Origin of the sequence: Streptomyces sirii (genome assembly GCF_045690365.1) — a bacterium.
Classification (GTDB): domain Bacteria; phylum Actinomycetota; class Actinomycetes; order Streptomycetales; family Streptomycetaceae; genus Streptomyces; species Streptomyces sirii.
In genome coordinates this window covers 1,650,128-1,707,798 of the sequence record NZ_CP147982.1, presented here as the reverse complement: position 1 = coordinate 1,707,798, position 57,671 = coordinate 1,650,128, and the positions used below count along the sequence as shown (strand labels likewise).

Annotated in this window: 16 protein-coding genes (2 of these 16 running past the window's edge); 14 read left to right on the top strand and 2 right to left on the bottom strand. The window is 73.9% G+C overall.

What is annotated here, in order from left to right; genetic code table 11:
* The 4 genes from WAB15_RS07760 to WAB15_RS07745 all read left to right on the top strand — a co-directional run.
* Window positions 1-455, top strand: the end of a protein-coding gene (locus tag WAB15_RS07760; RefSeq protein WP_407285779.1) for an acyl-CoA dehydrogenase family protein. Its footprint begins 718 nt before the window's first position; only the last 455 of its 1,173 coding nucleotides appear in the window; its start codon lies beyond the left edge, outside the window; it ends in the stop codon at window positions 453-455.
* A gap of 230 nt (window positions 456-685) precedes the next feature.
* The gene (locus WAB15_RS07755; protein ID WP_399144513.1) at window positions 686-1,543 is read left to right on the top strand and encodes a 3-hydroxybutyryl-CoA dehydrogenase; all 858 of its coding nucleotides are present in this window, start codon (window positions 686-688) and stop codon (window positions 1,541-1,543) included.
* Between the two features lie 30 nt (window positions 1,544-1,573).
* Window positions 1,574-2,245: a TetR/AcrR family transcriptional regulator gene (locus WAB15_RS07750; RefSeq protein ID WP_399144007.1), complete on the top strand. Its 672-nt coding sequence runs from the start codon at window positions 1,574-1,576 to the stop codon at window positions 2,243-2,245.
* Between the two features lie 147 nt (window positions 2,246-2,392).
* Complete coding sequence (locus WAB15_RS07745; protein WP_399144006.1) at window positions 2,393-2,866, top strand: carboxymuconolactone decarboxylase family protein; 474 nt, start codon at window positions 2,393-2,395, stop codon at window positions 2,864-2,866.
* A gap of 106 nt (window positions 2,867-2,972) precedes the next feature.
* On the opposite strand, the gene WAB15_RS07740 is transcribed toward WAB15_RS07745, so the two are convergent.
* Together WAB15_RS07740 and WAB15_RS07735 are read right to left on the bottom strand one after the other, a co-directional pair.
* Window positions 2,973-4,478 carry a hypothetical protein gene (locus WAB15_RS07740; RefSeq protein WP_407285778.1) on the bottom strand — a complete coding sequence of 502 codons (1,506 nt, stop codon included), beginning with the start codon at window positions 4,476-4,478 and terminating at the stop codon, window positions 2,973-2,975.
* 60 nt (window positions 4,479-4,538) lie between these two features.
* Entirely contained in the window at window positions 4,539-8,144 is a 3,606-nt protein-coding gene (locus tag WAB15_RS07735; RefSeq protein ID WP_407285777.1) for a BTAD domain-containing putative transcriptional regulator, read from the bottom strand.
* Between the two features lie 417 nt (window positions 8,145-8,561).
* Between WAB15_RS07735 and fabD (WAB15_RS07730) the strand changes: the two genes are divergently transcribed.
* From fabD (WAB15_RS07730) to WAB15_RS07685, 10 genes are all read left to right on the top strand, one after another.
* The gene (gene fabD, locus WAB15_RS07730; protein WP_407285776.1) at window positions 8,562-10,145 is read left to right on the top strand and encodes an ACP S-malonyltransferase; all 1,584 of its coding nucleotides are present in this window, start codon (window positions 8,562-8,564) and stop codon (window positions 10,143-10,145) included.
* Between the two features lie 83 nt (window positions 10,146-10,228).
* Window positions 10,229-10,480: an acyl carrier protein gene (locus WAB15_RS07725; RefSeq protein ID WP_407285775.1), complete on the top strand. Its 252-nt coding sequence runs from the start codon at window positions 10,229-10,231 to the stop codon at window positions 10,478-10,480.
* Window positions 10,481-10,484: 4 nt separating this feature from the next.
* Entirely contained in the window at window positions 10,485-12,455 is a 1,971-nt protein-coding gene (gene asnB / locus WAB15_RS07720) for an asparagine synthase (glutamine-hydrolyzing) (RefSeq protein WP_407285774.1), read from the top strand.
* 15 nt (window positions 12,456-12,470) lie between these two features.
* On the top strand, window positions 12,471-22,067 hold the full coding sequence (locus tag WAB15_RS07715) for an SDR family NAD(P)-dependent oxidoreductase (protein WP_407285773.1): 9,597 nt from the start codon (window positions 12,471-12,473) through the stop codon (window positions 22,065-22,067).
* 68 nt (window positions 22,068-22,135) lie between these two features.
* Window positions 22,136-46,363, top strand: a complete 24,228-nt coding sequence (locus tag WAB15_RS07710; RefSeq protein ID WP_407285772.1) for an SDR family NAD(P)-dependent oxidoreductase — start codon at window positions 22,136-22,138, stop codon at window positions 46,361-46,363.
* Entirely contained in the window at window positions 46,360-52,338 is a 5,979-nt protein-coding gene (locus tag WAB15_RS07705) for an SDR family NAD(P)-dependent oxidoreductase (RefSeq protein WP_407285771.1), read from the top strand. The genes WAB15_RS07710 and WAB15_RS07705 overlap by 4 nt, the downstream gene beginning before the upstream one ends.
* A 1-nt stretch (window position 52,339) precedes the next feature.
* The gene (gene fabD, locus WAB15_RS07700; RefSeq protein WP_407285770.1) at window positions 52,340-54,673 is read left to right on the top strand and encodes an ACP S-malonyltransferase; all 2,334 of its coding nucleotides are present in this window, start codon (window positions 52,340-52,342) and stop codon (window positions 54,671-54,673) included.
* 31 nt (window positions 54,674-54,704) lie between these two features.
* A complete protein-coding gene (locus WAB15_RS07695; RefSeq protein WP_407285769.1) occupies window positions 54,705-55,721 on the top strand; it encodes an NADP-dependent oxidoreductase in 1,017 nt (338 codons plus the stop codon).
* 314 nt (window positions 55,722-56,035) lie between these two features.
* Window positions 56,036-56,893, top strand: a complete 858-nt coding sequence (locus tag WAB15_RS07690; protein WP_407285768.1) for an SAM-dependent methyltransferase — start codon at window positions 56,036-56,038, stop codon at window positions 56,891-56,893.
* Window positions 56,894-57,007: 114 nt separating this feature from the next.
* A protein-coding gene (locus tag WAB15_RS07685) for a cytochrome P450 (protein WP_407285767.1) crosses the window boundary here: on the top strand, window positions 57,008-57,671 show its 5' portion. Its footprint extends 548 nt past the window's final position; 664 of the gene's 1,212 nt are visible here — the first part of the coding sequence; it begins with the start codon at window positions 57,008-57,010; its stop codon lies beyond the right edge, outside the window.

Genomic DNA, 57,671 nt, shown 5'->3' with positions numbered 1-57,671 from the left:
TGATCGCGGCCCGGACGACCGGCGCCGCGGAGCGGGCGCTGCAACTGGCGCGGGACTGGGCGGTGGAGCGGCGGCAGTTCGGGTCGCCGATCGCGGACTTCCAGTTGGTGCAGGGGATGCTGGCGGACTGCGCGGTGGACATCGCGGTCAACCGCGCCTACGCCCACCAGGTCGCCTGGGAGGTGGACGACGGCACCGTCGACCGCAAGACGCTGCACGCCAAGGCGGCCATCGCCAAGCTCGCGGCGAGCGAGGCGGCGGGCCGGGTCATCGACCGCTGCGTGCAGATCTTCGGCGGGCGCGGCTACGACCGCTCCTACCCCGTCGAGCGGCTCTACCGGGAGCTGCGGGTGGACCGGATCTGGGAGGGCACCTCGGAGATCCAGCGCCTGATCATCGCCGGGGAACTGGTCAAGCGGGGCACGGGCGTGCTGCAGATGCCCACCGCCTCCTGACACCCGGCCGGTGTGCCCCGGCCGGTGCGCCGGGGCACACCGGGGGCGGCCACGACCGGTGGCCGCCCGCCCTGACGGGCGACGGGCTCGCCCCGAATTCGCTGACGCACAGCCAATCGACCAGTAGGGGAGGACCGTTGTCCGACATCGAGACGGGCGCCGGGACCGGCACCGAGACCGAGGCCGGGGCCGACACCGAGACCCACGCCGACACCGTCACCGAAACCGCCATCGACATCGCACGCATCGGGGTCGTGGGCTGCGGCCTGATGGGCTCCGGAATCGCCGAGGTCTGCGCCCGGGCGGGCCGGGACGTGCTCGTCGTCGAGTCGAGCTCGGGCGCGGCCGACGCCGGGCTGGACCGGATCGCCGGTTCCCTCGCCCGCGCCGCGGCCGCCGGCAAGCTCTCCGGCCGCGACCGGGACGCCGCACTCGCCAGGATCACCGTCACGGCGGACCCGGCCGCACTGGCCGACCGCGATCTGGTCGTCGAGGCGGTCGCCGAGGACGAGGCCGCGAAGCTGGCGGTCTTCGCACAGCTGGACGCGATCGTCCGGCGGCCGGACGCGATCCTGGCCACCAACACCTCGTCGCTGCCGGTCGCCCGGCTCGCCACCGCGACCACGCGCCCCCAGCAGGTCGTCGGCCTGCACTTCTTCAATCCGGTACCGGTGCTGCCGCTGGTCGAGCTGGTGCCCTCCCTGCTGACGGGAGCGGACACCACCCGCCGGACCCGGGCCTTCGCCGCCGGAGTGCTGGGCAAGGAGGTGGTGGACGCCGCGGACCGCGCCGGCTTCATCGTCAACGCCCTGCTCGTGCCCTATCTGCTCGACGCGGTACGCATGGTCGAGTCCGGCGCGGCCTCGGCGGCCGATATCGACCGCGGGATGCGCCTGGGGTGTGCCCATCCACTCGGGCCGCTCGCCCTGGTGGACCTGATCGGCCTGGACACCGCGCGGTCCATCGCCGAGTCGCTGTACGAGGAGTTCCGGGAGGCGCGCTACGCACCCCCGCCGCTGTTGGCCCGGATGGTCGACGCCGGGCTGCTCGGCCGCAAGTCGGGCCGGGGCTTCCACCGCTACCGGTAGGTCACGGCACGCACGGGGGGATGCGCGAAGATGGAACGGGACGGGCCCCGCCGCGCCGGTCCCGCACACGACGACCCGGGGAGCATGCACGTGGCCAAGGCCGAACGGACCGCCGAGACGAGGGAGCGGATCCTCGCCGCCGCGTGCGAAGTGATCGCCGAGGTCGGCTTCGAGAAGATCCGCATGCGTATGGTCGCGGAGCACGCCGGGGTGTCCACCGCCCTGCTGCACTACCACTTCGAGAACCGGGAGCGGCTGTTCGCCGAGGCGATGACCCACTCCTTCGGGCAGACCGGTACCGAACTCGAACGGGACGCCGACACCGTCCCCGCCTCCGTGATCCTGGCCCGCATTCTGCACAACATGCTGCCCACGGACCCCGAGCTGCGGCAGGACTGGCGGCTGTGGCAGGAGCTGTGGGTGCGGGCCCTGCGCGACGAGACCGCGCAGAAGCTCGCCGTCGACCTCTACGACCAGCTGCACACCTGGTTGGCCCGGGCGATCCGCCGGGGGATCGACGCGGGCGAGTTCGCCGACTGCGATGTCGACGAGGTCTGCACGCTGCTGCTGTCGCTCAGCGACGGCTTCGGCATCCGGCTGATGCTGGACGATCCCAAGATCGACCTCGCCGCCGCCCAGGCTGCCGTCTGGCGGGCCGTCGCGGGGACGCTCGGCGTGCCCGACACCTTTCCCGAGATCTGATCCCGCGCTCATGGCGATGGGTGAGTTCATGGTTCCGGAGTGTGACGACGGGGCGGAGGAGACGCCCGTCACACTCGTCCGTGTCACATCGTGGCGAGCGATTCCGTCATAGGGGTGTAGCCAACGACAACGGCCAAGGAGCACACCATGGACGCCCGCCTGAACCTCTTCGCCAGCCCGGCCTCAGGCAAGCTGATCAAGCACTTCACCTCGGCAGGCAAGGTGATCTCGGACTCGGCACTGCCGGCCGCGACACAGGAACTGGTGAAGATCCGCGCGAGCCAGATCAACGGCTGCGGGTTCTGCCTCGACATGCACACCAAGGAAGCGGCCGCCGCCGGCGAGACCTCGACGCGCCTCAACCTGGTCGCGGCGTGGCGGGAGGCCACGGTCTTCACCGAGGCCGAACGCGCGGCACTGGAGCTGGCGGAGCAGGGCACCCGCCTCGCCGACGCGACCGGCGGGGTCACGGACGAGGTCTGGGCGAACGCCGCCAAGCACTACGACGAGGAGCAGCTCATCGCCCTGGTGTCGCTGATCGCCCTCATCAACGCCTACAACCGGCTGAACGTCATCGTCCAGCAGCCCGCCGGCGACTACCAGCCCGGCCAGTTCGGCTGATTCGGAGAGCGCGACCACGAGTAGTGCGTGGCCCGGAGGGCTGCCGCCGGCGGACGTCCCGCCCTGGCGGCGGCCCCGGCTCCGGGCCGCCGTCCGCCGCCGTGCGCTACTCGTCCTCGTCGAAGGCGTCGTCCAGTTCCTCCAGCGCCTCCTGGGCTCGTTCGACGAGGTGGTGCGGGCACAGCCAGACGTCGGGAGTGAGGCCGTCGCCGGGTGCGGGGGACTCGCCGGGTGCCTGGAGGTGGTCGAGGAGGGACGGCAGCCGGTCGCCGGTGTCGGGGTGGGTGGCGCCGTGCGGGCACTCGGCGCCGAGAGGCGAAACGGCCGCGGTGCGCAGGGCGTCGCGCAGTTCCGTCCCCGCGTTGTAGGGGATCTCGTAGGGGTCTTCCGCGTACCACAGCATCACCAGCAGCAGTACGGCCCGTTCCCGCGGATCGGATATGCGCTCGCTCATGTACCGGCGGGCCGCCCACACCGCGAGGTCGTCCACGTCGATGGAGGGGTCTTCGTCGTCCAGCAAGCGGGCCAGCCGGTCGAGGGCGAGACGTCCGTCCGCGCCCAGGAACTCCTCGTCGAGGTGGTCCGTCTCCCGCGGGGCGAACAACTCCGCATACCCCTCGCGCAGTTCGTCCAGGGCGTCGTCGGCGAGGGAGTGCAGGAAGGCGGGACACAGCCAGCCCCGGAGGTCGCCCCGCCGCCCGCCGCCCTCTGCCAGCTCGGCGCGTCCCCCGGGGCTGCGCAGGTAGAAACCGAACTGCGCCGCACCGGCGGGGTCGGAGTGCGGCTCGGGGTGCTCGGCGGGGGTGTGGGCGCAGGTGCTGCCCGCAAGCTGGGCGAGCACTTTCTCCAGGCCCTCGATCATGTCGTCGAGGGCTTCGGGAGTGGTGATGCGGCCCGAGACCGCATACCACTGACTGGCGTGCATCGCCGCGACATAGCCGGCCTGGACGCCCTTGGACGGGTGGTCGGGCAGCGAGAGCGCCAGGCGGGACAGCTCCCACCCGGGGTCCCCATAGGGATGGTCGCAGAGCGTCGAGGAGAGCCACCTGAGCGCGTCGGAATCCTTGCGCGGGATGACGGACGGGATGTCCGTCGTTCCCCTCGTGCCCGCCGTTCCCGTCGCATTGAAGGGGGTCAGGACATCGGCGGTGATCCGCGCGCAGGTCGCGACGTTCGTCGGGCACCACGAGGCGTCGTCGTGCTCGGCATCGGCCGTCTCTCCCCTTCCGAAGGCCGGGAAGTCGCGGAGTTCCGGCACCAGGACACCGACCTCGTCGTCGTCGATGCGCTCCAGTGCGGCCCGGAAGGGGTGCGCCTCATGCGCGCAGCCGCCCCCGCCCAGCGCACTGTCGGCGGCGAGCAGCGCCTCCACGACGCGGCCCGCCACGCCCTCCCCCGGCCTCCACGCCACGTAGGACGCCATCGTCACCAGCCCGAAGGTCCACAGCGGCGCCCACTCCCCACCGGGGTCGGCGGCCAGCCGGCGCGCGCAGTCCACGACGAGCGGGTCCGCGTCGGCCCGCTCGGACCGGGGGCCTACGCCGCCCCAGGCCGCGATCAGTTCATCGAGCGGGAGCGAGTGGAGGGATCCGGGTCCGGAGTTTTCGATCATGCTCGTGACGACGACGGAGCGGCCGCCCCAGTTCCCGCGCGGGCAGCGAAAGCCGTTCGCTCACCCCGCTGCCACCGACTCCGCGGCCCCGCGGCCAAGGAGGTCGTGGAGGAGGCGGGTGGCGGGGAGTTCGGGGTGGAGGTAGACGCGTTCGCCGCGTCGGGTGATGACGGCGAGGAGGGCGTGGAAGGTGGTCCTCGCGTCCTCCGTGCGGCCGGCCCGGTGCTGGGCCTGGCCGAGGAGGCCCAGGTGGAGGGGGCGGCGCAGATGGGTTCTGGAGTTGCGGAGTTCGGCGAGACAGGAGTGCATCAGGGCGAGGCCGTCCTCCTGTCCGGAGCAGGTCAGGCCCCAGCCCTCCAGCATGCCGAGCATCGCCTTCCAGTAGATCAGCCCGTGTTCGTCCGCCACCCGGACTCCCTCGGCGCCGGAGGAGCGGGCCGTCTCGGCGTCGCCTTCCCAGGCCGCCACGACCGCGTCCACGTAGAGGGCGAAGGAGCGGTCGGAGGGCCGGCTGTCGTCCTCGGTGAGGCGCAGCAGTTCGCGGCGGCGGGCCGTGGCGGTCTCCCGGTCGCCCAGGAGCCAGTGGGTGAAGGTGTTGTAGGAGCGGCAGGAGACGCGCGGGTCGTGCTGGAAGGTGCGGGCCAGGGAGTGGCCTTCGAGGGCGTAGCCGTCCGCCATGGCGACGCCGTGCTCCAGTTCGGCGAGCGACTGCCGCAACTGGCCGCGGACGTGCAGGACGATGCCCTCGCCGTAGGCCGCGCCGAGCACCGCCACGGGCTGGCCGTCGCGGTCGGCGAGCTCCCGGAGCAGACCGGAGTACCGGCGTGAGGTGTCGTAGCGGCCGGTGACGAGGTCCGACGCGCACAGCGCCCAGAGCACCGACGGGTCTTCGGGGGAGCGGGTGACCGAGTTGAGGGCCCGTCCGCGGGCGAGCGCCGTCTCGGCCTCGGCGTGGCCGTAGCCCCGGGTGGTGGCCAGCACCTGGCCGAGCTGGATGTGCAGCCGCTGGTCCAGGGACGCGGCCGAGGGGTCGCCGGGCGGCAGCAGGCCGACCAGGTGCACCGCGCGGCGCAGCCAGGTCTCCACCTGCTCGTAGGCGAGTTGCTGCTCGGCCTGCTCGGCGGCGCGCAGCAGCAGAGGAAGCGTTTCGGCGGTCGGCATGGCGCTCTTGGCGTGCCAGGCGTGGTGGGCGACCCGCTCGATCTCCTCGTCCGCCACCCGCCCGAGCCTGCGGGTGGAGATCCCCTCGGCGACCCGCGCGTGCAGCCGCTGCCGGTCCTCGCGGGTCAGCTCGTCGATGAGCGTCTCCTGGACCAGGGCGTGGGTGAAGTGGAGCCGTTCCGGGTGGTGGGGGTCCTCGCCGAGCAGCCCGGCGCGGATCGCCGACTCCAGTGCCTCGGTGACCGGTTCGCTGTCGATGGCGGTCAGGTCCAGCAGATCGGTGTCGATCTCGGTGCCGATGACGGCGCACAGCCGCAGTACGCACAGCACCGTCTCGGGCAGTGCGGCGAACCGCTGGTGCAGTGCCTCGCGGACGCCGGTCGGGACGCGGGTCAGCAGCACGTCCACCGCGTCGGGCCGGCGCAGGCTACGCGCGTCACCCAGGAGGGAGAGGAGCTGCATGACGAAGTACGGGTTGCCCTCGCTGCGCCGGTGGAGCACCTCGACGACCTCCGCGTCGACACCGGGGCCGGCCTGCGCGACGACGAGGGCGGCGACGGCGTGCCGGGACAGGCCGCCGAGCCGCAGGGTCTCGGTCCGCGGGCCGCGCAGGACCTCGGAGAGCATCCGGCGCAGCGTCGCGTCGGACTCGACCTCGTACTCGCGGGCGGTCAGGACGATGCCGAGCGGGTGGCCCTGGCTGCGCGTGCTCAGCAGTCGGAGCAGGTCCAGGGAGGCGGTGTCGGCCCAGTGGAGGTCTTCCAGGAGCAGGACGAGCGGGCGCTGGGTGGCGAGCGCGAGCAGGACCTCGCAGACCGCGTCGTGGGTGAGGAACCGGGCCTGGCCCCAGTCGGATTCGGGGGCCGGTCCGCCGGGCCGCGCCGCGCGCTCGGGCATCAGCGGGGCGAGCAGGGCGCCGAACGGCTTCGCCGCCTCGCGGAAGGCGTCCGGGCGGGTCGTGGACAGCCGCCTGAGGATCTGGGTCCACAGCCAGTAGGGCGGTACGCCCTCGCCGAGGAAGCAGTGGCTCCAGATCACCTCCAGGCCCGCACGGTCCGGATCGGTGCCGGCCTGGGCGGCGCCGGCGGCCTCCAGCCTGGGGACCAGTTCGAGGAGCAGCCGGGTCTTGCCGACGCCGGCGGGGCCGAGGACGCCCGCGACATGGCCGTGGCCGGCGACCGCGCACTTCGCCGCGGCCGTCAGGCGCTCTAATTCCTCGTTGCGGCCGGTGAACGGCGACTGGGTGCGCGGCCCGTCGGGCACCGCCCCTGAGATCTCCGGGCTCGTGCGGTTCTCCGGGGCCGGCGCGTCCGCCGCGCTCGTGGGTGAGGCCGGGGTGGCCGGCGGGGAGTCCGCGGCGGTCGGCGCCGTTCGGTGGGCGTGGTCCGGCCCGGCGGTGGTGCGCGTCGCCGCTGCCCCGTCGGTGGTGGCGGCCCCGTCTCCTTGCCGCGCTGCGGACCCGGCGACGTCCTGGAGGCCTTCCTTGCGGTCGGCCGCCGTTGCCGTGAAGGGCCTGACCGGGGTCGCCGCCCTACCGTCGCCCCTACCGGACACCTCGTTCTCGGCGGGTAGTTGCGGCTCCTGCGCCGCGCGGACGGGCGGGTGCGGCTCGGTCCTGCCTGCCGCCTCGCCGCCGTCCGGCCTCGCGGCCGCGTTCACCGCGGCTCCCGGTCCGGTCCCGGCGGAATCGGGGCGACCGGGGCGTGGTGCCGCGGTGGGCCCGCACGCTCCCGGCTCCTGGCGCAGGATCGCGGTCCTGACCCGGCGGAGTTCGGCGGCCGTTCCCACGCCGAACTCCTCGTCCAGGTGGACGCGGGTGCGTTCGTACACCTTCAGCGCCTCGGCCTGCCGCCCGAGTTGGGACAGGGCCGTCATCAGATGGCCGACCAGTCGTTCGCGCGCCGGGTGGCGGCGGGCCTCGCGGTCGAGGTCCGCGGCGACCTCCTGGGCCGCTCCGAGGGCGAGTCGGGCCTCCGCGCAGGACTCCACGGCGGTCAGCCGGACGTGTTCGAGCCGCGAACTCTCGTCGCTGAGCGGGGGGTGGCCGTCGAACTCGGCGTAGGGCGAGCCCCGCCACAGCGCCAGGGCCGCGCTGAGCCGGTCCCGCGCGCCGAGCGGGTCGCGTTCCTCCAGCAGCCGCCGTCCTTCGGCGACCAGGCGCTCGAAGCGGCAGGCGTCGATCTGTTCGGGGTCGAGTTCCAGGACGTAGCCGGGGGCGCGATGACGCAGCACGGTGGGGCGGTCGGGCCGGGACGCCGGCTGCAGTGCGCGGCGCAGATGGGATACGTGGCTCTGGAGGGTGGCGACGGCCTGCCGCGGGGGCTCCTCGCCCCACAGCTCCTCGATGAGCAGTTCGGTGGGTACCACGCGCCCCAGGCGTATCAGGAGCAGGGCGAGCAGGGCTCTGCGGCGTGGTGGGCCGAGGGGGAGGTCATGGCCGTCCTGACGCGCCGACATGGGGCCGAGGACGCTCAGCAGGAGGGGGGTCTCGTGCGGTCCGGCCACGGGGGCCGGGGTGGTCGGGGCCGGTTTCGGCGGTATGGATGACGGCATATCGGTCCCAATCGTTCTCGCACGCGCGATCGTGCTGACGGGCGGGTGGCGCTGTCGGCCGGTGCCCTTCCAAACCGGAGCTTGGCACACAGAACGGGGCGTTCCAAGATCATCTTGGCCATCGGTAAGCGAACGGCAAGGTCTCTGCAGGGGTTCCGGCAAGGATGGCGGAAAACCGCTACAGCGGACGGCAGGAATACGCCAGCGTCCTGACCAGGCCCCTGCAAGGGGGGTGTCGCAGGATTCCCGTCATCGGACACCACCGCTGATCGGGGAGGCCATGAACCCGCCGGACGACTGCCCTGCCACCGCCCGCGAACACCGTTCTGCGGGCCGCGCGTGAGGGCTTCTGCAAAGGGAACGCCCGCCGTGCTCTTCCCCGGCCAGGGCTCCCAGACCCGCGGCATGGGAGCCGGTCTCTTCGAGCGGTTCCCCGAACCGACCGCGCTCGCCTGCGACGTGCTCGGCTACGACCTCGCGCGGCTGTGCCTGGAGGACCCGGACGGGCGGCTCGACGACACCCGCTACACCCAGCCCGCGCTCTACGTCGTCAACGCCCTGGCCTACCAGGACTCGCTGGAGCGCGGCGAGCCCGAGGGCGGGTACCTCCTGGGCCACAGCCTGGGGGAGTACAACGCCCTGCACGCCGCCGGGGCCTTCGACTTCGAGACCGGACTGAAGCTCGTCGTCAAGCGGGGCGAGCTGATGGCCCGGGCCTCGGACGGGGGCATGCTCGCCGTGGTGGGGCCGGGCGCGGACGAGGTGCGGGCCTTCCTCGCCGAGGAGGGGCTGTCGCGGCTCGACGTCGCCAACATCAACACCCCCGTGCAGACCGTGCTGTCCGGGGCCCTGGACGAGATCGAGCGTGCGCACAAGACGCTCGACGCCCGGGGGACCCGAGTGGCCCGGCTGAAGGTCTCGGCCGCCTTCCACTCGCGGTTCATGGCCGCCGCCCGCGACGAGTTCGCCGCCTTCCTCAAGGGCTTCCGGTTCGCGCCGCTGCGGGCCACGGTGATCGCCAACCTCACCGCACGGCCGTACACCGACCAGGACGCCGCCACGACGCTGAGCGACCAGATCAGCGGATCGGTGCGGTGGCTGGACAGCGTCCGCTACCTGCTGGAGCGCACGAGCGCCGACCGCTGCCGCGAGGTGGGCGGGAAAGGAGTCCTCACCCGCATGATCGGGCAGATCGACGCGGCCCCCGCCCACCGGACGCCCAAGCCGCGAGCGCAGCCGCAGCCGCAGTCGCAATCGCCGTCGCGGCCACGCCTGTTCTGCGTCGCCTACGCCGGAGGCGACGAGCGCGCCTACGCGGGCCTCGCCGCCTCCTGCCCGGACGTCGACGTCGTGACGCTGGAGCGCCCCGGACGCGGCCGACGCGCCTCCGAGCCGCTGCTGCTGGACCCCGCCGCGATCGTCGACGACCTGCTCGGGCAGTTGCGGGACCGCCTCGACGCCCCCTACGCGCTCTACGGCCACAGCCTCGGCGCCCGGCTGGCGTTCCTGCTCTGCCGCCGGCTGCGCGCCGAGCGGCTGCCCGCACCGGTCCACCTGTTCGTCTCCGGAGAGTGCGGACCGGCCGTCCCGAGCCGGGAACGGCACACCTGGGAGCTGCCGACCGACGCCTTCTGGGAGCACCTGCGCGAGCTCGGCGGCATCCCGGAGGAGCTGTGGGAGCACCCCGACCTGATGGCGTACTACGAGCCGATGATGCGGGCCGACTTCACCGCGCTGGGCGCCTACCGGCACGAGGAGGCCCCGCCGCTGGACCTGCCCGTCACCGCCATGACCGGCGAGGACGAGCGCTTCACCCGGGCCGACCTGGAGGGCTGGCAACGGGAGAGCACCCGGCCCCTGACCACACACCGGTTCCCCGGCGGCCACTTCTTCATCCGGTCCCAGTGGCCCGCGCTGGGCCGGATCGTCGCTGCCGGGTTCGCGGCCGCCTGACGCCGCCGCACCAGCGCAGAGTTCACGCGCGCCGGACACCGGCACGCGCCCCGAATCGACCATCGCGAGGGTGACGCACAGCCATGAAGCAGGAACTCAAGAAGCACATGGAAGAGCAGTTCATGTTCGAGTTCGACTCGGACATCACCGAGGACACCGACCTGTTCAAGGCGGGCATCCTCGACTCGTTCGGCTATATCTCGCTGATGGGGCACATCGAGGAGAAGTACCAAGTGCCGCTCGGCGAGGAGATCCTCGGCAACGTCATGGTCTCGCTGTCCGGCATCGTCGAGTTCGTCGACGCCGCCCGCTCGCGGGCCGCCGGGAGCAGGTGACCCGATGTGCGGCATAGCCGGCTTCTTCCAGAGCCCCCTGCCCCCGCAGGAGTACGAGACCCTGATCCACGGCATGCTCGCCCAGATCGAGCACCGCGGCCCCGACGAGGCGGGCTGCTTACTCGACGACCGGCTGGCCATGGGCACGGTGCGGCTGAGCATCATCGACCTGGCCACCGGCTCGCAGCCGGTCGGCAGCGCCGACGGCCGCTACTGGCTGTGCTACAACGGCGAGCTGTACAACTACCGGGAGCTGCGTGAGCAGCTGACCGCCCGCGGCTTCGCCTTCCGCACCGAGTCCGACACCGAGGTCGTGCTGGCCGCCTGGGTCGCCTGGGGCCTGGACTGCCTGCCCCGCTTCAACGGCGCCTTCGCGTTCGCCCTCTACGACAGCGTCACCGGCGAACTGCACCTGGTGCGCGACCGGTTCGGCAAGCGGCCCCTGTTCGTGGCGCGGCACCGCGGCGCCTGGCTGTTCGCCTCCGAGATGAAGGCGTTCCTGGCCTACCCCGACTTCCGCTTCGCCTTCGACGAGGCGCAGCTGGCGTCGGTCTTCGCCACCTGGACCCCGCTGCCCGGCCAGAGCGGCTACCACGGGATCGAGCAGATCCCCATGGGCGAGTACCTGTCCCTCCGCGGCGACGAGGTCCGGCGCGGCCGCTGGGCCACCCTCGACCTGACCGCGGGTCCGGCCCCGCAGAGCGAGCAGGAGGCCGTCGAACTCGTCCGCGCGGACCTCGAAGCCGCGGTCGACGTGCGGCTGCGCAGCGACGTCGAGGTCGGCGTCTACGCCTCCGGCGGCCTGGACTCCTCGATCATCGCGCACCTCGCCGCGCGGCGGACCGACCGCCCGCTGCGGACGTTCTCGATCGAGTTCGAGGACGCCGAGTTCGACGAATCGGCCGAACAGGCCGCGCTGGCCGCGCACCTGGGCACGCACCACTCCACCGTGCGGGTGTCCGACCAGGACGTCGTCAACGCCTTCCCCGAAGCCGTCCGGCACGCCGAGGTGCCCGTCTTCCGCACCGCCTTCGTCCCCATGTACCTGCTGGCGCGCCATGTCCGCAGCGAAGGGATCAAGGTGGTGCTCAGCGGCGAGGGCGCCGACGAGGCGTTCCTGGGCTACGGCATCTTCAAGGACACGCAGCTGCTGTCGACCTGGCACGAACTGGACGACGACACCCGCCTGCGCCGCATGAGTCAGCTCTACCCGTACCTGCGGCACTTCAGCGGCGAGGACGGCCACCGCCGGATGCTGGGCCTCTACCGGCAGTTCACCGAGGAGACCCTGCCCGGCCTCTTCTCCCACCAGATGCGATTCCAGAACGGCCGCTTCGCCGCACGCCTGCTGAAGAACGCCGGCGACCCCTTCGCCGCTCTCGCCGAACTCGTGGCCGACGAGCCCGGATACGCGCAGCTCACCCCCGTGCAGAAGGCCCAGTGGCTGGAGTTCCGCACGCTGCTCGGCGGCTATCTGCTCTCGACCCAGGGCGAGCGGATGGCGCTGGCCCACGGTGTGGAGAACCGCTGCCCCTTCCTCGACCCCGCGGTCGTCCGCCGCGCCGCCTCGGTCAACCTGCGGTTCGGCGACCCCTACGACGAGAAGTACCTGCTCAAGCGCGCCTACGCCGATGTGCTGCCGGAACGGATCGTCAAAAAGGGGAAGTTCCCCTACCGCGCCCCGGACAGCGCCGCGTTCGTCCGCTCCCGCCCGGACTACCGAGAGCTGCTGACCGACCCCGGCACCCTCGACGAGATCGGCGTCCTGGACGCGCGTTTCGTGCGGCGGTTCACCGACCGGGTCTTCGACAGCCCGCCCGAGCAGATCGGTACCAAGGAGAACCAGGCCTTCGTCTGCCTGGCGTCGACGGTCTGGCTGCACCACTGGTACGTGCGCGGCAACGCCCGCCACCGGGGCCCGCTGGGGGTCCCCCTGTACGTCGTCGACCGGCGCAGCGGCGCCCAGTCGGCCTAGGACGGAGAACGCGCCATGAACAAGGAGAACGGCGTCCTCGCCGACGACCGGGACATCGCCGTCATCGGCCTGTCCCTGCGGCTGCCCGGCTCGCGCACGCCCGAGGAGTTCTGGAGCCACCTTGCCGCGGGCCGCTCGCTGATCAGCGAGGTCCCCGAGCGCCGCTGGCGCAAGGAGGACCATCTCGGCCATCCGCGCCGCGAGTTCAACAAGACCAACAGCGTCTGGGGCGGCTTCGTCGACGACGCCGACTGCTTCGACGCCGACTTCTTCCAGATCTCCCCGCGCGAGGCGCAGTCCATGGACCCGCAGCAGCGGATGGCCCTGGAGCTGAGCTGGCACGCCCTGGAGGACGCCGGCTACCGGGCCGACCGCGTCGCGGGCTCCGCCACCGGCGTCTTCATGGGCGTATGCCACTGGGACTACGCCGAGCTGATCGAGCGGGAAGTCGAGGAGATCGACGCCTACTACCCGACCGGCGCCGCGTACGCGATCATCGCCAACCGGGTCTCCCACCACTTCGACCTGCGCGGCCCGAGCGTCGTCAACGACACCGCCTGCGCCGGCTCGCTGGTGGCCGTGCAGCAGGCGGTGTCGGCCCTCCAGGCCGGCGACTGCGACCTCGCGCTCGCCGGCGGGGTCAATCTGACCTGGTCGCCGCGGCACTTCATCGCCTTCGCCAAGGCGGGCATGCTCTCGCCCGACGGCCTGTGCCGGGCCTTCGACGCCGACGCCAACGGCTATGTGCGCGGCGAGGGCGGCGGCATCGTCCTGCTGAAGCGGGCCGCGGACGCCCGCCGCGACGGCGACGCCGTGCACGCCGTGATCAAGGGCATCGGCAGCAACCACGGCGGGCGCACCAGCTCGCTGACCGTCACCAACCCGGCCGCACAGGCCGAACTGATCGCCGGGGTCTACCGCAAGGCCGGCATCGCGCCCGAGACCGTCGGCTACGTGGAGACCCACGGCCCCGGCACACCCGTCGGGGACCCCATCGAGGTCCGCGGGCTGAAGCAGGCCTTCGCCGACCTGGCCGCGGACCGGCCCGAGCCGGCCGCGGCCCACCGGTGCGGCATCGGCTCGGTGAAGACCAACATCGGCCACCTGGAAGGGGCCGCCGGCATCGCGGGCATGCTCAAGGTCATCCTCGCCATGCGCCACCGCAAGCTGCCCGCGACGGTCAACTTCCGCAAGCTCAACCCCCTCATCAACCTCGACGGCAGCCCGCTGTACGTCCTCGACCGGCTCACCGACTGGACCGCCGAAGGGTCCGTACCGCTGCGTGCCGGCGTCAGCTCCTTCGGATTCGGCGGCACCAACGCCCACGCCCTGCTGGAGGCCGCGGACCCGGTGGCCGCCACCGAGGACACCGGTGAGCAGTGGCTCCCGGTGTCCGCCAAGGACGCCGACCGGCTCCGCGAGACCTGCGACCGGCTCGCCCGCTGGGTCCGCACCCGGATCGAGCAGGGCGACGCCCCGTCCCTGACGGATGTCGCCCGTACGCTGCGCGAGGGCCGGGTGCCGCTGCGCGAGCGCGTGGTGTTCCGGGCCAGCGGCGTCGAGGAGTGGGCGGCGCAGCTGGAGAGCGTCGCCGCGGGGCAGGAGCCGCCCGCGGACTGCCCGCGCGGCCGGGCCGGCGCCGAGGCCCCCGAGGGCCTGGACGCGGACGATCTGACGGCCCTGGCCGAGCGCTGGCTGGAGCAGGAGAGGTGGGACAAGTTCGCGGCCGCCTGGGCCCAGGGCCTGCCCGTGGACTGGGCGCAGTGGCCCGAGCGCGGCCGCCGGATGCACCTGCCCGGCTATGCGTTCGCCCGTACGCCGCACTGGTTCCAGCCGACCCGCGACGACACGGCCCGGGGGCCAGAGCGCGGTGCGACGGACACCGGACCGGAGCGCGGTGCGACGGACCTCGCGCCCGTCGCGCCCGCCCCGCTCGGCGAAGGCCAGGCGCACGGCGGCAGTTGGACCTTCCCCCTGCACTTCGACGCCGGACAGGGATTCGTCCGCGACCACCTCGTCAACGGCGCACGGATCGTCCCGGGCGTGCTGGCCCTGGAACTCGTCACCGCGGCGGCCGGCCGGGCCGCCGTCGCGGGCACCAGGGCCGAACTCGCGCCCCGTATCCGCAACGCGGTGTGGATCCGGCCGCTGCTCGTCGGCGACGCCGGGCTGTTCCCCCAGCTCCGCCTGACGCCCGCCGCCGACGGCTACGACTACGCGATCACCGATGGCGACGGCACGCCGTACACCAGCGGCCGGGTCGAGTACGGCGAGGCTGTCGAGGAGGTGCGGACGGACCCGGACGCGTTGCGCGAGCGGTTCCCCCGGCGCGTCGACGTCGCCGAGGGCTACGCCGCGCTGCGGTCCAGCGGGATCGAGCACGGGCACGCGCTGCGCGGCCTGCACGCCCTGCACCGCGGCCCGGACGGCGTGCTGGCCGAGCTGCGGCTGCCCGCGGGCACCCCGGACGGCATGGCGCTGCAGCCCGCGATCCTCGACAGCGCCCTGCTCGCCGCCCTGGCCCTCGGCCCGGTCGACGGCGGCTGGCGCCGGCCGGCCGCCCCCGCGGTGCCGTTCGCGCTCGACCGGCTCACCGTGCACGCGGCGACGACCGCGACGATGTGGGCGTGGCTGCGGCCGGCCGGCGGCGGCAAGGCGGCCGGGACGACCGGGGCCGACATCGATCTGTACGACGCCGACGGCCGGCTGTGCGTGCGGCTCTCCGGCTACACGTCGAGGGAGCTGCCCGCCGCCAAGCCGGCGGCCCCGGAAGGCGAACTCCTGGAGGTCACCGGTGTCTGGGAGGAGGCCCCCGCCCCGGACCCCGCAGCCGGGCAGGCCGCCCCGGCCGGTCCGGTGACGGTGCTCAACGCCGCACTGGACGGCGACCTCGCCGCGGCGAGCGCCGCGCGGCTGGGCATGGACGTCCGGCAGCTGCCGGTGGCCACCGATCCCGCCGCCACCGATGCCGCCGCCATGAAGGCGGCGTTCGAGGCCTGCTATCCGCAGGTCCGGCAACTCCTCGGCCAGGGACGGCAGGTGCTCGTCGTCGCGCCGGGCGCCCCGGACTCGCCGGTCTACGCGCCGCTGGCGGCGCTGCTGAAGACCGCAGAGCAGGAGAACCCCTCCTTCCGCGGCCGACTGGTGCTCCTCGACGCCTGCGACCCCCGCGACGCCGACCGCTTCGAGCGGGTGGTCCGAGCGGAGGCCGGCGCCGGAGACGACGCCGAAGTGGCCTACGACGCCCAGGACCGCCGAGTGCGGCACCGCTTCGTGGAGCTTCCTCCCGGCGAGGCGGGCGGGACGCTGCTGCGCGACGGCGGCGTCTACTGGATCACCGGCGGCGCCGGCGGACTCGGCCTGCTGCTCGCCGAGCGGCTCTGCGAGCGCCACCGCGCCACGGTCGTCGTCAGCGGCCGCTCGGCGGACAGCCCGGACGTCCTGGCCCTGCGGGCCCGCCTGGCCCGCGGCGAGGTGGCCTACCGCCGCACCGACGTCACGGACCCGGACGCGGTGCGGGACACGGTGGCGGACATCCGCGCGCTCCACGGACGGCTCGACGGCGTGTTCCACGCGGCCGGCGTCCTCGACGACGGCTACCTCGCGAACAAACCCCTCGCCGGCACCGCCGCCGTGCTCGCGCCCAAGGTGGACGGCGCCACCTACATCGACGACGCGACGCGCGCCGACGGCCTGGACTTCCTGGTGCTGTTCGGCTCCGTGGCGGGCGCCTTCGGCAACGCCGCGCAGGGCGACTACGCCGCCGCCAACGCCTTCCTCGACGCGTTCGCCGCACGCCGGCAGGCCGCCGGCCGGGCGACCCGCTCGGTGGACTGGCCGCTGTGGGCCGACGGCGGCATGCGCGTGGACGACGCCAGCCTCGCCTATCTGCGCAAGCGCACCGGGACCGTGCCGCTGCCGAGCGGGACCGGCCTGGACGCGCTGGAGCGCGCACTGCACCCCGCCGCGCCGGTGCGCCGCGTGGTGCTCTTCGGGGAGCGCGCCAAGCTGCGCGGGTACGCGGGCCTGGACCGCGCCGCGAAGCCCGAGCCGGGCACGTCCGCGGCGGTGCGCGGGGCGGCCCCGCCGGCCGCCTTGGACGAGGTCGAACTCCTCACCCGTACACAGGACCTGCTGCGGAACCTGTTCGCCGAGGTGACCCTGCAGGACCCCGAGGACATCCTGGCCGAGGAGAAGCTGGAGACCTACGGCATCGACTCGATCTCCATCGTCGAGCTGACCAGCAGGCTGGAGGACACCTTCGGGTCGCTGCCCAAGACGCTCTTCTTCGAGTACGTCGATCTGCGGGGCGCGGCCGGCTACTTCGTCGCCGAGCACCGCGAACGGCTCCTGGAGCTCTTCGCCCCCGAAGCATCCGCGTCCGAGGCGCCCGCGGTCGAGGAGCCGCCCGCGCCCGCCGCCGAGGTGCCCGCCGCCGAACAGCCCCGCGCGCCCGCGCCCGCGGCCGGGCCCGCCCCGGTCGTCCGGCCCGCCGACCCGGACCGCCACGACATCGCGGTGATCGGCATGGCGGGACGGTACCCGGGCGCCGACACCCTGGAGGAGTTCTGGGAGCTGCTCAGCGAGGGCCGGCACAGCTTCGAACCCGTCCCGGAGTCGCGGTGGCGGCACAGCGACATCTACTTCGACGAGCGCGACGTCGACGGCAAGACCGTCGTCAAGACCGGCACGTTCCTGCGGGACGTCGAGGCGTTCGACCCGCGCTACTTCAACATCTCCCAGCGCGACGCCGAGCTGCTGTCCCCGGAGGTACGGCTGTTCCTGCAGGCGGGCGTGACGGCCCTGGAGGACGCGGGTTACTCACGCGAGACGCTGCGGCGCCGCTACGACGGCGACGTCGGCGTGCTCGTCGGCTCGATGAACAACAGCTACTCGCTCTACGGCTTCCAGAACATGCTGATGCGCGGCACCGCGACCAGCGGCAGCGAGCTCGGCGTGATGGCGAACATGCTGTCCTACCACTACGGCTTCACCGGGCCGTCGGCGTTCCTCGACACCATGTGCTCCTCGGCGTCGGCCTGCGTCCACCAGGCCGTGCGCATGCTGCGCGGTGACGAGTGCCGGGTGGCCGTCGTCGGCGGTATCAACCTGATGCTGCACCCGTACGACCTCATCGCGACCTCGCAGGCGCACTTCACCACCAAGTCGGCCGACGTCGTGCGCAGTTACGGCCTCGGTGCCGACGGCACGATCCTGGGCGAAGGCGTGGGCACGCTCGTGCTCAAGCCGCTGGCCGATGCCGTCGCCGACGGCGACCACGTCTACGGCGTGATCAAGGGCAGCGGTATGACCAACGCCGGGGTCCGCAACGGCTTCACGGTGCCGAGCCCGCAGCAGCAGGCCCGCGCCATCGAGAAGGCGCTGGACGACGCCGGGGTCGACGCCCGCACGATCAGTTACCTGGAGGGCCACGGCTCGGCGACCTCCCTCGGCGACCCCATCGAGATCAAGGGCGCCGCCCTCGCGTTCGGCCGCCACACCCCGGACCTGGGGTTCTGCGCGCTGGGCTCGGTCAAGTCCAACGTGGCGCACCTGCTGTCGGGATCCGGCATGGCCGGCCTGACCAAGGTGCTGCTCCAGCTCAAGCACCGCACGCTGGCGCCCTCGCTGCACGCGGAGACGCTCAGCTCGGCGATCGACTTCGACAACACGCCGTTCGTGGTGCAGCGCCGCCGCGACCCCTGGCGGCGCCCCGTGGTCGGCGGCGAGGAGGTGCCGCGCCGGGCGGGCGTGACGTCCATCGGTGCCGGCGGCATCAATGTGCACCTCGTCGTCGAGGAGTACGACGGGCGGGTCGCCGCCGCACCCGACAGCGGCCGCCCGCGGCTGCTGGTGTTCTCCGCCATGACGCCCAAGGCCCTGCGGACGGTGCTGCGCGATATGCACGCGCACGTACGGCGGACCGCACCGGGCCTGGACGCCTTCGCGTACACCCTGCAGACCGGCAAGAACGAACTGCCGTGCCGACTGGCCTTCGTCGCCGACGACCTCGCCGACGCCGAGGCCCGGTTGGCCGAGCTGTCCGCCGTGGACCTCACGGCGCAGTCGCCCGTCGTGCCCGCGGGCGTGCACTTCACGGCGAGCACACTGCGGCGCCGGCGCACCGCCGACGCGGCGACCGTCGAACAGGCCCTGCGCGACGGCGGCCAGGCGGAGCTGGCGCGGCACTGGGCGGACGGCGCGAGCGTCGACTGGGACCGGCTGTGGCCGGTGGGCGGCCGCCCGGCCAAGGCGTCGCTGCCCGCCTACCCCTTCGACAAGGTGCGCTGCTGGTACCCCGAGGACGACGACGCGCCCAGTGTGCTGCGGCCGCTCGCCTTCACCCGGCGCGCGCACCCCTGGGTCGGCACCAACGCCTCCGACCTCAACGGCGTGCGCTACCGCCTCCGGCTGCGCGGCGACGAACTCCTCGACTACGTCTACACCGTGGGACGCAAGCGCCGTTACGCCACCGTGGCGCTGCTGGACGCGGGCCTGGCCTTCGCCCGGCTCGCCGGGCTGGCGGGGCCGCTGCGGCTGCGCCGCGCGCGGTGGGCCGCGCTCCCCTCGCCCGCGGACGCCCCCGAGGCGTTCACCTGGCGGCTGGGCGCGTCCGACGACGGCGGGCACCGCGTCGAGCTGTGGGACGCCGACGAGGCCACGCTCCACTTCGCCGCCGACGTCGTACCGTCCGCGCCCGCCGAGGACGCCTCGATGCCGCAGGTGCTGACCGCGCCCGAGACCCTCGACCGGGACGGCCTGTACGCCGCGCTCGGCGGCGCCGGTCTCGACGCCCGGCCGTACGCGCGCAGCGTCGAAGGGGTCACCGAACTCGACGGCCACCGGCTGCTCGTCCGGGTCGCCGAACCGGCCATGTGCCAGGACCCGCACAAGCGGCAGGTGCAGCTCCCGGCCTGGGCGCTCGCCGGGCTGGTCCAGGGCGTCGCGCACGCCTGGGGCCGGGCCGACGCCGAAGTGGTGCGGGTCGGATCGGTGCAGGGCGAGCAGTGGGAGCGCACCCGGGCGATCGTGCTGGCGCGGACGTCCGAAGCGGTCTTCCATGTGGCCTTCCTCGACGCGGACGGCCGGGTGCTGGGCCGGATCGAGGACGCCGAGTTCACCGTCGGCGGCCTTGAGCCGACACTTCCCGGCGAGGCCGAACGGGCACCGGTGGCGCTGCCGCCGACGTCGCGTCCGGCGCTGCCGATGCCGAGTGGTGCGGGGGAGCGGTGGCCGGTGGCCGTGCGGCCGGAGCCCGAGCGGCCGGAGCCCGAGCGGCCCGTGACCGCCGCGGCGGTCGGGGAAGCTCCGGCGGCGCTGATCGTCGCGCTCCGCGAGGCCGTCGCCGACCTGCTCAAGTTCGACCTGGCCGAGATCGACCTCGACACGCACTTCCACGCGTACGGCTTCGAGTCCATCGCGCTGGCCAAACTGGCCTCGGAACTCAACGACATCCTCGGCACGGACCTGACCCCCGCCGTCTTCTTCGAGTGCCCCGACATCCGCAGCCTCGCCGAGCATCTGCTCGACCGCCACGGCCCCGAGCTGACCCTCCCCGCGGTCGCCGACGCACCCGCGCCGGTCGCCGCCACGGGGTCGTCCCCGGAGGCGTCCCCGCAGCCGCTGCCGGCAACCGACCCGTTGCCGGCGTCCGCGCCGGACGACGACGCGGTGGCCATCGTCGGCGCCGCCGGACGGTTCCCCGGCGCGGACGACCTGGACGCCTTCTGGCAGCGGCTGCGGGCCGGCGAGGACCTGGTCTCCGACTACCCCGGCGACCGCTTCGACGGCCCCTACGCGGACGTCGTGGCGCGGGCGGACTTCCCGAAGTACGCCGGTCTGATCGAGGACGTGGACCGCTTCGACGCGGACTTCTTCCACCTCTCGCGGCTCGAAGCGGAGCTGATGGACCCCCAGCACCGCCTGGCACTGCAGACCGTGTGGGCCGCGCTGGAGAACGGCGGCTACGCCCCGGCGCGCCTCCCCGCCAGTACCGGCGTCTACTTCGGCGTCTCCGGCGGCGACTACCACCACCTGCTCAACGCCAGCGGCGTGGCACCCGACGGCTTCACCGCCACCGGTAACGCCCACTCGATGCTGGCCAACCGGATCTCCTACGTGCTGGACGTGAACGGGCCGAGCGAACCCGTCGACACGGCCTGCTCCAGCTCGCTGGTGGCGCTGCACCGCGCCGTCGAGAGCATCCGGTCGGGCCGCTGCGAGATGGCCGTCGCGGGCGGGGTCAACCTGCTGCTGAGCGTGGACACCTTCGCCGCGACGCAGATGGCGGGCATGCTCAGCCCGGACGGCCGCTGCAAGACCTTCGCCGCCGGAGCCGACGGATACGTACGCGCCGAGGGCGTCGCCGCGGTGCTGCTCAAGCCGCTCGCCCGAGCCCTGCGGGACGGCGACGCCGTCTGGGGCGTGGTCCGCGGCAGCGCCGAGAACCACGGCGGCCGCGCCGGCTCCCTGACCGCCCCCAACGGCAGGGCGCAGACCGCGCTGATCCAGGACGCGATGCGCGGCATCGACCCGGACGGCATCGGCTACGTCGAGGCGCACGGCACGGGCACCGGCCTCGGCGACCCGGTCGAGGTCAACGCCCTCGACAGCGCCTACCGTGCGCTGCGCACCGCCGAGGGCAGGCCGCCGCACCCGGACCGGCCGTGCGCGCTCGGCTCGGTGAAGAGCAACATCGGCCACGCGGAGTCGGCCGCGGGCCTGGCCGGAGTGCTGAAGGTGCTGCTCGCCATGCGCCACCGCGAGCTGCCGGCGAGCCTGCACTGCGACCGGCTCAACCCGCAACTGCCGTTCGACGGCGGCGGTTTCGAGGTGGTGCGCGAGCTGCGCCGCTGGGAGCCGCGCACCGACGCCACCGGGCGGCCGCAGCCTCTGCGGGCCGGGGTGAGCAGCTTCGGCTTCGGCGGCGCCAACGCCCATGTCGTCCTCGAAGCACCGCCCGCGGCGTCCGCACCGGTGGCGCCGGCCCGTCCGGCCGCCTCCCAGGCCATCGTGCTGTCCGCCCGCGACGACGGCCGGCTGCGTGCCGCGGCCGGACGGCTGCGGGACTTCCTCGACCGGGCGCGCCGCGACGGGCACGCCCCGGAGCTTGCGGACCTGGCGTTCACCCTCCAGGTCGGCCGGGAGGCCATGGAAGCGCGCCTGGGCTTCGTCGCCGGAAGCATCGACGAGGTACTCGGCACGCTGGACCGGTTCCTCGCGGGCGGCGAGCCCGCCGGCTGGCACACCGGCGGCCTGCGGCGCTCGCGCGGCGCCGGCGTACGGCGCGAGCCGGAGCAGTCCCCCGAGGTCACCCGGGCCCTGCACGACGGACGGCTCGACCACGTCACCGCCCTGTGGTGCGACGGAGCCCCGGTCGACTGGCAGGCGGGCCATCGGGCGGGCGAGCGCCGCACCGTGCGGCTGCCCGGCTACCCCTTCGCCCGCGACCGCTACTGGGTGCCCGCGGACGGCCCGGCCCCCGTGCCACCGCCCGCCGCTCCCGCCCCGGCCCCCGCGGCCGAGCCCGCGTTCGAGACCGACGCCCGTGCGGCGCTGCTCGACGCGGTCCTCGACGGCCGGGTCGACCCGGACGCCCTGAGCCGGATCTGACACCTCCCCCCCTGCCTCCTGACTGGACCGGGCGGCCCGGCCGCCCAGTGACCTGGAACGGAATGAACGTGAGCAGAAACATCCTTCGTGTGCCGGCCTGGCACGACGAACCGGTGCGAGGGCGCACCGCGACCCCCGCGACCCGTCGGCTGGTCGTGCTGTGCGACGCCTCCGACGCGGACGTGACCGCCCTGCGCCGTCAGCTGCCCGGTGTGTCCGTCGCCCGTGTGGAAAGCCGCGGTGACGGACCGGCCGCCGCCTACGAGCACGCGGCGACCCTGCTGCTCGGCGAGCTCCAGCGGCTGCTGAACCAGCCCGCCGGTGGCTCCCGTTCCGTGCAGGTCGTGTGCCGCGAGGGCACTTCGTACGGCTACGCCGGTCTGCTCGGCATGCTGCGCACCGCCGCACAGGAGGACCCGGCGCTGCACGGGCAGCTGATCGAGTTCACGCGGTGGCCGTCGGGCGAGGAACTCGCCGACGTACTGCGGGCGGAGTCCGGACAGGAGGCGGACCACGTACGCCACACCGACGGCCGCCGCCAGGTCCGCACCTGGGCGGCGGCCCCGGGCGCGGCGGCACCCCCGCCGGTGTGGAAGGCCGACGGCGTCTACCTGATCACCGGGGGAGCGGGCGGCGTCGGTCGGCTGGTCGCCGCCGACATCGCCACCCACGCCCCCGGCGCCCGGGTCGTGCTGTGCGGACGCTCGCCGGAGGGGCGGCCGGGCCCGGGGACCGAGTACCGCCGGCTGGACGTCACCGACGCCGCCGCCGTGGCGGACCTGGTCGACTCCCTTGTGGGCACGTACGGCAGGCTCGACGGGGTCGTGCACGCGGCGGGCCTGATCAGCGACGACTATGTGATCCGCAAGTCGCACCAGGACGCCCAGCGGGTTCTGGCGCCGAAGGTGGCCGGGCTGGTCAACCTCGACGAGGCCACTCGCGGTCTGCCGCTGGACTTCCTCGCGGCGTTCTCCTCCGGTGCCGGGACGCGGGGCAACCCCGGGCAGGCCGACTACGCCGCCGCCAACGGGTTCCTCGACGCCTACCTCGCCCACCGCGCCGTACTGGCCGCCGCGGGCGAGCGCCACGGCACGAGCGTCTCGATCGGCTGGCCGCTGTGGCGGGACGGCCAGATGAGCGTCCCGGCCGAGGAACTGCCCGCGCTCACCGCCCGCTTCGGGCGCCCCCTGGCGACGGACACCGCGCTGCGGGCCCTGCACGGCGCACTGGCGCTCGGCACACCACACCTACTGGTCATGGACGAGGAGAGCGCAGTGGACGCGCAAGCCCCGCAGGAGGCGGAGACGACGCAGACGCAGACGCAGACGCAGACGGAGCCGGCGCGGCTGCGGGCACGCGTACTGCCGCTGCTGAAGGAGCTGATCGCCCGGACGGTGCGGTTGGACGCCGCCCGGCTGGACGCGGCCGCGCCGCTCGACGGCTTCGGCATCGACTCGCTGGCCGTGACCCGGCTCAACCGCCACTTCGCGCGGTGGTTCGGCGCCCTGCCCAAGACGGTGCTCTACCAGTACCCGACGCTGAACGACCTGGCCGGCCACCTCGCGGAGCAGCACGCGGACGGCTGCCGCCGCTGGCTGGACGACGCGGCGGGGACGGGCCCCGCGCCGGAGGCGACGGCCGCGACCGCCGCGCCGGGCACGCCGCGGGCCGACGAGACCGCCGCACCGGTGCGCCCCCGAACCCGCGCGGCGAGGACGCCGCGTCCGGTCGGCGCGGACGAGCCGATCGCCATCATCGGCCTCAGCGGGCGCTACCCGGGTGCCGCGACCCTGGAGGCGTTCTGGGAGAACCTGCGCGCGGGCCGTGAGAGCGTCCGCGAGATCCCCGCCGAGCGCTGGTCGCTGGACGGCTTCTTCGAACCGGACCCGCAGCGGGCCGTGGAGCGGGGTGCCAGCTACAGCAAGTGGGGCGCCTTCCTCGACGACTTCGCCCGGTTCGACGCCGCGTTCTTCGGGATCGCACCGCGCGACGCCGCCGACATGGACCCGCAGGAACGGCTGTTCGTCGAGAGCGCCTGGTCGGTGCTGGAGGACGCCGGCTACACCCGGCGGCGCCTCGCCGAGCGGCACGGCTCGTCGGTCGGCGTCTTCGCCGGGATCACCAAGACCGGCTTCGACCGCCACCGCCCGCCGGCCACCGACGGACTGCCGCCCGCACCCCGTACGTCCTTCGGCTCGCTGGCCAACCGGGTGTCGTACCTGTTGGACCTGCGCGGCCCGAGCATGCCGATCGACACCATGTGCTCGTCGTCGCTGACCGCGATCCACGAGGCGTGCGAGCACTTGCGCCACGGCGCGTGCGAGCTGGCCATCGCCGGCGGCGTCAACCTCTACCTGCACCCCTCCTCGTACGTCGAGCTGAGCCGCTCCCGGATGCTCGCCACCGACGGGCACTGCCGCAGCTTCGGCGCGGGCGGCGACGGGTTCCTGCCCGGCGAGGGCGTCGGCGCGGTGCTGCTCAAGCCGCTGGCCGCGGCCGAGGCCGACGGCGACCCCGTCCACGCGGTGATCGTCGGCTCCGCCATCAACCACGGCGGGCGCACCAACGGCTACACCGTGCCCAACCCGCGCGCACAGGCCGCGCTGATCCGCGACGCCCTCGACCGCGCCGGGGTGTCCGCCGCCGGCATCGGCTACGTCGAGGCGCACGGCACCGGCACCCGGCTCGGCGACCCCGTCGAGATCGACGGCCTGACCCAGGCCTTCGCGCCCGACACCGGGGAGAGCAGCGCCTGCGCCCTCGGCTCGGTCAAGTCGAACATCGGTCACCTGGAGGCCGCCGCGGGCATCGCGGGCCTGACCAAGGCCGTACTGCAGCTGCGGCACGGCGAGTTCGCGCCCACCCTGCACGCCGAGCGGACCAACCCCGACATCGACTTCGCGGCCACCCCGTTCACCCTGCAGACGGGCGGGGCCCCCTGGCCGCGGCCCGCGGACGGCGGCCCGCGGATGGCCGGCATCTCCTCGTTCGGCGCGGGCGGCGCCAACGCCCATGTCATCGTCGCCGAGTACCGGGGCACGACGCCCGCACCCGCCACGCCCGCGCCGTCCGTACGGCCGGTGCTGCTGCCGCTGTCCGCCCGGACCACCGAGGACCTGCGCGCACGGGCCGGCCAACTCGCCGACCTGCTGCGCTCCGGGGCCCCCGTGGACCTGCCCGCCGTCGCGGCCACCCTGCAGACCGGCCGCGAGGAGATGGACGAGCGGGTGTGCTTCGTCGCGATCACCCCGGGGGAGTGGCTCGACCAGCTGTCCGCCTTCCTCGCCGACCCCGACTCCGACCCCGAGGCCGGGGGCTCGTGGTCCCGCGGCCGCGTCCGGGCCACCCGCGAGGCCCTGGCCGCCCTGGCGGAGAAGGACGAACTGCGCGAGCTCGTCGCCCGCTGGATCGGCCGCGGCGACTGGCGGGAGCTGGCCGCCTTCTGGGCCAAGGGCATGCCGCTGGACTGGGCCCGCCTGCACACCGGTACGAAGGCGCCCGCACGGGTCCACCTGCCCGCCTACCCCTTCGCCGGACGGCGCTTCTGGTACGGCCCGGTCGGCGGCGAGCAGCCGGAGACGACGCCGGCCGCCGCCCCGCCCGGGACGGCGGCGGCCGGGACCGCCGACATCGAGCGCATCCTGCTCGACGCGCTGGCCGAGGCCCTGCAGATGCCGGTCGCCGAGATCGAGCGCCGCCGCCCCTTCGCCGACTACGGCCTGGACTCCATCCTCGGCGTGAACCTGGTCCACACGCTCAACACGGCCCTGGGCACCGCGCTGGAGACCACCGACCTGTTCGACCACGGCACCGTCGAGCGCCTGCACGCGTTCCTCGTCGCCACCCGCGGTGACGCGCCGCGCGCGGCGGCCTCCCCGGCGACCGCCGCCGCGGCGCCGGACGACGACGCCGTCGCCGTCGTCGGGATGGCCGCCCGCTACGCCGACGCCGAGGACCCGCGCGCCCTGTGGGACCACCTGATGGCCGGCCACGACCTCGTCGAACCGGTGACCCGCTGGCCTCTCGGCCAGGACGTGGCCTGCCGCGCCGGCGGCTTCGTCCGCGGCATCGACCGGTTCGACCCGGTGTTCTTCGCCATCTCCGGCGTCGAGGCCGCCACGATGGACCCCCAGCAGCGGATCTTCCTCGAACAGTGCTGGAACGCCCTGGAGGACGCCGGCTACACCGGCGAACGCCTGACCCACCGCAACTGCGGTGTCTACGTGGGCTGTTACGCCGGCGACTACCATGACCAGCTGGCCGCCCGGCCGCCGGCGCAGGCCCTGTGGGGCACCATGGGCTCGGTCGTCGCCTCCCGGATCGCCTACCACCTCGACCTCAAGGGCCCCGCCCTCACCACCGACACCTCCTGCTCCAGCTCGTTGGTCTCGCTGCACCTCGCCTGCCGCGACCTGCTCTCCGGCGACGCCGATATGGCCCTCGCGGGCGGGGTGTTCATCCAGACCACGCCGCGGCTGTACGCGTCGGCGACGCGCGCGGGCATGCTCTCGCCCAGCGGCCGCTGCCACAGCTTCGACGCCCGCGCCGACGGCTTCGTCCCGGGCGAGGGCGCGGGCGCGGTCGTCCTCAAGCGGCTCGCCGACGCCCGCCGCGACGGCGACCACATCTACGGCATCGTCCGCGGCACGGGCATCAACCAGGACGGCACCACCAACGGCATCACCGCGCCCAGCGCCGCCTCGCAGGAACAGCTCCTGCGCGAGGTGCACACCGCATGCGGGATCGAGCCCGGCGGTATCCAGTTCGTCGAGGCCCACGGCACCGGCACCCAGCTCGGCGACCCGATCGAATTCCGCGCGCTGACCCGCGCGTTCGAGGGCGCCCCGGCCGGGAGCGCCGTCCTGGGATCGATCAAGACCAACATCGGGCACACCCAGTTCGCCGCCGGCATCGCGGGCGTCATCAAGGCGCTGCTGGCCCTGCGGCACCGGCAGATCCCGCCGTCGCTGCACTTCCAGGAGGCCAACCGGGCCGTCGTGCTCGACGGCAGCCCGTTCACCGTCACCACCACCGCGCAGCCCTGGGCCGAGCCCGCCCGCGGCCCGCGCCGGGCGGCCGTCAGCTCCTTCGGCGCCAGCGGCACCAACGCGCACGTCGTACTGGAGGAGCACCCGGTCCCCCAGAGCACCGGTGCGGGCGGGGAGCACGCCTTCCTGCTGTCGGCCCGCACCCCGGCCGCCCTGCGAACCGTCGCCGAACGGCTGCTCACCCACCTCGACCGCGAACCCGGCCTGCCCGCCGACGCCGTCGCCTACAGCCTCGCCGCGGGCCGCAGCCACTTCGCGCACCGCCTGGCCGTCGTCGCCACCGGCCTGCCCGACCTGGCGGCCCGCCTGCGCCGCTGGCTGTCCGGCACCGCCGGCGACACGGTGCTGCAGGGGGAGACCGCCGCGGACCCCCGCCCCGTCGGCGGTGTGCGCGCCCTGGCCCCGGCCGCGCTGGCCGCGGCGTACGTACGGGGCGAGGCCGACCGGTTCGCCGACAGCTTCGCGCCCGCCGCGCGCCGCCAAGTGTCGCTGCCGACCTACCCGTTCGAGCGGCAGCGCTACTGGGCCGACACCGACACCGACACCGACACCGGCGCCGACGCCGCCACCGGCACCCGGGACGGCCGGGCGCCCGAGGGCAGCGACGGGGCCGCCTACCGCCTGCGGCTCGACGGCGAGGAGTTCTTCCTGGCCGACCACCACGTGGGCGGCCGGGCCGTACTGCCCGGCGTGCTCGCGCTGGAGGTCGCCCGCCGCGCCGTGACCGGCGGCTCCTTCGCACCGGTCGGCCTGCGCGACGTGGTGTGGCCCGAGCCGTTCCCCGTCGGGGACGGCGGCGCCGAACTGCGCGTCGACCGGGACGGCGACGCCTTCCGCGTCCTGCGCGAGGACTCGGCCGTGCACGCCCAGGGCCGGACCGTCGCGCCCGGCGCGCCCCGGCCCGCGCGACTGGACGCCCTGCGGGCCCGCTGCGGCCGCCGCACCCTGTCGCACAGCCAGGTACGAGAGGCCCTCGACGCCGTCGGCATCCGCCACGGAGCGCGCCTGCGCGCCATCGACACCCTGGCCGTCGGCGACGGCGAGGTGCTGGCCCGGCTCGTACTGCCCGACGGCGCCCGCGACGGCGCCTTCGCGCTGCACCCCGCGATGCTCGACAGCGCCGTCCAGGCCGTCGTCGGCCTCTACGGCGACGCCACCGGCACGCTCGACGAACAACACGGCGCGCCCGCACTGCCGTTCGCCCTGGACGCCGCCGACCTCCTCGCCCCCACCTCCGAGCGCATGTGGGCCCACCTGCGCCATACCGAGGGCTACGCCCCCGCCGCCGACCAGGACGTGACGAAAGTCGACATCGACGTGTACGACGACGACGGACGGCTCTGCACGAGCCTGCGCGGCTACGCGTTCCGCCGGACGACCGCCCCGACCCGCGAGGCCCCCCGCGCGACGCTGCTGGCACCGGTCTGGGACGCCCTGCCCGCCGCGCCCGCCGCACCGTGGCCCCACCCGCAGGCCCGCGTCGTGCTGCTCGGCGGCACCGCCGAGGAACAGGACGGACTGCGCCGCCGCTACCCGGACGCCACCGTCCTGGACGCCCGCGCCGACGAGCCGGCCGACCGGCTGGCCGCGCGGCTGCCCGCCGGCGCCGAGCACCTCTTCTGGCTCGCTCCGGCCGGCGCCACCGGCGATCCGGCCGGGGCGCGGTGCGACGCCCCCCTCGCCGTCTTCCGCCTGGTCAAGGCGCTCCTGGCCGACGGCGCCGACGCCCGTGAACTGGGCCTGACGCTGGTCACCCGGCAGGCGCGCCGACTGCCGGGCGACGCCGGCTGCGACCCCGCCCACGCCGGTGTGCACGGCCTCGCCGGCACCCTGGCCAAGGAGTACCCGCACTGGCACCTCCGCGTCGCCGACGTCGAGGCGGACGCCCCCGTGCCCTGGTCGGCGCTGCTGGAACTGCCCGCCGACCCCCGCGGCGAGACCCTGGCCCACCGGCACGGCGAGTGGTACCGCCCGCGCCTGCTGGAGACGTACGAGCCCGGCGCCGTGGCCGCCCCGCCCGAGCCCGGCGGTGTGCTCGTGGCCATCGGCGGCGCCGGCGGCATCGGCACCGTGTGGACCGAGCACATGATGCGCCGGCACGGCGCCCGGGTCGTCTGGATCGGCCGCCGCCCCCTGGACGCCGATATCGCCGCCCGGCAGGAAGCACTGGCGGCGCACGGCCCCGCACCGGACTACATCCAGGCCGACGCGACCGATCCGGACGCGCTGCGCCGCGCCCGCGAGGAGATCGTGCGGCGGCACGGACCCGTGCGCGGCGTCCTGCACACCGCGATCGTCCTCGGCGACCAGACCCTGGCCCGGATGGACGAGGAGCGGTTTTGCACGACCTACGCCGCCAAGGCCGACATCGCGGTGAACCTCGCCGACGCCTTCGCCGGCCAGCCGCTTGAGTTCCTCGCGTTCTTCTCCTCCATGCAGGCCTTCTTCAAGGCCCCCGGCCAGGCCAACTACGCGGCGGGCTGCACCTTCGCCGACGCCTACGCCGAGCACCTGGCCACCCGGCTCGACTGCCCGGTCAAGGTCATGAACTGGGGCTACTGGGCCGGCGTCGGCATCGTCACCGCCGACGGCTACCGCCGGCGCATGGCGGCGCTCGGCCTGGGCTCGATCGAACCGGACGAGGGCATGGCCGCCTTCGACGCCCTGCTGGCCTCCCCGTACCCGCAGTTGGCACTGCTCAAGGCCACCGACACCCGCAGCATCGACGGCCTCCACGACGCCGACGCCCTCACCCACCCGGCCGCCACCGCCCCGTCCCTGATCGGCGCGCTGGGCGAGGACCGCCCCGACCGCAGCGCCGAGATCGCGCGGCTGCGCGAGCAGGCGGGCGGCCACGCCGGCGCCATGCAGGACGCACTCGTCGACATCACCTGGGCGCTGCTTTCGTCCCTGGGCCTGTTCCGCGACGGCCGCGCGGCCACCGCCGCCGAGTGGCGCGCCGTCGGCGGCATCGAGGACCGCTACCAGCGCTGGACCGAGCACACCCTCGCCGTACTCGCCGACGCGGGCCGTCTGCGCCGCGCGGGCGAGGACGCCTACGCCGCCCTCGACACCCGTAGCGGATCCCTCGACGACGCCTGGGCCGACTGGGACCGGGCACGGCAGCCGTGGCTGGCCGACGACGCCAAACGCCCCCAGGCCGTCCTCGTCGACACCACGCTGCGCGCGCTGACCGGCATCCTCACCGGCCGCCGCCGGGCCACCGACGTGATGTTCCCCCACGCCTCGCTCGAACTGGTCGAGGGCGTCTACAAGAACAACCCGGTCGCCGACTACTTCAACGATGTGCTCGCCGACACCCTGGTCGACTACCTCGAACGCCGGCTGGCCGAGGACCCGTCCGCCCGCCTGCGCATCCTGGAGATCGGCGCCGGCACCGGCGGCACCAGCGCCACCGTGTTCCGCAGGCTGCGGCCGTGGGCCGGGCACATCGACACCTACAGCTACACCGACATCTCCAAGGCGTTCCTGCTGCACGCGCGACGGGAGTACGGCGAGCTCGCCCCGTACCTGGACGCCCGGCTCTTCAACGCCGAGCAGCCGCTGGCGGGCCAGGAGGTGGCCCCCGGCGAGTACGACGTGGTGATCGCCACCAACGTGCTGCACGCGACCCGCAACATCCGCGCGACGCTGCGCAACGCCAAGGCCGCCGCACGGCCCCACGCCCTGCTGCTGCTCAACGAGCTGAGCGACAACATCCTCTTCAGCCACCTCACGTTCGGCCTGCTGGACGGCTGGTGGCTCTACGACGACCCGGCGCCGCGGATCGCCGGTTCTCCGGGCCTGGCGCCGGAGAGCTGGCGGCGGGTGCTCGGCGAGGTCGGCTTCCGCGCGGCGTTCGTCGCCGCCGAGGGTGCCGACGACCTCGGCCAGCAGGTGATCGTCGCCGAGAGCGACGGAGCGATCCGCCAGCCGCTGCCGGACGGGGAGTCCGCCTTCCGCGGCACCCTCCCGTCGGCGCGGCCTCGGCTCGCCGAGCCGCAACCGCCCGCCCCGGCGCCGACTTCGGCCGCCGCCGACGCCGCCCCTGGCGCGCGTGACGACGAGCGGCTCGCGGACCTGGCCCGCGACCACTTCCGCACCCTGGTCGCGGACACCCTGCAACTGCCGGTCTCCGACATCCGGGCCGATGTCTCCTTCGATCGCTACGGCATCGACTCCATCCTGGTCGTCCAGCTGACCGAGGCGGTCCGCAAGGGTCTCGACAACGTCGGCAGCACCCTGTTCTTCGAGGTGCGGACGGTCGACGGCCTCGTACGGCACTTCCTGCGCACCCAGCCCGACGCGCTGGCGGCGCTGGTCGGACTGGCGGGTGAGGGCTCCGCGCCCTCGTCGACCGCGCCCTCGTCCGCCCAGCCCTCACCCACCGGGCCCTCCTCCACCCAACCCGAGCCGACCGCCGCCCCGGAGCGCACCGTCGAGGTCCCGGCTCCCGCCACCGCCGCCCACCCGGCGGCCGAGGCGGCCGAGCCGCTCCGCGACGGGCGGCAGATGCCCATCGCCATCGTCGGCATGGCCGGCCGCTACCCCGGTGCCCCCGACCTGGACGCCTACTGGGAGAACCTGCTCGCCGGCCGGGACAGCGTCACCGAGATCCCCGCCGGCCGCTGGGACCACGGCCGCTACTACGACGCCCGTCGCGGCGTGCCCGGCAGGACGTACAGCAAGTGGGGCGGCTTCCTCGACGGGATCGACGAGTTCGACCCGCTGTTCTTCGGGATCTCGCCGAAGGCGGCGTCCATGATGGACCCGCAGGAGCGGCTGTTCCTGCAGTGCTCCCACAGCACCCTGGAGGACGCCGGCTACACGCGCGACGCCCTGCGCGCCGCGGCCGGCGCCCGGGTGGCCGAGGATGCCGGTGACATCGGGGTGTTCGTCGGCGCGATGTACTCCGAGTACCAGCTCTACGGCGCCGAGTACAGCGTGCGCGGCGAGCCGATCGTCGTCCCGGGGAGCCTGGCGTCCATCGCCAACCGCGTCTCGTACTTCCTCGACGCGAGCGGCCCCAGCGCCACCGTCGACACCATGTGCGCCTCGGCGCTGTCCGCGATCCACCTCGCCTGCGCCGCCCTCCAGCGCGGGGAGTGCGGTGTCGCCCTGGCCGGCGGGGTCAACCTGTCGGTGCACCCGGGCAAGTACCTGATGATCGGCGAGGGGCAGTTCGCCTCCAGCGACGGCCGCTGCCGCAGCTTCGGCGAGGGTGGCGACGGCTATGTGCCCGGCGAGGGCGTCGGCGCGGTGCTGCTGCGCCCGCTCGCCGACGCCGTCGCCGACGGCGACCGCATCCTCGGCGTGATCCGCGGCACCGCCGTCAACCACGGCGGCCACACCCACGGATTCACCGTGCCGAACCCGCTCGCGCAGGCGGCGGTCATCCGCAGCGCCTGGCGCCGGGCCGGCGTGGACCCCCGGGACATCGGCTGCATCGAGGCGCACGGCACCGGCACCTCGCTGGGCGACCCGATCGAGATCGCCGGGCTGAACGCGGCCTTCGGCGAGTTCACCGACGACCGGAACTTCTGCGCCATCGGCTCGGCGAAGTCCAACATCGGTCACCTGGAGTCCGCCGCGGGCATCGCGGGCCTGGCCAAGCTGCTGCTGCAGATGCGGCACGGCATGCTCGTACCGTCCCTGCACGCCGAACGCGTCAACCCCGAGATCGACTTCGCCGACAGCCCCTTCGTCCTGCAGCGCGAAGCCGCGCTCTGGCCGCGGACCGGCACCCGCCCGCGCCTCGGCGGCCTCTCCTCGTTCGGCGCGGGCGGCTCCAACGCCCATGTCGTGATCGAGGAGTACGTCGCGGATCCCGCCGGGACGGACCGCGCGCCCGCGCACCGCGGCGAACCCGTCGTCGTGGTGCTGTCCGCCTTCGACGAGGAGCGGCTGCGCGAGTCGGCCGGCCGGCTGCGCGACGCGCTGCGCACGGAGCGGTGGAGCGACGCGGACCTGCCCGACATCGCCTACACGCTCCAGGTCGGCCGCGAGGCGATGACCGCACGGTTCGCCGTGGTCGCCGACGCGCTGCCCGCCCTGGTCGACGCGCTGGACGCCTGCGCGCTCGGCGGCGGGCTGCCCGCGGGCGCCTACCTCGGCGCCGGCGACGAACGGGCCGGCGCGACCCGGGACTTCCTCACCGACGAGGACTTCCAGGAGACGGTCGTGCGCTGGGCGCGGCGCGGCAAGCTGGCGCCGCTGGCCGAGGCCTGGACCAGCGGCCTGACCGTCGACTGGGCCCGCCTCCACACCGAGGGGGTCACCCCGCGCAAGGTCGCCCTGCCCGGCTACCCGTTCGCCCGGGAGCGCTACTGGTACACCGACGGACTACCGGAACTCGCGGACAACCCGGCCGCGTTCGGCGACGCCGCGCGGGTGCCGGCCGCCGCACCGCGCCCCGCCGTGGCGGCCGCGCCGGCGACGGCGCCCGTCGTCGCCACGACGGCACCCGCCGTCCCCACCCCGCCCGCCCAACCGGCCAACTCCTACGAGCTGCCCGCGGGCGACCTCACCCTGCACCCCGTCTGGGAGCCCGCCCGGCTGCTGCGCGGCAGCCCCTACCCCTCCGCGGCCTCCCGAGTCGTGGCGATCGGCCTCGAACCGGACGTCCTCGCGGAGCTGACCGCCCGCCGCCCGGAGACCGTGGTGCTGGACACCTCCGGCGCCTCGTCCGCCGAGGAGGTACGTGACGAACTCGCCCGTCTGGGCGACGACTTCGACCACCTCGTCCTGCAGTTCCCGACCGCCGCCGACCACGACGGCGCCGAGGCGCGGATCAGCGCCCAACGCGTGGCGATCCGGCGCATGTTCCGCGTCCTGAAGGCACTCGCCCTCACCCGGGACGAGCAGCGGCTCGGGCTCACCCTCGTGACCCGTGACGCGTTCGACGCGGGCGGCTCCCGGGCCGCCGATCCGGCGCAGGCGAGCCTGCACGGCCTGATCGGCGGACTGGCCAAGGAGCAGCCGCACTGGCGCATCCGCGCGGTCGACCTGGCCGACGGCGAACCGTTCGTCGCCGACGAGGTCTTCGCGCTGCCCGCCGACCGCCGCGCCCATCCGCTGGCCCGCCGCGGCGGCCAGTGGCTGCGCCGCCAGCTCCTGCCGGTGGACGCCACCGAGCCGCCCGCCGAGCCCGTGCTGCGCCGCAACGGCGTCTATGTGCTGATCGGCGGCGCGGGCGACCTCGGCGTGCTGCTCAGCGAGTACCTCGTACGGCAGCACGACGCACAGGTCGTCTGGGTCGGCCGGCGCGCCGAGGACGACGGCATCCGGGCCAAGGCGGCCCGGGTCGCGGCGGGCGGGCGGAGCCCGGTCTACCTCTCGGCCGACGCCTCCGACCCCGGCGCGCTCGCCCGCATGCGGGACGAGGTCGTCCGCCGCCACGGCCGGATAGACGGTGTGGTGCATCTGGCGATGGTCTTCAGCCACACCCCGCTCGCCCGGATGACCGAGCACGAGCTGGAGGCCACCCTCGCGGCCAAGGTCGACCCCTGCGTGCACTTCGCCGACGTCTTCGCCGGCCGCGGCCTGGACTTCATCCTGCTGATCTCCTCGCTGGTGAGCTTCATCCGCAACTCCCACCAGGCGCACTACTCGGCGGCCTGCGCCTACGAGGACGCCCGCGCCGACGCCCTGCGCGCGGCGCTGGACTGCCGGGTCAAGGTCGTCAACTGGGGCTACTGGGACAACGTCCCCGACGAGCTGCTGCGCGATGTGACCTCCATGGGGCTGGCCCCGATCGACCCCGCCACGGCGATGGGCGCACTGGAAAGGCTCCTGGCCGGCCCGCTGCACCAGATCGGCTTCATGCGCCTGGGCCGCCCGCTGCCCGTCGAGGGAGTGCTCACCGCGGAGACGCTGACCCCACAGGCGCACGGTGCGGCGGCCCGCGGCGGCGCCGTGGCCCCCGCCCTGCCCGCCGACCTTGCCGCCTACCACGCGGGCCCGGTCCCGGGCGAGATCGACGCGTACCTGCTCCGCCGCCTCGCCGCCGAGCTGCGCCGGGCGGGCCTGGAGCAGCCGCGCGACGGTTTGGCCGAGTGGAAGGAGCGGCAGGGCGTCGACGCGCGGTTCGACGGCTGGCTCTCGGCCACCCTGCGCGCGCTCGCCGAGCACGGAATGCTCGACGAGCAGGGTCGCTGGAGCGCCGGCTGCCCGACCGCCCGGGACGCCGACGCCTGCCGCGCCGACTGGGCCGCGCGGACCCCGGGTTGGGCCGCCGCCAACCCCGATCTGCGGGCACCGCTGAACCTGCTGGACCAGACCCTGCCCGCACTCACCGACATCCTGTGCGGCCGGGTGCGCGCCACCGACGTGCTGTTCCCCCAGGGAGGGTTCTCCCTCGTCGAAGGCGTCTACCGCGACAACCGCGTGGCCGGGCACTTCAACGCCGTCCTCGCCGCACACGTGGCGGCCTTCCTGCGCGCGCGCCGGGACGCCGATCCGGGGGCCCGCCTGCGAGTGCTGGAGATCGGCGCGGGCACCGGCGGCACCACCGGCCCGGTGCTCGACCGCCTCGCCCGCGAAGGGGTCGACCTGGCCGAGTACTGCTTCACCGACCTGTCCCAGGCCTTCCTTCAGAACGCCCAGGACACCTTCGGGCCGGGCCGCGACCACCTCACCTACCGCGTCTTCGACGCCGCCAGGCCCCCGCACGTCCAGGGGCTCGACACCGGCGCCTTCGACGTCGTCATCGCGGCCAACGTGCTGCACGCCACCGACAACATCCGCCCGGCCCTGCGGCACGCCAAGGCACTGCTGCGCGGCAACGGTCTGCTGGCCCTCAACGAGATCAGCGGCTTCTACCTCGTCAACCACCTCACCTTCGGCCTGCTGGACGGCTGGTGGCTCTACGACGACGCCGAACTGCGGGTGCCCGGCAGCCCCGCGCTGTCGCCCGAGGCCTGGCAACTCGTACTGGAGCAGGAGGGCTTCACCGGTATCGGCCATCCGGCGCGGGACGCCCTGGCGCTCGGGCAGCAGGTCGTCGTGGCCCACGGCGACGGCCTCGCCCGCAGCCCGCGGTTGCTCTGGGAAGGGCCCGAGGTGAGCGGCGCTTCGGCCCGGCCGCCGGCGGAGCCCGCGGCCCCGGCCCCCGCCTCCGCCGCGGCCCGGACCGTCAAGGACGTGGTCCTGGCCGAGCTCGCCGACGCGCTGCGGATGCCCGCCGACCGGATCGGCCCCGACCAGGCGTTCGCCGACTACGGCCTCGACTCCATCGTCGGCGCCCGGTTCGTCCGGCGCCTCAACGAGGAGCTGCGGATCGACCTGCTGACCACGGTCATCTTCGACTACCGCAGCATCACGCAGCTCGCCGCCCACATCGCCGAGAGCCACCGGCCGCAACTGGCGACCCCTGCCGCGCCGGCCCCCACCGCACCGGCACCGGTGCCCGCGCCGGACACCACCGGAGCACCGCACCGCCCCGAAGGGCGCGAGCCCATCGCCATCGTCGGGATCAGCGGCCGCTTCGCGGAGTCGGACGACCCCGACGCCCTCTGGCAGCACCTCGCCGCCGGCCGCGACCTCGTCGGCCCGGTCGAACGGTGGGACCTGTCCGGCTACAGCCGGGACGAACTGCCCTGCCGCGCCGGCAGCTTCCTCGACGGCATCGACCGTTTCGACGCCCGCTTCTTCCACCTGACCGGCCTCGAAGCCACCTACACCGACCCTCAGCAGCGGCTGTTCCTGGAGCAGGCGTGGGCGGCCATCGAGGACGCCGGCTACGCGGGCTCCTCGCTGGACGGCCGCCGATGCGGCGTCTACGCCGGCTGCACCGGCGGCGACTACCCCCAGTGGTTCGAGGACGCCCCGCCCGCCCAGGCGGCATGGGGCAACGCGCCCTCGGTCGTCCCGGCGCGCATCGCCTACCACCTCAACCTCCAGGGGCCCGCCGTCGCGGTCGACACCGCCTGCTCCAGCTCACTGGTCGCCCTGCACCTCGCCTGCCAGGGCCTGTGGACCGGCGAGACCGACATGGCCCTCGCGGGCGGCGTCAGCGTCCAGACCACCCCGAACACCTACCTGGCGGCCGGCCGCGGCGGGATGCTCTCGCCCACCGGCAAGTGCCACACCTTCGACGCCGCCGCCGACGGATTCGTCCCCGGCGAGGGCGTGGGCGTGGTGGTGCTGCGCCGGCTGTCCGACGCGCTGGCCGACGGCGACCACATCCACGCCGTGATCCGCGGCTCCGCCGTCAACCAGGACGGGGCCACCAACGGCATCACCGCACCCAGCGCCCTGTCGCAGGAGCGCCTGATCCGCCAGGTGCACACCGAATTCGGCATCGACCCGGCCGAGATCGGCATGGTCGAGGCGCACGGCACCGGCACCCAGCTCGGCGACCCCATCGAATGCCAGGCCCTGGTCGGCGCGTTCGGCACGGCCGGCGGCCCGGACACCTGCGCCCTCGGTTCGATCAAGACGAACCTCGGCCACACCACCTCCGCCGCGGGCGTGGCGAGCCTGCTCAAGGTCGTGCTCTCGCTGCGCCACGGCCAGATCCCGCCGTCCCTCCACCACCACGACCCCAACCCCGCCATCCGACTCACCGAAAGCCCCTTCCACGTGAACACCACGCTGCGGCCGTGGCAGCCCAACGGCCAGGGAAAGCGCGTCGCGGCCCTGAGCGCGTTCGGCTTCAGCGGCACCAACGGCCATATGGTCGTGGAGAACGCCCCGGACCGTGACGAGCGCCAACCCGCCGCGGGCGAGCTGCTGTTCGTCCTGTCCGGCCAGCAGCCCGAGGCGCTGCACCGCCGCGCCGAGGACCTCCTCGCGCATCTGCGCCGCACCCCCGACGCCCCCCTGGGCGACGTCGGCTACACGCTGGCGGTCGGCCGGGACCACTTCACCCACCGTGCGGCCTTCGTCGCCGCCGACCGCGAGGCGCTCGTACATCAGCTCGCGGCCTGGTTGGCCGACGGGCGCGGCGACAGCGCCGCCGGGCGTGGCGACAGCGCGCCGGAGCGCGCCCGGGCCCGGTACCTCAGCGGCGAGACGGTCGACTTCGCCCCGCTGTTCGCCGGCCTCGACGTGCGCCGTACCCCGCTGCCCACCTATCCGTTCCAGCGCAGGAGCTACTGGCCGACGGCCGCCGCTCCGAGCCGGCGCCGGCCGACCCCGGAGGCCGCGGACGGCCCTTCCGCCGCGCCGTCGGCCGAGCCCGCCCCGTCGCCCGAGACCGCCCGGCCGGCCCCCGCGCAGCGGACGCCGGACATGGACGCGGCGACCGTGCGGTACCAGGCCGGTGAGCTGCTGCTGGCCGAGCTGTCCCGCGTGCTGATGATGGAGCCCGACGAGATCGACCCCCAGGCGTCCTTCTCCGACTACGGCGTGGACTCGATCCTCAGCGTCAAGCTCGTCGCCGCGGTCAACCACGCCTTCGCCGTCGATCTGCCGAGCACCGCGCTGTTCGAGCACAGCTCGCTCGACCGGCTGACGGACCATCTGGTCACCCGGTACGCAGCGCAGTTGAGGTCCTCCGGCGCCCTGCGCGAGCCGGCGGCCGAGGCCGTCGCTCCGGCCGCTCCCGTCGCCTCCGCCGCGGCGGCGCCCGCCCTCCCGGCTCCCGTCCCGGCTTCCGCGGACGCCCCGGACGCCCGGGTCGTCCCGAACACCCCGGACGACGACGGCATCGCCGTGGTGGGCATCGCCGCCCGGTTCGCGCAGTCGCCCGACGCCGCCGCCCTGTGGGCACACCTCGCCGCGGGCGACGACCTGGTCGGCGAGGTCACCCGCTGGGACATGGCCAAGGAGCTGGGCGCGGGCGCCGAGCGCCAGTACGGCAGCTTCGTCGACGACATCGAGCGCTTCGACGCCTGGTTCTTCCGCATGTCCGGCAAGGAGGCCACCCACACCGACCCTCAGCAGCGGATCTTCCTGGAGGAGTGCTGGCACGCCCTGGAGGACGCGGGCTACGCCGGTGAACGGCTCGACGGCCGCGGATGCGGCGTCTACGTCGGCGGCTCGCCCAGCGACTACCAGCAGCTGATCGGCGACGACGCGCCACCGCAGACCCTGTGGGGCAACATCTCCTCGGTCATCGCCTCGCGGATCTCCTACTTCCTCGACCTTCAGGGAGCCGCCCTGTCGGTCGACACCGCCTGCTCCAGTTCGCTGGTGGCCGTCCACCAGGCCTGCCAGGACCTCCGCCTGGGCAACACCTCCATGGCGCTGGCGGGCGGGGTCTTCGTCCAGTCCACGCCGATCTTCTACCGGTCCGCCGTGCGGGCGAACATGCTGTCCGCCCGCGGCCGCTGCCACACCTTCGACGAGCGCGCCGACGGCTTCGTGCCGGGGGAGGGCGCCGGCGTGGTCGTGCTCAAGCGGCTCGCCGACGCGCTGCGCGACGGCGACCAGGTCTACGGAGTGATCCGCGGCTCCGGCATGAACCAGGACGGCACCACCAACGGACTCACCGCACCCAGCGCCGGATCGCAGGAACGCCTCCTGCGCGGCGTCCACGAGCGTGCCGGCATCGACCCCGCCGGCATCCAGCTGATCGAGGCGCACGGGACCGGCACACCGCTGGGCGACCCCATCGAGTTCGAGGCGCTGCGCGCCGCGTTCGGCGACGCGCCCGAGGGCGGCTGCGCCCTGGGGTCGGTCAAGACCAACCTGGGGCACACCCAGTTCGCCGCGGGCGTGGCCGGCGTCATCAAGGTGCTCCTCGCGCTGCGGAACGAGCAGCTGCCCCCGTCGCTGCACTTCCGCCGGGCCAACCCGGCGATCACGCTGGCCGGCAGCCCCTTCTACGTCAACACCGAACTGCGCCCGTGGCCGGCGCCCGCCGACGGTCCGCGCCGCGCCGGCGTCAGCTCGTTCGGCGCCGCGGGCACCAACGCGCACGCGTTGATCGAACAGGCCCCCGCCGTGCGGACCGCCGGGCACGATCCGCGGCAGGCCTGGCTGATCGTCCTGTCGGCACAGGACGACGCCGGCCGCCGCGCCCAGGCCGAGCGCCTGCTGGAGCACGTCCTCGCCCACGAGGACCTGGACCTGGGCGACATGGCCTACACCCTGGCCACCGGGCGCCGCCACTGCAGCCACCGCTGGGCGGGTGTGGCCACCGACCGCGAGCAGCTCGTCGGCGCCCTGCGAACCTGGCTGCGTGACGGCCGGGCCGCGCACGTGGTCACCGGTGAGGCGCCCGACGGGCACCGCCGCCAGGACCCCGCGGCCGCCGCCCGCGCCGACCGCCTGATGGCCGGGCCCGACCGCCACGACGGCCTCACCGAGCTTGCCGAACTCTTCGCCCAGGGCCAGGACCTGCGCTTCGCCCCGCTCTTCGGCGACGGCGGCTTCCGGATCGTGTCCCTCCCGGCCTACCCGTTCGCGGGCGAGCGCTACTGGGTCGGGGCGCGGCCGGAGGTACCCGCCGCGCCCCCGGCCCCCGCGCCGGTCGGTGCCCCCGTTCCGGTCGCGGCTCCGTCGCCGCTGGCGGGCCGGCGGCTGGACCGCGACCCCGGATCGCCCTCCTACGCCGTCGAGCTGACGGGCCGTGAGTTCTTCCTCGACGACCACCGGGTGCGCGAGGTACCGGTGCTCCCCGGCGTGGCCTACCTGGAGCTGGCGTACGCGGCGGCCCGGGCCGAGGGCCTCGACCCCGCCGGTGCCCGCCTGCGCAACGTCGTCTGGTCGCGCCCCGCGACGGTCACCGGCCCGACCCCGGTCGAGATCGCGCTGCGGCCGGCCGGAGACGGCGCTCTCGGCTACGAGATCACCACGGCGCCCGGCGGCGACGGGCCCGTGGTCCATGGGCAGGGACGCATCGAGCGGTGGGCGCCGCCGTCACCCGCGCGCCTGGACATCGCCGCGCTGCGCGCCCGGTGCGACGTGCGCACCGTCGAACACGACGACTGCTACCGGCTCTTCGACCGCATGGGCATCGGCTACGGCCCGGCCATGCGGGGTATCCGTCGGCTGCACGTCGGAGCCGGGCTCGCCGTCGCCCGTCTGAGTCTGCCGGCGGCAGCACGGGACGGCGCCGGCTGGGATCTGCACCCGTCGCTGCTCGACGCCGCCGTACAGGCCACCTTGGGCCTGTCGCTGGCCGAGGACACCGACACCGATACCGACACCGCGGCGGCGCTGCCCTTCGTCGTGGAGGAGGTGCAGTTGCTCGCACCCGGCCCGGCCGACGGATGGGCCGTGGCGCGGCCCGCTGCGGGCGACCGTGGCGGAGCCGTACGCCGTATCGACATCGAACTGTGCGACGACGACGGCGCGGTGTGCGTACGCCTGCTCGGGTTCACCGCCCGCGTCCTGTCCGCCGGCGACGACCTCGCCGGGAGCGACGGCACCGCGGACGGCGACACCGCGGGCGACGGGACCGGGGACGCCACGCTCACCCTGATGCGCGCCGGCTGGCGCCCGGCCGAACCCGCCCGCGCGGCGCGTCCGCCGGAGCGGCACGAGGTGCTGCTCGGCGCGCTCGCCGGGACCGACCCCGACGCCGTCCGGGACGCGCTCGGCGTGCCCTGCGCCGCGCTGCCCGACGACGGCGACCCGGCCCGGCGCTTCACCCGCCAGGCCGAGACGGTGCTGGCCCGCCTCCAGCAGCTCGTCCCGGCCACCCGCGACGGGCGGGTCCTGCTGCAGGTGGTCGTGCCCGCCGACGGCGACGACCGGGTCCTCGCGGGCCTGGGCGGCCTGCTGCGCACGGCCCGCATGGAGCACCCCAGGCTGCTGACCCAGCTCGTCGAGACGGCGACGCCCATCGACACCGCGACACTGTGCGCGCGTCTGCGCCAGGACGCGGCGAGCCCCGACGACGAGGCCGTGCGGTACTTGGGCGGGCAGCGCCGGGTGCCGCAGTGGACCGCCATCGAGGACACCCGGCCGGTCCGCCCGTGGAAGGCCGGCGGCGTCTACCTCCTCACCGGGGGAGCCGGCGGGCTCGGCGCGCTGTTCGCCCGCGAGATCGCCCGGCAGGCGCCCGGCGCCGCCCTGGTGCTCTGCGGGCGCTCGCCGGAAGGCCCCGCCCAGCGTGAACTGCTGTGTGAACTGGCCGACTTGGGGGCATCGGCCGCCTACCGGATGCTGGACGTCGCCGAACGCGACGCCGTGACCGCCTGCGTGCAGGGCATCGTCGCCGAACACGGCCGCCTCGACGGCGTCGTGCACACCGCCGGTGTGGTGCGCGACGGCTACCTGGCCCGTAAGAGCGCCGCAGAGCTGCGGGAGGTCCTCGCCGCCAAGGTCGCCGGGTTCGTCCACCTCGACGAGGCCACCGCCGCCCTCGACCTGGACTGCTTCATCGGGTTCTCCTCGCTGTCGGCCTACGGCAACCAGGGCCAGGGCGACTACGCCGCGGCCAACGCCTTCATGGACGCCTACGCGGGCCTCCGCCACGAGCGGGTGGCCGGCGGCGAGCGCCGCGGTCGCACCCTGGTCGTCGGCTGGCCCCTGTGGGCCGACGGCGGCATGACGGTCGACGCCGCCACCGAACGCCGCCTGCACGACAGCGTCGGCATGGTGCCGATGCGCGCCCCGCACGGCGTGGAAGCGCTGGAACGCGCCTTCGGCACCGGCGAGGCGCACGTCCTGGCCGTCTTCGGCGACCGCGCCCGCATCGACGCCACCCTCCTGGCGGCCCCGCGGTCCGCGGGCGCCGCACCGGCGGTGACCGCACCCGACCGCGCCGCGCTTCGCGCGATGGTCCTCGGCCGCGCCCTCGGCCACGCCTCCGCGGTGCTCGGCGTGCCGTCGCAGGAGCTCGACGGCGCGGTGGAGCTGAGCGAGTACGGGTTCGACCCGGTCTCGCTCACCGCGTTCGCCGCCCGCCTCACCACGGAGTTCGGGCTCCCGCCCGCGCCCAAGCCCTTCGCCGAACACCTGACCCTGGGAGAGGTCGTGGACCATCTGCTCGACAACCACCCGGACCGCTTCGGGACACTCCCGCCGGCTCCCGCGCCCGAGCGCGCCGCCGGGCCCGCAGACGCCGCCGCGCCCACCGCGCCGGCCGGCCGGCAGCAGCAGCACAAGGCGCTGCTGAAGAGGCTGATCGCCCGCGTGTCCGTCCTGCTGGACGTGCCCGCCGAACGGATCACCGGCGCGGCCGAGATGACCCGCTACGGCTTCGACTCCCTGTCGTTCATCGGCTTCGCCAACGAGCTCAACGCCGAGTTCGGGCTCTCGCTGGCCCCGACCCTGTTCTTCGAGAACCCCACCCTGGACGGGGTGGTCGACCACCTCCTCGACCACCACGCCGACCGCGTCGCCGCCACCTCGGCACCGCAGTCACCACCGCCCGCGGCGGCCCCCGCGGCCCCCGAGCCCGCGACGGCCGGCGCCGCCCCGTCCCGTACGGAGGCGCCCGGCAACGAGCCGATCGCCGTCATCGGCATCAGCGGCCGCTTCCCGATGGCCGACGACCTCGACGCGTTCTGGGAGAACCTCAGCGCGGGCCGCGACTGCACCCGTGAGGTCCCCACCGACCGCTGGGACTGGCGCGCACACTACGGCGACCCCGTCAGGGATCCCAACACCTCCAATGTGACGTCCGGCGGCTTCATGGACGGCGTGGGCGACTTCGACCCGCTGTTCTTCGACATCTCCCCCAAGGAAGCGGAGCTGATGGACCCGCAGCAGCGGCTCCTGATGCTCTACGTGTGGAAGGCGCTGGAGGACGCCGGCTACTCGGCGGGCGCCCTCGCCGGCACGAACACCGCCCTCATCGCCGGCACCACCAGCACCGGCTACAGCACCCTGGTCACCCGGTACTCGCCGGTGATCGAGGGGTACGACATCACCGGCGCGGCCCCCTCGATGGGCCCGAACCGGATGAGCTACTTCCTGGACCTGCACGGCCCCAGCGAGCCCGTCGACACGGCCTGTTCGAGCGCGCTCGTCGCCCTGCACCGGGCCGTACAGGCCATCCGCGACGGCCAGTCGGACATGGCCATCGCCGGCGGCGTCAACACGATGGTCAGCGTCGACGGGCACATCAGCATCTCCAAGGCGGGCATGCTGAGCCCCGAGGGCCGCTGCAAGACCTTCTCCGACCGTGCCGACGGCTATGCCCGTGGTGAGGGTGTGGGGATGCTGGTGCTCAAGAGCCTGTCGGCGGCCGAGCGCGACGGCGACCACGTCTACGGTCTGATCCGCGCGACGACCGAGAACCACGGCGGCCGGGGCAGTTCGCTGACCGCGCCCAACCCCAAGGCCCAGGCCGCCCTCCTGAAGGAGGCCTACGGCAGGGCCGGGATCGACCCGCGGACGGTCGGCTACATCGAGGCGCACGGCACCGGCACCAAGCTCGGCGACCCGGTCGAGATCAACGGGCTCAAGGCGGCGTTCCGTGAGATGTACGAGGAGCACGGTGCGGTGGTCGAGGAGGCGCACTGCGGTGTCGGCTCGGTGAAGACCAACATCGGGCATCTGGAACTGGCCGCGGGCGTCGCCGGTGTGATCAAGGTGCTGCTCCAGATGCGGCACCGCACCCTGGTCAAGAGCCTGCACTGCGACACCGTCAACCCGTACATCGATCTCGACGGCAGTCCGTTCCACCTGGTGCGCGAGCAGCAGCCCTGGCCGGCGCTGCGCGACGCGGAGGGCCGTGAGCTGCCGCGCCGGGCCGGCGTCAGCTCCTTCGGCTTCGGCGGGGTCAACGCCCATGTCGTCCTTGAGGAGTACGTGCCGCGCACGGCGCCCGAGCCGGACCCGGCGCCCACCGCACCGGTCCCCGTCGTGCTGTCGGCGAGCCACCCCGACGTGCTGTGCGAACTCGCCGAGCGCTGGGTGGACGCGCTGCGCCGCGGCGACTACGCCGACACCGACATGGCGTCGATCGCCTACACCGCGCAGACCGGACGCACGCCCATGACCGAGCGTCTGGCCTGCCTGGCCCGCACCACCGGCGAACTGCGGGAGGCACTGGAGTCCTGGCTGCGCGGCGAGCCCGTCGCCGGCGTCTTCCGCGGCACGGTCCCGCGCGGCGTCGACCTGCCGGACGCACCGACCGGGTTCGGCCCGCACGACGACCGCTCCGCCGCGGACCGGCCCGAGTGGACCCGTCTGCTCCAGGCCTGGGTCGACGGCGCCCCCGTCGACTGGGACCGCCTGCACACCGGGCGCCGCCCGCGCCGGATCGCCCTGCCGACCTACCCGTTCCGCCTCCGGCGCTACTGGGTCGACACCACGCGGCCCGCGAACGGCACCCAGCCGGCGGCACTGCACCCGCTGGTGCACACCAACACCTCGGACCTCAACGGGACCCGCTACACCTCGCACTTCACCGGCCGCGAGTTCTACCTCACCGACCACCGCGTACGCGCCCGGGTGATGGACACGGTCTCCACCTGGCGTCCCGGCGGCCGGCCCACCGCCACCGACGGCCCCGTGGACGCCGTACCGGTGCTGCCGGCGGTGGCCTACCTGGAGATGGCGCGCGCCGCCGCGGCCTTGGCGGCCGGCGGCGACGCACACGCCTGGTCGCTGAAGCTGGCCTCCTGGATGCGCCCGCTCACCGTGGAGCAGGCGACCGACGTGCACACCGCGCTGACCACTCGGGCGGGCGGCGGACTGGGCTACGAGGTGTACGTACTGGACGAGGACGGCGAACGCGTCGTCTTCGGCCGCGGCCAGCTGCGCGCCGCGACCACCGGGCCCGCCGAGCGGCTCGACCTCGCGGCCCTGCGCGCGCAGTGCGACGGCCCCGTGCTCGACGCCGAGGCCTGCTACGCACGCTTCACCGGCATCGGTATGGCCTACGGCCCGGCACTGCGCGGTATCGAGCGCCTGCACACCGGCTCGCGGCAGTCGGTGGCGCGGCTGCGGCTGCCCGCCGCCGCGTCCCGCGAGAGCGGCCACGTACTCAACCCGGCCATGCTCGACGCCGCCCTGCAGGCCACGGTCGGCCTCTTCGTCGACGACCCCGGCACGCCGCGCACGGCACTGCCGTTCGCCCTGGCCGAGTTGGAGGTGCCCAGGGCGGTCCCGGACACCGGATGGGTGGTCGTCCGCTTCGCCGAGGACGACCACGTGGGCGCGGTGCGCCGCCTCGACCTCGACCTGTGCGACGACGACGGCGAGGTGTGCGTACGCCTGCGCGGCTTCAGCGTCCGCACGCTCGGCGGCGGCGAGCCCACCGCTGACGGCGGGCCCGCCCGGCTCGCCGAAGCGGCACCCGAGCCGCCGTCCGGGGCCGATGACGCCTACCTGCTGGACCTGATCGAAGCCATTGGCCGGCGCGAGATGAGCGCGGACGAATTCAAGAGGAGCCTGGCATGAGCACCACCCGCATCACATCCCTGGACGATCTGCACCGGCTCATACGCGAGGGACAGGTGGGACAGGACGAAGCGCTCCGCCTGATCCGCGACTGGAAGCAGGCGCAGGCACCGATACCGGCCGCGCGGCCGGCCGACGCCGCCGACACCGAGGCCCTGACGGAGCGGGTCTGCGCCGTCGTGGTGGAGAAGGTCTGCGAGCTGCTGAAGGTCACGCCGGACGACCTGGACGTGCATGTCGACCTCAGCGAGTACGGGCTCGACTCCCTCGTCATCACCCAGCTGGTGAACATGGTGAACGACGCCCTGGGCCTGGAGCTGGTGCCCACCGTGCTGTTCGAGCACGCGACGATCCAGGCCTTCGGCGCCCACCTGGTCGACGAGTACGGCCCGGCGCTCGCCGCCCGCCTGGGACTGCGGTCGCCCGGCGCCGCCGCGGAGCCGCCGGCTGCGGAGCCCGCGGCCGTGGCGCCCGCGGCCGTGGCGCCCGCCGGCCCGCCCGCGCCGGCCGCGGCCCTCCCCGCACGGGCCGCCGTACCCGTCCCCGCGCCCGCCGACCGGCGGGACGACCCGATCGCGGTCGTCGGCATGAGCGGCCGCTTCCCCCAGGCCGAGGACCTCGACGCCTTCTGGCGGAACCTGCGCGACGGCCGCGACTGCATCGCCGAGGTCCCCGCCGACCGGTGGGACTGGCGCGCCCTGTTCGGCGACCCCTTGCAGGAGCCGGGCCGCACCAACGTCAAGTGGGGCGGCTTCATGGACGGCGTCGCCGACTTCGATCCGCTGTTCTTCGGCATCGCCCCGAGGGACGCCGTCCACATGGACCCCCAGCAGCGCCTGCTGATGCTGTACGTGTGGAAGGCGCTGGAGGACGCCGGCTACGCCGCCGACGCCCTGGCCGGGAGCAGCCTCGGCCTGTTCGTCGGCACCAGCGACACCGGCTACGGCCTGCTCTCCGACCGCAGCAGCGGCCGCGGCGACAGCGTCACGCCCACGGGCAGCGTGCCCTCCGTCGGCCCCAACCGGATGAGCTACTTCCTGGACGTGCACGGGCCCAGCGAGCCGATCGAGACCGCCTGTTCGAGTTCCCTGGTCGCCATGCACCGCGGCGTCGTCTCGATCGAACGCGGCGAGTGCGAGATGGCCGTCGTCGGCGGCATCAACACCATGGTGATCCCCGACGGCCACATCAGCTTCGGCAAGTCCGGGATGCTCAGCGTCGAGGGCCGCTGCAAGACCTTCTCCGACCGTGCCGACGGCTATGCCCGTGGTGAGGGTGTGGGGATGCTGGTGCTCAAGAGCCTCTCGGCGGCCGAGCGCGACGGCGACCACGTCTACGGTCTGATCCGCGCGACGACCGAGAACCACGGCGGCCGCTCCAACTCCCTGACCGCGCCCAACCCCAAGGCCCAGGCCGCACTGATCCGGCGGGCCTACCGCGCCGCCGGGATCGACCCGCGGACCGTGGGCTACATCGAGGCGCACGGCACCGGCACCCCGCTCGGCGATCCGATCGAGATCAACGGGCTCAAGGCGGCGTTCCGTGAGATGTACGAGGAACGGGGTGCGGTGGTCGAGGAGGCGCACTGCGGTGTCGGCTCGGTGAAGACCAACATCGGGCATCTGGAACTGGCCGCGGGCGTCGCCGGTGTGATCAAGGTGCTGCTCCAGATGCGGCACCGCACGCTCGCCAAGAGCCTGCACTGCGACACCGTCAACCCGTACATCGATCTCGACGGCAGTCCGTTCCACCTGGTGCGCGAGCAGCAGCCCTGGCCGGCGCTGCGCGACGCGGAGGGCCGTGAGCTGCCGCGCCGGGCCGGCGTCAGCTCCTTCGGCTTCGGCGGGGTCAACGCCCATGTCGTCCTTGAGGAGTACGTGCCGCCCACCGCTCCACCCGTGCACACGCCGGACCCGGTGGCCGTCGTCCTGTCCGCCCCGGAGCCCGAGCTGCTGCGCGCCAGGGCCCGGCAGCTGGCCGACTGGATCGACTCGGGCCGGCTCGGCGAGTCCGACCTGCCGGACCTCGCGTACACGCTGCAGGTGGGCCGGGTCGCGATGGACGAGCGCCTCGCCTTCCTGACCGACTCGCTCGCCGATCTGCGCGAGCGGCTGGGCACCTTCCTCGACCGCGGCACCGCACAGGGGCTGCACACCGGGCGGGCCCAGCGCCAGGGGCCGTGGAACGAGCTGGCCGGCGACGACGACATCGCCCTCGCCATCGACAGCTGGATAGCCAAGGGCAAGCTCGGCCGCCTGCTCAAGCTCTGGGTCACCGGCTTCGACGTGGACTGGCGGCGCCTGTACGCCGGCCGCCCGATGCGGCGCATCCCGCTGCCCGTCTACCCGTTCCAGCTGCAGCGCTACTGGATCGCCGACGCCAAGCGCGCTACGCCGAGCACCCCGCGGCCCCCCGCACCGGTGGCCGCGGCGCCGACCGCACCACCGTCGCCCTACCGCCGCGACCTGCGCGGGCACGAGTTCTACCTGCGCGACCACCGCGTGGCGGACACGCCCGTCCTGCCCGGCGCCGCCTACCTGGAGTTCGTGCGCGACGCGCTCGTACGGGCCGCGGCCCACGGCACCGCCACGGGCGTGCGCCTGCGCGACGTGACCTGGCTGCGCCCCCTGGAGGTGACGGCGCCGCGCACCCTCACCGTCGAAGTGGCCCCGGACGGTGGGGCGTTCGAGGTGTACGCCGAAGGCGACGGCGACCGCGTCCTGCACGCCAAGGGCACCGCGCACACCGACCCCGCCCTCCTCGCCGCCGACCACACCCACGACATCGACGCACTGCGCGCGAACCTCCCCGTCCGGCGCGAAGGCGCCGAGTGCTACGCGCTGTTCGCACGCATGGGCCTGGCATACGGCCCCGCGTTCCGGGGCGTGCGGGAGCTGTACCACGGTGCGGACACCGCCCTGGCGCGGCTGCTCCTCCCCGAGGAGGCGGCGGCCACGTCGACGCTCAACCCGGGCATGCTCGACGCCGCCCTCCAGGCCACCCTGGGACTGTCGCTCGCCGAGCACGGCGACGCCCCGGCGGGGACGGCGCTGCCGTTCACCGTGCGCGAGGTACAGGTTCTCGCCCCCACCCCGGTCGAGGGCTGGGCGCTGGTGACCCGCGCCGCGGACGACCGCCGCGACTCCGGCGTACGCCGCCTGGACATCGACCTGTGCGACACGCGGGGCAACGTCTGCGTACGGCTGCTGGGCTTCAGCACACGGATGAAGCCGGGCCCGGCGCCCCGCGCCGCCGAACCGGCCGCCGCGCCCGCCCTGCTGATCCAGGCGGACTGGCGCGAGGGCGCGGCACCGCAGCACCACGGCGACGACGTCGAGCGGCATATCGTCCTGTGCGAACTCCCCGAGACGGACGCCACCGCGCTCGCCGGGGCACTCGGCGGCGCCACCTGCGAGACCTGGCAGGCCCGCGGCGAGACCCCCGCCCGCTATACCGAGTACGCCGAGCGGCTGCTGGAGCTGCTGCGCGACAAGGCGCAGCAGACCGCCCGGCCGCCGCGCCTGGTCCAGGTCGTCACTCCCGCACACGCCCCCTGGCTGGGCGGCCTGAGCGGCATGCTCCGCACGGCCCGTATGGAGCACCCCAAGCTGCTGACGCAGTGGATCGAACTGGACGGCGCCGGCGACCTGTCCCCGGCCGAGCTGGCCGGACGGCTGCGGCGCGACGGCGCCGACCCGGCCGAGGAGGCCGTGCGCTACCGCGGCGGACGCCGGCAGGTGTCCCAGTGGCGCGAGATGGCACCGGCCGCCCCCGAACTGCCCTGGCGCGACGGCGGTGTGTACCTGCTGACCGGCGGCGCCGGAGGGCTCGGCGCCCTGTTCGCCGAGGACATCGCCCGGCGCGTCGAGTCGCCCGCGCTGGTCCTGTGCGGCCGCAGCCCGGCCGGCCCGGCACAGCGCGAACTGCTGGCCACCCTGCGCGCCCTGGGTGCCCGTGCCGACTACCGGGTGCTCGACGTCGCCGACCGCGCCGACGTGACCCGGGCCGTACGCGAGGTCCAGGCCGAGTTCGGCGGGCTGCACGGCATCGTGCACGCCGCCGGAGTGCTGCGCGACGGCTTCGTGGCCAGGAAGACCGCGGACGACCTCCGCGCGGTGTTCGCGGCCAAGGTGGCCGGGCTGTACCACCTCGACGAGGCGACCGCCGCCGTCCCGCTCGACTGCTTCATCGGCTTCTCCTCCATGGCCGCCTTCGGCAACGTCGGACAGGCCGACTACGCCGCCGCCAACGCCTTCATGGACGGATACGCCGCCCACCGCGCCCTGCTGGTGGACCGGGGCAGCCGGTCGGGCCGCACCCTGATGGTGAACTGGCCGCTGTGGGAGAAGGGCGGCATGGGCGCCGACCCGTCGACCGTCCACCTGCTGGAGTCCGTGGGCATGCGGCCGATGCGCGCATCCGTGGGCGTCGAGGCGCTGGACCGCGTCTGGGCGGCCGGCCTGCCCAGCGCCATCGCCCTCGACGGCGACCACGCCCGGATGCGGGAGCGCTTCCTGCCGGCGCTCCCCGAGCCGGGGACGCACCACGAGCCGGCGGCCGCTGCCGAACCCGCACCGGCCGCCGCACCGACGCCGGCCGCCGCACCGGCCACCGAGCCGACGCCCGCGACCGCACCGACACCCGCCGCCGCACCGGCCGACGAACCGGTCGATCGGCAGGCCGTGGGAGACCTCGTCGCGGACCTCATGGCGACGCTGCTGGAGGTCGACGTGGAGACCCTGCGGTGGGACAAGTCCCTGGGCGACTACGGCTTCGACTCCATCTTCATGATGCAGTTCCTCACCCAGGCGCAGACCCACATCGACGCGTCCCTCACCCTCGACGTCATCGCCGGCTGCGAAACGCTGCAGGACGTCGTCGATGCGATCGCCGGCACGGCCGCGGCCCCGGAGCCGGCTGCGGTGGCCGAGGTCGAGCCGGCTCCGGCCGAGCCGACCCCGGCGGCCGCCGCACCGGTACGGCGCGCCGAGCCCGCCGCGCCGGGCGACTTCCCCGAACTGGTCCGCATGAACGGAGTCACCTCCGGCCGGCCGGTCTTCTGGATCCACCACGGCAACGGCGGCGTGGAGTCCTACGCCCCGCTGGCCGCACGCTGCCCGCGCCCCTTCTACGGCATCCAGCCCAAGGGCTGGATCGACTCCACCGACATCCTCACCGGCCAGTACGCCATGGGCGAGCACTACGCGTCCCTCATCCTCGCCGTACAGCCGGAAGGCCCCTACGACATCGGCGGGTTCTCCCTGGGCGGCCTGTTCGCGTACGAGACCGTGCGCCAGCTCCAGCTCAAGGGCGCCGACGTGCGCACGCTGGTCATGTTGGACACGCTGGACGCCGAATCCACCAACAAGGCCAACGCCCTCATCGTCGGCGGGAACTTCGACGCCGACGTGGTCACCAAGGTGAGCGACTTCCGTGCCGTCAACCTGATCCTCGGCAACAACCGCTTCGACTCGCACGGCGGCGCCAGCCCCATCCTGCGCCGCGACGAGGTCGACACCACCCTGGACACCACGGCGTTCCTCGACTCCCTGATCGCCGCCGCCCTCGACCGCGGCGTCAGCAAGACCGAGGCGCAGCTGCGCTCCCGCGTCCGGCAGCTCTCCCGCTACTTCGAGGCCACGCAGGGCGAGAAGTACACGGTGGACCCGCTGCCGCGGCGCGACGGACTGCGCTGCTACTACCTGCGCAACCGGGGCGGCAAGTTCTTCGGCGCCTTCGAGGAGCACATGGTGCTCTTCCCGAACTCCGACCTGCCCACCGTGGACGGCATCGCGTACTGGCAGGAGTGGGCCGACCGGATCGACGACTTCTTCACCATCGACGTCGACACCTCGATGCACGCCGAGGTCATGACGGCCCCGCAGTCCCTCGACAAGCTGATGCGGCTCGGCGACCGGCTCTACGCCGCCGAGGACGCCACCGCCCCGGCGACCTCCGCGCAGGGAGGCCGCTGACATGAAGGCAGTGGTCTTTCCCGGTCAGGGCGCCCAACGGCGAGGCATGGGCCGCGAGTTGTTCGACGCCTCCCCCGAACTCGTCGACGAGGCCTCCGAGATCCTCGGCTACTCCCTGCGCACCCTGTGCCTGGACGATCCGCACCGGCAACTGGGCCGCACCGAGTACACCCAGCCCGCGCTGTACGTGGTTGGCGCGCTCGCCCACCGGCAGTGGCGCGAGAGCACCGGCGGCGAGCCGGACTTCCTCGCCGGGCACAGCCTGGGGGAGTACTGCGCCCTGCACGCCGCCGGCGCCTTCGACTTCGCGACCGGACTGCGCCTGGTCCAGCGGCGCGGCGCGCTGATGGCTCAGGCGCGGGGCGGCGGCATGGCGGCCGTGGTCGGGCTCGACGCGGCCCGGCTGGGCGAACTCCTCGACGAGGGCGGCTTCTCGGGCCGCCTGACCGTCGCCAACGACAACGCACCGCGGCAGCAGGTCGTGTCCGGCGACACCGCGACCGTCGACGCGCTGGTGGCCCACCTCGACGCGCGCGACGTCCGCTGTGTGCGCCTGAACGTCTCCGGCGCCTTCCACTCGCCGCTGATGCGCCAGGCACAGCAGGACTTCGCCCGCTTCGTCGACGGTTTCGCCCTCGGGGCCCCGGCGACGCCGGTGATCGCCAACGCCACGGCGCGCCCGTACGTCCCCGGCCGGACCGCGCACACGCTCGTCGAGCAGATCGTGCGGCCGGTGCGCTGGACCGAGAGCGTGCACCACCTCCTCGACCAGGGCGTCACCGACTTCGTCGAACTCGGCGGCCGGGTACTGGGCAAGCTGATCGACCAGATCCGCTCCGCCCCGCGGCCGGCCGCCCGCCCCGAGGCACCGGCCGCCCCACTCGAAGGGCCGGCCGCACCAGTCGACACACCCCACGCCCCGCTCGATTCGGCGGACGACACACGGGGCGCGCGGCCCGGCACGCCGGCCGCCGCGCTCGGCAGCCCCGTGTTCCGCCGGCGGATGGGCGTGCGCCACGCCTACGCCGTGGGCGGCATGTACCGGGGCATCGCCTCGGCCGAAATGGTCGTAAGGCTCGGCCGGAACCGCATGCTCGGCTTCCTGGGGACCGGTGGTCTGCCGCTCCCGGAGATCGAGCAGCGGGTGAAGGAGGTCCAGCACGGCCTGGCCGACGGGCAGCCCTACGGCGTCAACGTCCTGGCCGACCACGACGACCCCGCGGCCGAGCGCGCACTGGTCGACCTGCTGCTGCGCCACAGCGTCCCCGCCATCGAGGCGTCGGCCTTCATGCAGATGACCCCCGCGCTCGTCCTGTACCGGGCACGGGGACTGCGCCGCGGTGCCGACGGCCGCACCGTGTGCGACCACCGCATCATGGCCAAGGTCTCCCGGCCGGAGGTCGCCGAGCAGTTCATGGCACCCGCCCCCGAGCCCGTCCTGGACCGGCTCCGCCGGGAGAACGCCCTCACCGACGAACAGGTCCGGCTCGCCCGGACGGTGCCGATGAGCCACGACATCACGGTCGAGGCGGACTCCGGCGGGCACACGGACGGCGGAGTCGCCACGGTGCTGATGCCCGCCATGCTGGGGCTCCGACAGCGCGCCCAGGACCGGTACGGCTACCACGAGCCGCTCTGCCTGGGCCTGGCCGGCGGCCTCGGCACCCCCGCGGCGCTCGCGGCGGCCTTCATGCTGGGCGCCGACTACGTACTCACCGGCTCCATCAACCAGTGCACGGTGGAATCCGGTATGAGCACCGAGGTCAAGGACATGCTGCAGGACGCCGGAATCGCCGACACCGGCTACGCCCCCGCAGGCGACATGTTCGAATTCGGCGCCAAGGTACAGGTGCTCCGCAAGGGCGTCTTCTTCCCCACCCGGGCCAACAAACTGTTCTCCCTCTACTCCCACTACGACGGCATCGAAGAAATACCGGAGAAAACCCGCTCCTTGCTGGAGCGCACCTACTTCGGAAAGAGCGTCGAAGAGGTCTGGGACGAGGTGTGCCGCTATCTCCGGTCGCAGGGACGCGACACCGAAATAGACCGGGCCGAAACCGAACCCAAACACAAGATGGCCCTGGTGTTCCGCTGGTACTTCTTCCACTCCACACGCCTGGCGATGAACGGCGAAGGCTCGGGAAAAGTGAACTACCAGATCCAGACCGGGCCGGCGCTGGGTGCCTTCAACCAGTGGGTCGAAGGCACCGAACTCGCCTCATGGCGCCACCGCCACGTCGACCGGATCGGCCTGATGCTGCTCGACGGCGCCGCCGAACACATCGCCACCGCATGCCGGCACTGGCGCGACACCCTCGGAGCGCCCAGTGCGTGACGGACACCCCACCGTAGTCGAGGAGAACGTGATGACCGCTCCGTCCACGGGCACCGAAGTCCGGCTCGCCGCCCGCCCCGAGGGGTGGCCGACCACCGCGGACTTCTCGGTCGTGGAGGCGGAACTGCCCGCCGTCCGGACCGGCCAGGTGCTGATCCGCAACCTGGTGATGAGCGTCGACCCGTATATGCGCGGGCGGATGAACAACACCAGGTCCTACGTACCGCCGTTCACCGTCGGCAAGGCCCTCGACGGCGGTGCCGTCGGCGAGGTCGTCGTCTCGAAGTCACCGCGCCTGGCCGTCGGCGACCTGGTCCTGCACGGCCTCGGCTGGCGGGAGTACGCCGTCGTGGGCGCCGCCGGCGTGGTCCGGGTCGACCCTGCGCTCGCACCGCCCGGCGCGTACCTCGGCGTGCTCGGCATGCCCGGGCACGCCGCCTACACCGGGTTGCTCAAGGCCGCCGAATTCCGTGCCGGCGACATCGTGTTCGTCTCCGGGGCCGCGGGCGCGGTGGGCTCCCTCGTCGGTCAGATCGCCCGCCTCTGCGGCGCGAAACGGGTGATCGGATCGGCGGGGAGCGCGGAGAAGGTCGCCTATCTGACCGAAGAGCTGGGCTTCGACGCGGCCTTCGACTACAAGGACGGGCCGGTCCTCGAACAGCTGGCCAACGCCGCACCGGCGGGCATCGACGTCTACTTCGACAACGTGGGCGGCGACCATCTGGACGCGGCCCTGATGGTGGCCAGGCTGGGCGCGCGGTTCGCCCTCTGCGGCAACGTGTCGCAGGTCAACGACAAGGACGGCCCGACCGGCCCGCGGAACCTGGCACAGGCCATCGCCAAGGGCATCACTCTGCGCGGCTTCCTCGTCTGGGGCCACGGCGACCTCAGCGACGAGTTCACCGCCCGCATGGGCGGCTGGCTGGCATCCGGCGGCATCTCCTACCGGGAGACCGTCGTCGAAGGACTCAAGAACGCGCCCACCGCGTTCATCGACATGCTGCGCGGCGCCAACACCGGGAAAATGCTCGTGAGAATCGCCGAATGAGGCCGCCGCCTCGCGCAGCGGAAATCGGTGAACTCCCTGAATTTCCCGGCCTCTACGGAAATTCCCGGGCACATGTTCCCTGAAGGCCCTCCGGTCGGTATGGTGATCTCACGCGCAGATGCCATGCGGACGCCACACAGCCGGCGCGCAGATGGCGCGCTCCACGCCTTGGGATAACTCCCTCATCGGCCTTGTCTTTCCCGGCAATTCAGCCTGCGGCGAGTCGGCACTTTCCAGTCGATCGAACCCACGCCCATGCACCCACCGTGCGGGCACCACCTTCTGATTCACCAGAAAGAAAACGGAGAACTCTCATGTCCAGCACCTCCACGCCCACGTCCACGTCCCCGGCCGAGTCCGCCCTCACGACCACCCCCGTCCCCGAAGAGGTCGGACGCCTCTACGACCGCCTCACCGCACTGGACACCGAAGCGGTCGGCGGCAGCCTCCACCTCGGCTACTGGGACGTCGACGACAACGACACCCTGCTGGTGGAGGCGGCCGACCGGCTCACCGACGAGATGACCGACCGCCTGCGGATCGTCGAGGGCCAGCGGGTCCTCGACATCGGCTGCGGAGTCGGTCAGCCGGCCATGCGGATCGCCCGGCGCACCGGCGCGCACGTCACCGGCGTCGCGATCAGCAAGGACCAGATCGCCCGCGCCACCGCCCTCGCCGAGAGCGCCGGTCTGAGCGACCGGGTGGCGTTCCGGCACGCCGACGCCATGGAACTGCCCTTCCCCGACAACTCCTTCGACGCCGCCGTCGCCATCGAGTCGATCTTCCACATGCCCGACCGCGGACGGGTCCTCAGCGAGATCCGCCGGGTCCTGCGCCCCGGCGGCCGCCTGGTCCTCACCGACTTCTTCGAGCGCGGCCCCATCCCCGCCGAGAAGCAGCCCGCCGTGGACCGGCTGCTCCGCGACTTCATCATGACGCTGGCCCGGCCCGAGGACTATGTGCCGATGCTGCGAGACGCGGGCCTCCGCTTCGTCGAGCTCCTCGACATCACCGAGCAGAGCGTGCGCCAGACCTTCGAGCAGATGAGCCGCGGCTCCCAGGAGATGCAGACCGTCTTCGACGACGAGGCGGAGGAGAAGTTCAGCCCCGCCTCCATGGTCGACGTCGACGAGTTCGGCTCCGTGCTGCTGACCGCTCAGAAGCCCCTCTGACCGGGGACGTTCGCATGCGGTGGCGCCGCGGGAGCGCCGTCCCGGCCGCCGGGCGACGACGCGACGCACCTCCGGCGCCACCGCGCACCCACCACTCACCAGGAGCGACATCCCGTGACCGAACCGACCGACGGCGGCACCCCGCCCGCCTTCCCTTTCCCCCGTACCTGCCCCTACCGGCTGCCCTCCGAGTACCAGGGCCTCCGCGAGAGCGGGCCCGTATCGCAGGTGCTGCTGCCGACCGGCAAGCCGGCGTGGATCCTGACCCGCTACGACGAGGTGCGCAAGGCGCTGCTCGACCCGCGCCTGAGCTCCGACCGCGCCGATCCGAACTTCCCGATGCTGGTCGAGATGGCCCGCAGCGACAAGGACTCCACACTGTCCCTGGCGGGCATGGACGCGCCCGAGCACACCAGGGCGCGGCGCGCCGTGGTCGGCGAGTTCACCTTCCGCCGGATGGAGGCGCTGCGGCCGCGCATCCAGGAGATCGTCGACGAGTGCGTCGATGCGATGCTCGCCGGCCCCCGTCCGGCCGACCTGGTGAAGGCGATGTCCTTCCCGGTGCCGTCCCTGGTCATCTGCGAGCTGCTCGGCGTGTCCGTCGACGACCGCGACTTCTTCGAGGACCGCACCTCCCGCATGCTCAGCATGACCCTCCCGCCGCTGACCCGGCAGCAGGCGTTCTTCGACCTGCAGGCCTACTTGGACGCACTCGTCACCACCAAGGAGAAGTCCCCGGGGGAGGACCTGCTCAGCCGTCAGATCGCCAAGGGCCGCA

Coding starts and splice junctions, on each gene's coding strand:
- WAB15_RS07750 (WP_399144007.1), top strand. CDS start 1,574: ATGGAACGGGACGGGCCCCGCCGCGCCGGTCCCGCACACGACGACCCG.
- WAB15_RS07745 (WP_399144006.1), top strand. CDS start 2,393: ATGGACGCCCGCCTGAACCTCTTCGCCAGCCCGGCCTCAGGCAAGCTG.
- WAB15_RS07740 (WP_407285778.1), bottom strand. CDS start 4,478: ATGATCGAAAACTCCGGACCCGGATCCCTCCACTCGCTCCCGCTCGAT.
- WAB15_RS07725 (WP_407285775.1), top strand. CDS start 10,229: ATGAAGCAGGAACTCAAGAAGCACATGGAAGAGCAGTTCATGTTCGAG.
- asnB (WP_407285774.1), top strand. CDS start 10,485: ATGTGCGGCATAGCCGGCTTCTTCCAGAGCCCCCTGCCCCCGCAGGAG.
- WAB15_RS07715 (WP_407285773.1), top strand. CDS start 12,471: ATGAACAAGGAGAACGGCGTCCTCGCCGACGACCGGGACATCGCCGTC.
- WAB15_RS07705 (WP_407285771.1), top strand. CDS start 46,360: ATGAGCACCACCCGCATCACATCCCTGGACGATCTGCACCGGCTCATA.
- fabD (WP_407285770.1), top strand. CDS start 52,340: ATGAAGGCAGTGGTCTTTCCCGGTCAGGGCGCCCAACGGCGAGGCATG.
- WAB15_RS07695 (WP_407285769.1), top strand. CDS start 54,705: ATGACCGCTCCGTCCACGGGCACCGAAGTCCGGCTCGCCGCCCGCCCC.
- WAB15_RS07690 (WP_407285768.1), top strand. CDS start 56,036: ATGTCCAGCACCTCCACGCCCACGTCCACGTCCCCGGCCGAGTCCGCC.